Source organism: Pseudomonas sp. NPDC096925, assembly GCF_044762545.1.
Lineage (GTDB): Bacteria > Pseudomonadota > Gammaproteobacteria > Pseudomonadales > Pseudomonadaceae > Aquipseudomonas.
Genome location: NZ_JBIWEM010000008.1, coordinates 1 through 55,903 on the forward strand (window position 1 = coordinate 1; position 55,903 = coordinate 55,903).

General features: G+C 62.7%; 52 protein-coding genes and 1 tRNA gene (1 of these 53 cut by a window edge). 39 read left to right on the forward strand and 14 right to left on the reverse strand.

Translation table 11 applies throughout. The features are described from left to right. The 10 genes from ACIQYU_RS20535 to ACIQYU_RS20580 all read left to right on the forward strand — a co-directional run. A partial coding sequence (locus ACIQYU_RS20535; RefSeq protein ID WP_402801869.1) for an immunoglobulin-like domain-containing protein occupies positions 1–4,683 on the forward strand: 4,683 nt, incomplete at its 5' end. A gap of 251 nt (positions 4,684–4,934) precedes the next feature. After that, positions 4,935–5,276, forward strand: a complete 342-nt coding sequence (locus ACIQYU_RS20540) for a tryptophan synthase subunit beta (protein ID WP_402801870.1) — start codon at positions 4,935–4,937, stop codon at positions 5,274–5,276. Positions 5,277–5,474: 198 nt separating this feature from the next. Beyond that, positions 5,475–6,374 carry a TauD/TfdA family dioxygenase gene (locus ACIQYU_RS20545; RefSeq protein WP_233688039.1) on the forward strand — a complete coding sequence of 300 codons (900 nt, stop codon included), beginning with the start codon at positions 5,475–5,477 and terminating at the stop codon, positions 6,372–6,374. A gap of 18 nt (positions 6,375–6,392) precedes the next feature. Then, on the forward strand, positions 6,393–7,412 hold the full coding sequence (locus ACIQYU_RS20550) for an ABC transporter substrate-binding protein (RefSeq protein WP_207833030.1): 1,020 nt from the start codon (positions 6,393–6,395) through the stop codon (positions 7,410–7,412). Between the two features lie 6 nt (positions 7,413–7,418). Next, positions 7,419–8,282, forward strand: a complete 864-nt coding sequence (locus ACIQYU_RS20555; protein WP_207833032.1) for an ABC transporter ATP-binding protein — start codon at positions 7,419–7,421, stop codon at positions 8,280–8,282. A gap of 14 nt (positions 8,283–8,296) precedes the next feature. After that, a complete protein-coding gene (locus tag ACIQYU_RS20560) occupies positions 8,297–9,160 on the forward strand; it encodes an ABC transporter permease (protein ID WP_207833033.1) in 864 nt (287 codons plus the stop codon). Between the two features lie 224 nt (positions 9,161–9,384). After that, on the forward strand, positions 9,385–9,873 hold the full coding sequence (locus ACIQYU_RS20565; RefSeq protein WP_207833035.1) for a type VI secretion system tube protein Hcp: 489 nt from the start codon (positions 9,385–9,387) through the stop codon (positions 9,871–9,873). A gap of 9 nt (positions 9,874–9,882) precedes the next feature. After that, entirely contained in the window at positions 9,883–10,857 is a 975-nt protein-coding gene (locus ACIQYU_RS20570) for a hypothetical protein (protein ID WP_402801875.1), read from the forward strand. After that, positions 10,854–11,225, forward strand: coding sequence for a hypothetical protein (locus tag ACIQYU_RS20575; protein WP_054573363.1), 372 nt, complete (start codon positions 10,854–10,856; stop codon positions 11,223–11,225). Before ACIQYU_RS20570 ends, ACIQYU_RS20575 begins: the two co-directional genes overlap by 4 nt. Positions 11,226–11,972: 747 nt before the next feature. Further along, the gene (locus tag ACIQYU_RS20580) at positions 11,973–12,356 is read left to right on the forward strand and encodes a hypothetical protein (protein WP_207833039.1); all 384 of its coding nucleotides are present in this window, start codon (positions 11,973–11,975) and stop codon (positions 12,354–12,356) included. Positions 12,357–12,499: 143 nt separating this feature from the next. Here the strand turns inward: ACIQYU_RS20580 and ACIQYU_RS20585 are convergent, their stop codons facing one another. Then, positions 12,500–13,063, reverse strand: a complete 564-nt coding sequence (locus ACIQYU_RS20585; protein WP_207833041.1) for a WYL domain-containing protein — start codon at positions 13,061–13,063, stop codon at positions 12,500–12,502. 207 nt (positions 13,064–13,270) lie between these two features. Between ACIQYU_RS20585 and ACIQYU_RS20590 the strand changes: the two genes are divergently transcribed. The 9 genes from ACIQYU_RS20590 (at position 13,271) to ACIQYU_RS20630 (ending at position 22,878) form a co-directional block, all read left to right on the forward strand. Then, positions 13,271–14,065, forward strand: a complete 795-nt coding sequence (locus tag ACIQYU_RS20590; protein WP_402801878.1) for a tetratricopeptide repeat protein — start codon at positions 13,271–13,273, stop codon at positions 14,063–14,065. A gap of 234 nt (positions 14,066–14,299) precedes the next feature. Then, positions 14,300–14,752 (forward strand): MarR family winged helix-turn-helix transcriptional regulator, encoded by a 453-nt coding sequence (locus ACIQYU_RS20595; protein WP_207833045.1) that lies wholly within the window; start codon positions 14,300–14,302, stop codon positions 14,750–14,752. After that, positions 14,749–16,836, forward strand: a complete 2,088-nt coding sequence (locus ACIQYU_RS20600; RefSeq protein WP_402801883.1) for an FUSC family protein — start codon at positions 14,749–14,751, stop codon at positions 16,834–16,836. The genes ACIQYU_RS20595 and ACIQYU_RS20600 overlap by 4 nt, the downstream gene beginning before the upstream one ends. Continuing rightward, the gene (locus ACIQYU_RS20605) at positions 16,833–17,045 is read left to right on the forward strand and encodes a DUF1656 domain-containing protein (protein WP_003255905.1); all 213 of its coding nucleotides are present in this window, start codon (positions 16,833–16,835) and stop codon (positions 17,043–17,045) included. The genes ACIQYU_RS20600 and ACIQYU_RS20605 overlap by 4 nt, the downstream gene beginning before the upstream one ends. Next, positions 17,042–17,917, forward strand: a complete 876-nt coding sequence (locus tag ACIQYU_RS20610) for an HlyD family secretion protein (protein ID WP_233688042.1) — start codon at positions 17,042–17,044, stop codon at positions 17,915–17,917. The genes ACIQYU_RS20605 and ACIQYU_RS20610 overlap by 4 nt, the downstream gene beginning before the upstream one ends. Then, positions 17,914–19,332 carry an efflux transporter outer membrane subunit gene (locus ACIQYU_RS20615; protein ID WP_207833051.1) on the forward strand — a complete coding sequence of 473 codons (1,419 nt, stop codon included), beginning with the start codon at positions 17,914–17,916 and terminating at the stop codon, positions 19,330–19,332. The genes ACIQYU_RS20610 and ACIQYU_RS20615 overlap by 4 nt, the downstream gene beginning before the upstream one ends. 671 nt (positions 19,333–20,003) lie before the next feature. After that, positions 20,004–20,279: a hypothetical protein gene (locus ACIQYU_RS20620; protein ID WP_233688044.1), complete on the forward strand. Its 276-nt coding sequence runs from the start codon at positions 20,004–20,006 to the stop codon at positions 20,277–20,279. Continuing rightward, positions 20,276–20,527 carry a DUF3077 domain-containing protein gene (locus tag ACIQYU_RS20625; RefSeq protein WP_025337270.1) on the forward strand — a complete coding sequence of 84 codons (252 nt, stop codon included), beginning with the start codon at positions 20,276–20,278 and terminating at the stop codon, positions 20,525–20,527. The genes ACIQYU_RS20620 and ACIQYU_RS20625 overlap by 4 nt, the downstream gene beginning before the upstream one ends. A 407-nt stretch (positions 20,528–20,934) precedes the next feature. Further along, a complete protein-coding gene (locus ACIQYU_RS20630) occupies positions 20,935–22,878 on the forward strand; it encodes an FTR1 family protein (protein ID WP_241106151.1) in 1,944 nt (647 codons plus the stop codon). Positions 22,879–23,028: 150 nt separating this feature from the next. Here ACIQYU_RS20630 and ACIQYU_RS20635 read toward each other — a convergent pair whose 3' ends face one another. Both ACIQYU_RS20635 and ACIQYU_RS20640 read right to left on the reverse strand, forming a co-directional pair. Next, positions 23,029–23,274: a TIGR02647 family protein gene (locus ACIQYU_RS20635; protein WP_015268535.1), complete on the reverse strand. Its 246-nt coding sequence runs from the start codon at positions 23,272–23,274 to the stop codon at positions 23,029–23,031. A 70-nt stretch (positions 23,275–23,344) separates the two neighbouring features. Then, on the reverse strand, positions 23,345–23,647 hold the full coding sequence (locus ACIQYU_RS20640) for a hypothetical protein (protein WP_063914387.1): 303 nt from the start codon (positions 23,645–23,647) through the stop codon (positions 23,345–23,347). A 148-nt stretch (positions 23,648–23,795) separates the two neighbouring features. Between ACIQYU_RS20640 and ACIQYU_RS20645 the strand changes: the two genes are divergently transcribed. Next, positions 23,796–24,458, forward strand: a complete 663-nt coding sequence (locus ACIQYU_RS20645) for a glutathione S-transferase (protein ID WP_402801890.1) — start codon at positions 23,796–23,798, stop codon at positions 24,456–24,458. A 124-nt stretch (positions 24,459–24,582) separates the two neighbouring features. On the opposite strand, the gene argH is transcribed toward ACIQYU_RS20645, so the two are convergent. Further along, entirely contained in the window at positions 24,583–25,977 is a 1,395-nt protein-coding gene (gene argH / locus ACIQYU_RS20650) for an argininosuccinate lyase (RefSeq protein WP_025337274.1), read from the reverse strand. Between the two features lie 296 nt (positions 25,978–26,273). Between argH and ACIQYU_RS20655 the strand changes: the two genes are divergently transcribed. The 7 genes from ACIQYU_RS20655 to rsd all read left to right on the forward strand — a co-directional run bounded on the left by ACIQYU_RS20655 (position 26,274) and on the right by rsd (position 32,708). Next, entirely contained in the window at positions 26,274–27,017 is a 744-nt protein-coding gene (locus tag ACIQYU_RS20655; protein ID WP_063914390.1) for a LytTR family DNA-binding domain-containing protein, read from the forward strand. Positions 27,018–27,191: 174 nt separating this feature from the next. Then, the gene (gene hemC / locus ACIQYU_RS20660; RefSeq protein ID WP_063914391.1) at positions 27,192–28,133 is read left to right on the forward strand and encodes a hydroxymethylbilane synthase; all 942 of its coding nucleotides are present in this window, start codon (positions 27,192–27,194) and stop codon (positions 28,131–28,133) included. Beyond that, on the forward strand, positions 28,130–28,897 hold the full coding sequence (locus tag ACIQYU_RS20665; protein ID WP_207833057.1) for a uroporphyrinogen-III synthase: 768 nt from the start codon (positions 28,130–28,132) through the stop codon (positions 28,895–28,897). The genes hemC and ACIQYU_RS20665 overlap by 4 nt, the downstream gene beginning before the upstream one ends. Positions 28,898–28,942: 45 nt before the next feature. Further along, a complete protein-coding gene (locus ACIQYU_RS20670) occupies positions 28,943–30,043 on the forward strand; it encodes a uroporphyrinogen-III C-methyltransferase (RefSeq protein ID WP_063914393.1) in 1,101 nt (366 codons plus the stop codon). Further along, entirely contained in the window at positions 30,040–31,278 is a 1,239-nt protein-coding gene (locus tag ACIQYU_RS20675) for a heme biosynthesis protein HemY (protein WP_207833059.1), read from the forward strand. Before ACIQYU_RS20670 ends, ACIQYU_RS20675 begins: the two co-directional genes overlap by 4 nt. A 221-nt stretch (positions 31,279–31,499) precedes the next feature. Continuing rightward, a complete protein-coding gene (locus ACIQYU_RS20680) occupies positions 31,500–32,006 on the forward strand; it encodes a disulfide bond formation protein B (protein WP_207833061.1) in 507 nt (168 codons plus the stop codon). 231 nt (positions 32,007–32,237) lie between these two features. Beyond that, positions 32,238–32,708, forward strand: coding sequence for a sigma D regulator (gene rsd / locus ACIQYU_RS20685; RefSeq protein WP_207833063.1), 471 nt, complete (start codon positions 32,238–32,240; stop codon positions 32,706–32,708). 9 nt (positions 32,709–32,717) lie between these two features. Here the strand turns inward: rsd and ACIQYU_RS20690 are convergent, their stop codons facing one another. Then, positions 32,718–33,356, reverse strand: coding sequence for an FKBP-type peptidyl-prolyl cis-trans isomerase (locus ACIQYU_RS20690; RefSeq protein WP_207833065.1), 639 nt, complete (start codon positions 33,354–33,356; stop codon positions 32,718–32,720). A gap of 377 nt (positions 33,357–33,733) precedes the next feature. Between ACIQYU_RS20690 and ACIQYU_RS20695 the strand changes: the two genes are divergently transcribed. Then, positions 33,734–34,759: an AlgP family protein gene (locus tag ACIQYU_RS20695; RefSeq protein ID WP_402801897.1), complete on the forward strand. Its 1,026-nt coding sequence runs from the start codon at positions 33,734–33,736 to the stop codon at positions 34,757–34,759. Here the strand turns inward: ACIQYU_RS20695 and ACIQYU_RS20700 are convergent. After that, on the reverse strand, positions 34,735–35,217 hold the full coding sequence (locus tag ACIQYU_RS20700; RefSeq protein WP_063914399.1) for a TIGR02444 family protein: 483 nt from the start codon (positions 35,215–35,217) through the stop codon (positions 34,735–34,737). The genes ACIQYU_RS20695 and ACIQYU_RS20700 overlap by 25 nt on opposite strands. Before the next feature lie 50 nt (positions 35,218–35,267). On the opposite strand from ACIQYU_RS20700, the gene ACIQYU_RS20705 reads away from it, so the two are divergent. The 3 genes from ACIQYU_RS20705 (at position 35,268) to ACIQYU_RS20715 (ending at position 38,597) form a co-directional block, all read left to right on the forward strand. After that, a complete protein-coding gene (locus ACIQYU_RS20705; protein ID WP_207833068.1) occupies positions 35,268–37,178 on the forward strand; it encodes an ATP-binding cassette domain-containing protein in 1,911 nt (636 codons plus the stop codon). Next, positions 37,178–37,765, forward strand: coding sequence for a mechanosensitive ion channel family protein (locus tag ACIQYU_RS20710; RefSeq protein ID WP_207833070.1), 588 nt, complete (start codon positions 37,178–37,180; stop codon positions 37,763–37,765). Before ACIQYU_RS20705 ends, ACIQYU_RS20710 begins: the two co-directional genes overlap by 1 nt. 199 nt (positions 37,766–37,964) lie before the next feature. Then, positions 37,965–38,597: a LysE family transporter gene (locus ACIQYU_RS20715; RefSeq protein ID WP_207833073.1), complete on the forward strand. Its 633-nt coding sequence runs from the start codon at positions 37,965–37,967 to the stop codon at positions 38,595–38,597. Positions 38,598–38,645: 48 nt separating this feature from the next. Here ACIQYU_RS20715 and ACIQYU_RS20720 read toward each other — a convergent pair whose 3' ends face one another. Together ACIQYU_RS20720 and ACIQYU_RS20725 are read right to left on the reverse strand one after the other, a co-directional pair. Continuing rightward, positions 38,646–39,398: a slipin family protein gene (locus ACIQYU_RS20720; protein ID WP_063914403.1), complete on the reverse strand. Its 753-nt coding sequence runs from the start codon at positions 39,396–39,398 to the stop codon at positions 38,646–38,648. A gap of 2 nt (positions 39,399–39,400) precedes the next feature. Further along, positions 39,401–40,747, reverse strand: coding sequence for a nodulation protein NfeD (locus tag ACIQYU_RS20725; protein WP_402801905.1), 1,347 nt, complete (start codon positions 40,745–40,747; stop codon positions 39,401–39,403). Positions 40,748–40,845: 98 nt separating this feature from the next. Between ACIQYU_RS20725 and ACIQYU_RS20730 the strand changes: the two genes are divergently transcribed. From ACIQYU_RS20730 to ACIQYU_RS20740, 3 genes are all read left to right on the forward strand, one after another. Beyond that, positions 40,846–41,304, forward strand: coding sequence for an aminoacyl-tRNA deacylase (locus tag ACIQYU_RS20730; RefSeq protein ID WP_015268554.1), 459 nt, complete (start codon positions 40,846–40,848; stop codon positions 41,302–41,304). Between the two features lie 61 nt (positions 41,305–41,365). Further along, entirely contained in the window at positions 41,366–41,608 is a 243-nt protein-coding gene (locus tag ACIQYU_RS20735) for a DUF2789 domain-containing protein (protein ID WP_063914405.1), read from the forward strand. A 68-nt stretch (positions 41,609–41,676) separates the two neighbouring features. Next, positions 41,677–42,315, forward strand: coding sequence for an NADH:ubiquinone oxidoreductase subunit N (locus ACIQYU_RS20740; protein ID WP_207833076.1), 639 nt, complete (start codon positions 41,677–41,679; stop codon positions 42,313–42,315). A gap of 6 nt (positions 42,316–42,321) precedes the next feature. On the opposite strand, the gene ACIQYU_RS20745 is transcribed toward ACIQYU_RS20740, so the two are convergent. The 5 genes from ACIQYU_RS20745 to ACIQYU_RS20765 all read right to left on the reverse strand — a co-directional run bounded on the left by ACIQYU_RS20745 (position 42,322) and on the right by ACIQYU_RS20765 (position 47,517). After that, positions 42,322–42,759, reverse strand: a complete 438-nt coding sequence (locus tag ACIQYU_RS20745) for a CBS domain-containing protein (RefSeq protein WP_063914407.1) — start codon at positions 42,757–42,759, stop codon at positions 42,322–42,324. Positions 42,760–42,991: 232 nt separating this feature from the next. Next, complete coding sequence (locus tag ACIQYU_RS20750) at positions 42,992–44,722, reverse strand: dipeptidase (protein WP_207833078.1); 1,731 nt, start codon at positions 44,720–44,722, stop codon at positions 42,992–42,994. 160 nt (positions 44,723–44,882) lie between these two features. After that, a tRNA-Arg gene (locus tag ACIQYU_RS20755) sits at positions 44,883–44,959 on the reverse strand. Between the two features lie 96 nt (positions 44,960–45,055). Next, positions 45,056–45,919, reverse strand: a complete 864-nt coding sequence (locus ACIQYU_RS20760) for an ABC transporter ATP-binding protein (protein WP_207833080.1) — start codon at positions 45,917–45,919, stop codon at positions 45,056–45,058. Then, a complete protein-coding gene (locus ACIQYU_RS20765; RefSeq protein ID WP_402801912.1) occupies positions 45,916–47,517 on the reverse strand; it encodes an ABC transporter permease in 1,602 nt (533 codons plus the stop codon). The genes ACIQYU_RS20760 and ACIQYU_RS20765 overlap by 4 nt, the downstream gene beginning before the upstream one ends. A gap of 297 nt (positions 47,518–47,814) precedes the next feature. On the opposite strand from ACIQYU_RS20765, the gene ACIQYU_RS20770 reads away from it, so the two are divergent. Both ACIQYU_RS20770 and ACIQYU_RS20775 read left to right on the forward strand, forming a co-directional pair. Further along, positions 47,815–48,852, forward strand: a complete 1,038-nt coding sequence (locus ACIQYU_RS20770) for an ABC transporter substrate-binding protein (protein ID WP_207833082.1) — start codon at positions 47,815–47,817, stop codon at positions 48,850–48,852. 37 nt (positions 48,853–48,889) lie between these two features. Further along, on the forward strand, positions 48,890–49,795 hold the full coding sequence (locus ACIQYU_RS20775) for a TauD/TfdA family dioxygenase (RefSeq protein ID WP_233688047.1): 906 nt from the start codon (positions 48,890–48,892) through the stop codon (positions 49,793–49,795). Positions 49,796–49,898: 103 nt separating this feature from the next. Here ACIQYU_RS20775 and ACIQYU_RS20780 read toward each other — a convergent pair whose 3' ends face one another. Next, positions 49,899–50,813, reverse strand: coding sequence for a LysR family transcriptional regulator (locus tag ACIQYU_RS20780; RefSeq protein WP_196183392.1), 915 nt, complete (start codon positions 50,811–50,813; stop codon positions 49,899–49,901). A gap of 156 nt (positions 50,814–50,969) precedes the next feature. Here ACIQYU_RS20780 and ACIQYU_RS20785 point away from each other — a divergent pair, with 156 nt between their 5' ends. From ACIQYU_RS20785 to gabD, 3 genes are all read left to right on the forward strand, one after another. After that, positions 50,970–53,342 (forward strand): TonB-dependent receptor, encoded by a 2,373-nt coding sequence (locus ACIQYU_RS20785; protein ID WP_402801918.1) that lies wholly within the window; start codon positions 50,970–50,972, stop codon positions 53,340–53,342. A 17-nt stretch (positions 53,343–53,359) separates the two neighbouring features. Next, positions 53,360–55,036 carry an aryl-sulfate sulfotransferase gene (locus ACIQYU_RS20790; protein ID WP_343586178.1) on the forward strand — a complete coding sequence of 559 codons (1,677 nt, stop codon included), beginning with the start codon at positions 53,360–53,362 and terminating at the stop codon, positions 55,034–55,036. A gap of 338 nt (positions 55,037–55,374) precedes the next feature. After that, on the forward strand, positions 55,375–55,903 hold the 5' end (the start) of the coding sequence (gene gabD, locus ACIQYU_RS20795; RefSeq protein WP_015268576.1) for an NADP-dependent succinate-semialdehyde dehydrogenase. Its footprint extends 914 nt past the window's final position; the window shows 529 of its 1,443 coding nt (coding positions 1–529); its start codon is at positions 55,375–55,377; the stop codon falls past the right edge of the window.

Genomic DNA, 55,903 nt, shown 5'->3' on the forward strand with positions numbered 1-55,903 from the left:
GACGAGCCGGGTACCCCGGGCAACGAAGGCGACCTGGTACAGGTCACCATCACTGCCGATCAGGCCTCGGTGGCCGAGAACGTCAATCCGACCTTCACCGTGCACATCAACCAGGCGCTGGCCCATGACCTGGTCGTGACCCTGAGCAACAATGCCCAGGTCACCATCAAGGCTGGCGAAACCAGTGCACCGTACACCCATGCGGCGCAAGGCGATGACGTCTACAACGATGCTGGCCAGATCAGCCTGGGCATCAAGTCCGCTGTGGACGTTGATGGTCGTACCTTCGAGAACCTGCAACTGGGCGGCGACGCTACGGTCCAAGTGACCGACACCACCGACGAAGTGGTGGCCAAGCTGACCGCCACCCCTTCGGTCACCGAAGGCGGCGAGATCACCTACACCATCACGCTGACCAACAAAGACGGCTTGCCGATCAACAATCACGGCGCGTTGACCTTCACGCTGAGCGATGGCAAGACCGTCATCACCGTGCCGGCCAACGGCACGACTGGTTCGGTCACCGTCACTGCCCCGGACAACGTCTACACCGGCGCCAACGACCCTGTGGTCAAATCGATCGGTTCGGTCACTGGCGCTGACGTGGGCAAGTTCGAGCAACTGACCCTGGACAAGACCCCGGTCAGCACCACCGTCACCGACGAACCTGGCTCGGGCACCCCGGGTACCGGCAACCAAGGCGACCTGGTGCAGGTCACCATCACCGCCGATCAGGCGTCGGTGGCCGAGAACGTCAAGCCGACCTTCACTGTGCACATCAACCAGGCGCTGGCCCATGACCTGGTCGTGACCCTGAGCAACAACGCCCAGGTCACCATCAAGGCTGGGGAAACCAGTGCACCGTACACCCATGCTGCGCAGGGCGATGACGTCTATAACGATGCTGGCCAGATCAGCCTGGGCATCAAGTCCGCTGTGGACGTTGATGGTCGTACCTTCGAGAACCTGCAGCTGGGCGGCGACGCTTCGGTTCAGGTGACCGACACCACCGACGAAGTGGTGGCCAAACTGACCGCGACCCCTTCGGTCACCGAAGGCGGCGAGATCACCTACACCATCACGCTGACCAACAAAGACGGCTTGCCGATCAACAATCACGGCGCGTTGACCTTCACGCTGAGCGATGGCAAGACCGTCATCACCGTGCCGGCCAACGGCACGACTGGTTCGGTTACCGTCACTGCCCCGGACAACGTCTACACCGGCGCCAACGACCCTGTGGTCAAATCGATCGGTTCGGTCACCGGCGCTGACGTGGGCAAGTTCGAGCAACTGACCCTGGACAAGACCCCGGTCAGCACCACCGTCACTGACGAGCCTGGCTCGGGCGTTCCGGGTACAGGCAACCAGGGCGATGTCGCCACGGTCGGCATCAGCGGCACCACGTCACTGACCGAAGGCGAAACCGGCCACTACACGCTGACCTTGAGCAATGCGTCCAAGGCCGAGGTCACGATCACCCTCAGCTACAGCGGCACCGCCAAGAATGGCGAGGACTTCACCGGTATCACCACTGTGAAGATCCCGGCCAACAGCAACGGCACCACGTTCGACATCGCGACCATCGACGACAAGCTGGTCGAGGGTATCGAGAACTTCACTGTGAAGATCGAAACCGCCACCGGTGGAGGCTTCGAGAACCTGAAGGTCGACAGCAACAATGCCAGCGTGACCACAGCCATCCTCGACAACGACCACCTGCCGGTTTCGCCTGGCGGTGCGGTGTTTGGCGTGGAAGACACCGCCTACGTGTTTGCCTGGAGTGACTTCAAAGTCACCGATGCCGACAGCAACACCGGCCTGTCCGTGACCATTACCTCGCTCCCGGCCGCCGGCAGCTTGCAGTTCTTCAATGGTACTGCATGGGTGAATGTGGCCGTCGGCCAAGTGGTCAGCCAGGCTGACATCACGGCCCAGAACCTGAAGTTCGTCCCGGCCCTCAACCAGTCGGGTGGGGACAGCTACGGTGGCAACGGCGTGGGGAACCAGCAGGCTGACTACGCGCAGTTCAAGTTCAAGCCGAACGATGGCACCAACCTGGGCAGCGAAGTGACCATGAAGGTCGATATCAGTCCGGTTGCAGACAAGCCGACCCTGAGCTTCGGCAGCGCAGATTTCGACTCCAAAGGCCTGACCAAGGAAGTCTGGACCAGCCTCAAAGGCCTGGGTACTGGTGGTAATGGTATTACCGGCGAAGACCTGAAGACGGTCTTTGCCAACTCCGGCAATGCCAACGCCAGCAGCACCACCACCAATGTGCAGTCCGATGGCAGCGTCGGCGCTGGCACCGGCTCGAAAACGTCGGGCCTGATTTATCTGGAAGCCGGCAAGACCTACACCTTCAGCGGGACCGCCGACGATAGCTTCGTGGTCACCATTGGTGGCAAGACCGTGGTCACGGCCACCTGGGGGGCCGGTGGCCAGATCTCGGGTACCTTCACCCCGAACAACAGTGGCTACTACCCGATCGAGGTCTACCATGCCAACCAGTCTGGCCCAGGCAGCTATGACCTGAACATCCAGGCAGGCTCGGGTGCGGTCACTGACCTGAGCAGCTCGAACCTGAAGATGTACCAAAGCGTGACCGAGATGGCCAACGCCGGCCTGGGCGTGTCCGACCTGCACACCGTCAATGGGCAGAGCTACTACGACGGCTACAAGTTCAATGAAGGGCCGGAAGGTGGTTCGGTGAAACTGGTCAGCATCTCTACCGCCCTGACCGACACCGATGGCTCCGAGAGCTTGAGCGTGACCCTCAGCGGTATTCCGAAAGGTACCGTGCTGAGCGATGGTGCAGGCCACACTGTCACGGTCGGTACTGGACCAGTCGATGTGACGGGGTGGAAACTGAGCAGCCTGACCTTGACTCCACCGGCCTATTACAAAGGTTCGTTCGACGTTACCGTCACCTCGGTTGCCACTGAAAGCCTGGGCGGTTCGGCCGTTACCACCGGCAACATCCCGGTGACCGTATACGCTGCGACCTACAAGGCCAGTGTCGGTACCTCGGGCAGCGATACGCTGAACGGCAGCGAAGGCAACGACATCATGGTCGCCGACGTGTCTGGCCTGAACGTGGTTCAGGGCAAGAACTACAACATTGCCTTTATTGTCGACAGCTCGGGCAGCATGAGTGACAAGTCGATTTCGGACGCGAAGACACAGCTGGCCTCGGTGTTCAATACGCTCAAGGCCAGCCTGGGCTCCGATACCTCGGGCACGGTCAACATCTTCCTGGTGGACTTCGATACCCAGGTCAAGCAGAACGTGGCGGTGAACCTTGCCGACCCGAATGCCTTGAGCAAGCTGCAGAACGTACTGAACTCCATGGCAAGCGGCGGCGGTACCAACTACGAAGACGCGTTCAAGGCCACGGCCAACTTCTTCAAGAGCGCCATGGCCAGCAGTAACGCCAATGCGGAGAACCTGACTTACTTCATCACTGACGGCAAGCCGACCTACTACCAGAGCGGGGAGAATACCAACCCGCGGCTGTGGACCAATGGCAAGTACCTGGATGACGTGGTCAACGTCAACAACTACAAACTTGGTGATACCTTCAGTGGCTGGGCCGACTCGACTCACAAAGTCGAGATCAGCAGCAGTGGCACGGTCAAGGTCCTGACCTACAGCGAGAACAAGAAAGGTGAGTTGGTACTTCAGTCCACCAGCACCGTCGGCACCCTGCATGCTCAGGGCGATGGCACCTACGAGTTCTCCAGCCTGGACGGTTCTGGCTACGGTGAGTATTGGAACTATCAGGAGTCGGCAGCAGGCACCACCGCGAGCTTCAGCTTGCTCGGTGGCGTCAACGGCGTGAGTAAAGTGCAGGCCATCGGCTTGAATAGCGATGTCACGCTGAACGATCTGAAGCCGTACGACTCCGCTGGCAAACCACAGGCAGGCATTGATCCGTCGGATCTGGCCAAGGCGATTCTCGGCCATTCCGAGGCGATTCTGCCGGGCGCTGACAGCATCGATGGTGGTAACGGCAACGACATCATCTTCGGTGACCTGATTACTCTCAACGGTGTCGTCAGTGAGGGCTATCAGGCGCTGCAGACGTACGTGGCGCAAAAGAGCGGTGTCGAAGCCAGTTCCATCACCACCAGTAATGTCCACCAGTACATTACCGAGCACTACACCGAGTTCGATATCTCCGGTGCCAACGACGGTAAAGACTTGCTGTCCGGCGGCAATGGCAACGACATCCTCTTCGGTCAAGGTGGCGATGACGTGCTTGATGGTGGCAAGGGTAACGACATCCTGCTGGGCGGTAGCGGCAAGGACACCCTGATCGGTGGCCAGGGCCACGATATCCTGATTGGCGGCAGCGGTTCTGATACCTTCGTGTGGAAGGCTGGCGATACCGGCAATGACGTCATCAAGGACTTCAACGTAGGCGAAAAAGACAAGATCGACTTGAGCGACCTGCTGCAGAACGAGAAGGGCAGCACCATCGACAACTACCTGAAACTCACGACGGTGGACGGTACGACGACGCTGCAGGTCAGCAGCGAAGGCAAGCTCAATGCCGAAGGTGGCCTGGCCAACGCCGACGTGACCATCAAGCTGGAAGGGGTGAACTGGTCCAACACCACGATCAACTCGTTGATCAGCGGTGCTGACCCGACCATCATCATCCACAACAAGGACAGCTGATTGCTCATGCGCTAGCGGGCTGCCCTGCAGCCCGATTGCCGGCAAGCCGGCTCCCACAGGTACTGTGCAGCTCCTGAGAGTTGTGCGGTACCTGTGGGAGCTTGCTTGCCGGCGATTGGCCTCTGAGCGGCCACGGCTCTTTCCTGACATCCTGCGACAGCGCATACTCTGGCGCCGGCCCTGCGTGCCGGGCGATCTTTGCCTATGCTGCTGTCTACTATCAAAGGACTAACGTGACGAGGGACACCGCCATGTTCTACGTGCAACGCGATGCCGCCGGCCAGTTGCGGCGGGTAGAAGCGGCCGCTTTCGACCAGTTCACCGAAATGCTTCCCGCTGACCATGCCGATATCCAGGAATGGTTTGCCGATGACATCGTGGAAAACAGCCTCAACCAGCTCAAGCAAAGCGACCTGGACATGATTCGCGTGCTCGAGGACCTGATCGACGTGTTGACCGCCAAAGGGGTGTTCAAGATCACCGACCTGCCCCCCGGTGCGCAGGCCAAGCTGCTTAACCGTTCTACAGCGCGCAAGGCGCTCAGCAGCCTGAACAACCTCATTGATGAAGAAGAGCAGGGCGGGCTGATCTGACTGCGCAACGCCCTTACAGCAGTGCTATGGTTATTCGTTAACGGTATTTAAAATATAACTCTTATGACTTTATAGTCACCTCCACTGCGTACCCGTCGACCAATCGATGCGCCGCACGACTTGAACCCACACGGGAAATCCCCGTGCGTTTCTGATCGTTGCGCGCCATTGAAGTCGCGCACTGCGTGGGAGTGAAAAATGTCAGCCGCCTCGAACGCCTTGTCGATCATCGACAGCGCCCAGCCGCAACGCTTCGAAATCCGCCCGTTCTCCGGTGCCGTAGGCGCCGAGATCATCGGCCTGGACCTGGCCAGACCGGTCAACGCCGAGGATTTCGCCCGTATCCATCGCGCCCACCTCGACCACCATGTGCTGGTGTTCCGCGACCAGCGCATCAGCCCCGACCAGCAGATCGCCTTCAGCCGCCGCTTCGGCCCATTGCAGATCCATGTGCTCAAACAGTTCCTGCTCGCCGGCCATCCCGAGATCCTGATCGTTTCCAACATCATCGAAAACGGCCAGAACATCGGCCTGGGCGATGCCGGCAAGTTCTGGCACTCGGACCTGTCGTACAAGGAACTGCCCAGCCTCGGCTCCATGCTGCATGCCCAGGAGCTGCCCAGTGAAGGCGGCGATACCCTGTTCGCCGACATGCACAAAGCCTGGGACGCCGTACCCGCGGCCTTGCGCAACGTGGTCGAGGGCCGCAGTGCCGCTCACTCCTACACCGCCCGTTACGCCGAGACCAAGTTCGAAGGCAACTGGCGCCCGACCCTGACCGCCGAGCAGCTGGCGCAGGTACAGGAAGTCATCCACCCGGTGGTCCGTACCCACCCGGAAAACGGCCGCAAGGCGCTGTTCGTCAGCGAAGGCTTCACCACCCGCATCGTCGGCCTGCCAGATGACGAAAGCCGCGACGTGCTGAAACAACTGTATGCCCTGAGCGTGCTGGAGCAGAACATCTACCGCCATCAGTGGCAGCCCCACGACCTGGTGTTCTGGGACAACCGCTCGCTGATCCACCTGGCCACCGGCTGCCCCGCACACCTGCGGCGCAAGCTGTACCGCACCACCATCCAGGGCGATGCCCCGTTCTGACGACTGAGGAAACCCATCATGCGTAAATCCATCAGCCGCCTGGCGGCAAGCATTGGCCTGGGCGCAAGCCTGGTCGTCGGCAGCCTGGCGGCCCCCGCCACGGCGCAAGCAGAAGGCAAGATTCGCATCGCCGAGCAGTTCGGCATTGTCTACCTGCTGCTGAACGTAGTGCGTGACCAGCATCTGATCGAAAAACATGGCAAGGAGCAGGGCATCGACATCGAAGTCGATTGGGCCCAGCTGTCGGGTGGTTCGGCCGTCAACGACGCACTACTGTCCGGTTCGGTGGACATCGCCGGCGCCGGCGTCGGCCCGCTGTTGACCGTGTGGGACCGCACCAAGGGCCGACAGAACGTCAAGGCCGTGGCCTCGCTGGGCAACTTCCCGTACTACCTGGTCAGCAGCAACCCCAACGTGAAGACCATTGCCGACCTCTCCGACAAAGACCGCATCGCCGTACCGGCGGTAGGCGTTTCGGTGCAGTCGCGCTTCCTGCAGTACGCCGCCGCCCAGCAGTGGGGCGACAAGGAATACAATCGCCTCGACAAATACACCCTGGCCGTGCCGCACCCGGATGCCACTGCCGCGCTGCTGGCCGGCGGCACCGAACTCAACGGGCACTTCTCCAACCCGCCGTTCCAGGACCAGGTGCTGGCCAACAAGAACGTGCACGTGGTGCTCAACAGCTACGACCTGCTCGGCCCCAACTCGCCGACCTTGCTGTTCGCCACCGAGAAATTCCGCAAGGACAACCCCAAGACCTACAAGGCCTTCGTCGATGCGCTGGCCGAAGCTGCGGACTTCGCCCAGAAGGACAAGGCGGCCGCCGCCGATACTTACATCCGCGTGACCAAGGCCAAGATCGACCGCGACACGCTGATCAAGCTGATCGACAACCCGCAGTACGAGTTCACCGTCACGCCAAAGAACACCTACAAGCTGGCCGACTTCCTCTATCGGGTAGGCGCCATCAAGCACAAGCCGGAATCGTGGAAGGACTACTTCTTCCAGGATGAACGCCCGCTGCAGGGGAGCTGACCGATCATGACCGCCCCATTGCCAGGCCACACGGCCAGCAACCTGAGCCGTGTCGCCACGCCGCCCTTGCTCAAGGTGGATAACCTCAGTCTCGAATACCGCACCGCGCAACGCGTGGTGCGGGCCACCCACCAGGTCAGCTTCGAAGTCGACCGTGCCGACCGTTTCGTGCTGCTCGGCCCCTCCGGCTGCGGCAAGTCCACCTTGCTCAAGGCCGTGGCCGGGTTCATCTCGCCTCAGGAAGGGCAGATTCTGCTGCAGGGCCAGCCGGTCAACGGCCCTGGCCCTGACCGCATCGTGGTGTTCCAGGAGTTCGACCAGCTGCCGCCGTGGAAGACGGTGAAGCAGAACGTCATGTTCCCGCTGCTGGTGTCGGGCCAGCTGAAACGCGCCGAAGCCGAGGAGCGGGCATTGCACTACCTGGAAAAAGTCGGCCTGGCAGCCTTCGCCGATGCTCACCCGCACACCCTGTCGGGCGGTATGAAGGCGCGCGTGGCGATTGCCAGGGCCTTGGCCACGCAGCCGAAGATCCTGCTGATGGACGAACCGTTCGCGGCACTTGATGCGCTGACCCGACGCAAGATGCAGGAAGAATTGCTGCTGCTATGGGAAGAGGTGCGTTTTACCCTGCTGTTCGTTACTCACTCCATCGAAGAAGCACTGGTGGTCGGCAACCGCATCCTGCTGCTGTCGCCCCACCCGGGGCGGGTGCGCGCCGAAGTGCACAGCCACCAGTACGACCTGGGCAGCCTGGGTGGCAGCGACTTCCAGGCCAGTGCCCGGCGCATCCACCGTTTGCTGTTCGATGAGGCGGATGCGCCTGAACAGCCCGACGATCTTGGTTTCAACGATATCCGCATCGCCTACTGACAGGAGCTTCAGCCATGACCACTACACCTGTACGCCAGGAATACGAGGTGCAGCTGGAGCCCCTGCTCAGTGTGCCTTTGGAGCGCCAGCTACCGCTGGCGCAACGCCTGTGGCAGCACAGCTGGCTGCGCAAGGCGGTCATCCTGCTGGTGATCGCCGTGCTGTGGGAGGCCATCGCCCGTTACCAGGGCAACGATCTGTTGCTGCCGACCTTCCTGCAGACGGCCACGGCGCTGTGGGACGGACTGGTCAGCGGTGAGCTGCCGGCCAAGGTCGGCGTGTCGCTGGTGATTTTGCTCAAGGGCTACCTGCTGGGGATCATCCTGGCCTTCGGCCTCACCAGCTTGGCGGTGTCGACCCAGCTTGGGCGCGATCTGCTGGGCACGCTGACCTCGATGTTCAACCCGCTGCCGGCGATTGCCCTGTTGCCCCTGGCCTTGCTGTGGTTCGGGCTGGGTGACAACAGCCTGATCTTCGTGCTGGTGCACTCGGTGCTGTGGGCGCTGGCGCTGAACACCTATGCGGGCTTTCTTGGCGTGTCGGAAACCTTGCGCATGGCCGGGCGCAATTACGGCCTGAAGGGGCTGCGGCTGGTGCTGCATATCCTGGTGCCGGCGGCGCTGCCGTCGATCCTGTCGGGGTTGAAGATCGGCTGGGCGTTCGCCTGGCGCACACTGATCGCTGCCGAGCTGGTGTTCGGGGCCAGCAGTGGCAAAGGCGGGTTGGGTTGGTACATCTTCCAGAACCGCAACGAGCTATACACCGACAAGGTGTTTGCCGGGTTGGCGGTGGTGATCCTGATCGGCTTGCTGGTGGAAGGGCTGGTGTTCAATACCCTGGAGCGGTTGACCGTTCGCCGCTGGGGGATGCAGCGCTGACGCGCATGTGCTTGGTTGGCCCGATCGTCGGCTTGCCGGTGATCGGGCTGATGTTGTCGGCCCAAATGGCGTAACTCTGAAACACTTTCAAATATCTTCAAGCCGACTTGTCGCATAACTTGTAAGAAAATTCCTAATTTAGCATCGATCTCCGTAGAACGATTGCGTTGGAGTTTCTCCGAGCCTAGCCTGTTCCGCTCAATCGTTTACAAGGAACAGTAACCATGGCTTTCGACGCTTATATTCAAATCGCGGAAATCGCTGGCGAAGCAAAGGACGAGCAGTACAGCAACTGGATCGAAATCCTCGGCTACACGTTCGGCAGCAGCCAAAGCGCCTCCGCCACCGCCAGTTCCGCAGGCGGCGCCACTTCCGGGCGCACCACCCTGAGCAACCTCACCTTCACCAAGAACCTGGACAACGCCAGCTGCAAACTGCTCGAAGCCAGTTGCGCCGGGCAGCACCTGAAAGAGGTGAGGCTGGTCGTTTGCCGCGCTGGCGGCGATAAACTCAAGTACTACGAAGTGGTGCTCGAAGAAGTGATCATCGCCGACTACGCACAAAGCGCGCATGCCGGCGTACCGACTGAAATCATTCAGCTCGACTACGGCCGTATCAAGACCACCTACACCCGGCAGCAGCGTGTCGATGGTAGTGCCGGCGGCAATGTGACCGGTGGCTGGGACCGGATTGCCAACAAGAAGTTTGCGTGAGGACCGACCATGTCCGAGGCACGCAGCTTTATAAATCCCAAGGCGCAGAATTACGCGACCCTGAAGAACGATACACCGATGAACGCCAACCAGCAGGCCAAGTTCGATGTGCTCAATGGGCATATCGTCAACACCGTGGTCTTGGCCGGCGAACTGGTGATCGTCGGTGACCCCGATACTTCTTCCTGCACCAGCCATGAAGCCTTTCTCATGGGCAAGGCGGCTGGCATCCACCGCGACATCATGCTCAACGGGGGCGGTGTTGACGGTTTCATGCTGGATAACTTCGAGATGCTGCAAAGTCTACTGGCCCATGCATCGATGGGGGCAGGGGCAGCGAGCGATGGCTGGGCCAGGTATCTGGATGCAATCAAGAAGACGCTGGAACAGATCGAGCAACTGCACCGCGAGCATATGAGTGGTGGTGCGTTCAGGGCGCGAGAAGAGTTCTATGCCAAGCGTGTGGAGCTGTTCAGGACGTTGGACGAACAGCTGGGGAGGACCGCCGCCTATGGCTCGGGTCTACGAAATCAGGGATCGATCAAGCGGATGCTGCAGCTTTCCACCAAGCGTTATCTGAATGCTGGGGAGATATCCGGGTATGCAGAGAAGGTAACGGGGGTGGCGAAGGCTGCGAGTCTGATCAAGAAAGGGGCTTACATCGGGGTTGCGTTGGATGTAGCCGCTACTGGGCTGGAAATTAAAAAAGCTTGTACTCTGGGGCGGGAGGAGGAGTGTGCCAGAGCTAAGTACGTAGAAGGTGGTTCTCTGTTATTAGGTTTGACTGGAAGTAGTATTGGGGGCGCTTATGGCGGTGCAATCGCCACCGGGGCATGCGCGTTTGTGCTAGGAATTACAACAGGTCCTGGCTCTTTGGTTTGCGGAGTGGTCGGCGGGGCGGTTGGGGGAGCAGTCGGCGGCGAGATCTTTGGGGGATGGGGTGAAATTGCAGGTGATTTCCTATATCGCAAGGTTTCAGAATGACTATGTTTGAGCCTGGCCTGATTGTCTTGATGATCTTTGGCTTGGGAGTAATAACTCTGCTTGTCCTAGTTTATGTTGCTTATGCATGTTTAGATAGGGCTGAATCCCTTTTGGAGAAGTCTAGATATATACAGGGCGTTAAGGAAGGCTTTTTTCATGCTGGTATGCCGGGTAAGGTTTTACGTGTGTGCAGTATTGCCTTTCTTTTGACAATGCCAGGCCCCTACGTACAGCGTGGACTAGCAAACTCCGACGAGATAAAGAGATTTCCGAGGTCGCTGAGATTTTTGTTAATTGGGCTATGGCTAGCGTTGACGATTGAAGTCTTAGCTATGCTGGCGTTTCAGGCTTGGCTTTATTATGTTTGAATTGCCTTGAGTGGCAGTCGTAAGCTCTTTGGGCCTGAGAGACTTTGTGAGGGGAAAAGGGCTGGTTGATGCTCCAGAGGTACGAGCAGTAACTGAGTACATCGAAAGGCTACTGATTTCGCTGTGGCTCACGAACCTTGTCGTTGTCAGCATTTTGCATATGGGTAGGGGCTTTACGAAACTGATTGCCAGGCGACCACTCCTACGGCGATTTGCAATAATTTACGGTGAGTAATAAAGCGTGAGCAGTCTTGAGATGAATGTGGTCGCGATTTGTTTTTTCTGCTTGGGTATGGTTGCGCTTTTAGTGAAAATATATGTCGCCATAAGATATCTTGATGAGATTGAAGGGCTACTATCAAAAAGCGGTTTTGTATCGGGGAATAGGAAGCTTTATTTACACGCAGGCATCATCGGTAAGATTATGCGTATCTGTACCATATCAACACTTCTGAGCACGCCATACCTATTTGCTCGCAAGGGATTGGTTGACGAGGCGCAACTGCAGAACTTTCCGACGCGTATGAAAAGACTGCTTATAGTAACGTGGTGCACAATGTGTATTTCTTCAGTCGCATTCCTCGCGCTCGGGTCTTTTTAAGAAAGTGTTTGGAGGAAGCGCGCAGGCTACAGTGTGATGCGCGGTGCTCAATTTCGCCTTGCCTGAGGAAGCTTGCCGGGAAGATGGGAGCAACACGGTTGTTGGTTTGACCAGCTTGGGAGGCGAGTGTGTGGAAAGAGGATTGAATGAAATCGACAGTTGAAGTAATAGGAATGTCCATGTTGTTGATCTGGATAATGATCAGTGTGGGTATTATGATTTACCTAGCCTGCCGATATCTTGATTTGGTTGAATCGAACCTGTCGGGATGCAGTTATGTACGAGATAATCGGTTAAGTTTCTCATCAGCGGGTTTGCTAGGTAGAGTGTTGCGCATCTGTCTGGCCGCAAATATGCTTATGATGCCCGGTGTCTTTGTTAGCAAAGGTGTTGCGGATGCTTCCGAAATATTGCGCTTTCCAAAGGATCTGAAAATTAAAATTCTAGTTTCGTGGGGAGGGCTAATGACTTCTACGGTTATTTTTGTTGTTGCCCATAATGTTCTGAAGCTTTTAAGCTTGTCCAGTTGATTCTGTCGGCTTAATTTATTATTAATTGGAGGGGTAAAGTGCCACTTTGCTATAAGCGGCTTGTGCTCTACTTTCATCTCGCAATTGCAGGCCAGGTTCTTAGCCATGGGAAATCGAGACTTGCTGGTGGGTGAGCCTTAAGCTCAATGGCCATCCTGATACTGTGCAGCCGCTTCAACGAGTGTCCTGGCAATCTCCATGCGTAGCTGGCTGGGCTGCTCGATCACCACGCCTGCTCCCTGGCTCAGCACCCACCAGCGCAACCCCCAGCCATCTTCCACGGTGGCCCGCAGCCGATGGCCATGCTCCAGCGCTGTCAGTTGCATATCGACACTCAACGGCGCTTCGCGCAGCTGTCGGGCCAGCAGGTCGCTGACCCAGGCCTGTAGCTCGACCCCTTCACCTTGCGCCGGCTGCAGCGAACCACCGCGCAAAAAGCCCTGCAGATCGAAATTCCCACGCAACTCGCCAGCAACGTTCGCCGACCAGTGCCAGCCAAACGGAATGCTCTTGTCATTGCGCTCCAGTGGAAATATCAGCGACAGCTCATTGAGGTCGCGCTCGACAGTGCGTTTGCTGACAGTGAAGCCCACGTCACGCAGGCGCCATACCAGCTCGGCGCTGGTAATACCTGGGGAACGGCTGGGCAGCTGGCGCAGCAGCGCCCACTGCCGGCTGAGGGTGGCGCGAGTGGTGGCGAACGGCAAAAGATAACGTCCTTGTCTAGGCTTGCCGCAATAGGATGGCGGCAGGCGTGGGTCATGGCAATTGGCCACAGCCTGCTCAGATCAAGTAAGTCGCATTTGGTTGCCTGGTGCCGAATCGTTCGCGACAGGTTTTGACGCTACGTCACGCAGAATCACGCCTCATCACAGCCAAAGGTTGGGGCTGTGTGTCGTTCAATGAGGATGAACATGTCTGCTGCCAGCAATATCCATTCGCTGCTTGCCCGCCTTTTGCCCGAGCGGGTCATTGCCCCACCGGCCGCTGTCGGGAGGCGACAGCGACTGTTTGTCGGGATAGGGATGCCCAGTCAGCGTTCGCTGCTGGTCAGCCGCCTGGACGAAGCCAGCGACCTGCAGGCGGTGTATGTCGACCTGCGCCGCCAGGCCTTGCAAGGCAACGTGGCGGCGCTCAACGACCTTGGCTGGATCTGGCTCAACGGCAAATACTGGCGTGCTGACACCGTGTTGGCCGGCCACCTGTTGCGCATGGCGGCCCTGCAGGGCAATGCGGCGGCGTGGTTCAACCTTGGGCAGCAACATTACTTCGGCAAAGGCATCGAGCCCTCTTACGTGCAGGCGGCGGAGTGCTACCGGCAGGCGTTCGAGCGGGGCATGCTGCATGCTGCTGCCGCGCTGGGTGACCTGTACGAGGAAGAGGTGTGTAACGGCGGCCAGCAGTGGCAGGTCGACCTGGTGCAGGCTTACCAGTGGTTCCTGCGCGGGGCCGAGCGGGGCGAGGCACGCTGCCGTTTCGAGGTGGGTTACCGGTTGATGCACGGGTTGTACGTGGAGGCTGATCTCAAGGCTGCGTTGTACTGGCTGGAGCTGGCGGCAGCGGCGGGGGTGGTGCAGGCGGCCGAGGAGCTGGCGGTGCACTTCAGCAGCGGCGACGCGGTACGGTACCAGGAGTGGCGGGATCGGGCGGTGCAGATGGGCAGCACACTGGCCTTGACCATGAAGCTGGAAGACCAGATACAGCCCTGAATTTTCTGTTGCCTGTACCGACCCTTTCGCGGGCTCGCCCGCTCCCACAGGGATCGCACAAATTTCAGGTCCTGTGAGATCCCTGTGGGAGCGGGCAAGCCCGCGAAAGGGCCAGTACAGACAGAAGCATGAACAACATTTCACCCAAGCTATCCGTCACCCCAGGTTGACGACTGGGGTAGGCACAGGCGTATATTGATAGTTAGCAAACTATGAATGTCCTTGGTTCCTGTCATGTCCCTTGATCTCCTGCGCCTGCAAGTCAGCAGTGGCATGGTGGTTGCCGCCCGCCATTGGCGGCGTATCTGCCATACCGCCCTGACCGGTTACGGCATTTCCGAGGCCTGCGCCGCGCCGTTGCTGATGATCGTGCGCCTGGGCGACGGCGTGCATCAGGTGGCCGTGGCCCAGGCGGCCGGCCTGGAAAGCCCGTCGCTGGTGCGCCTGCTCGACCAACTGTGCAAGGCTGGCCTGGTATGCCGCAGCGAGGACCCGCTGGACCGCCGCGCCAAAGCCCTGAGCCTGACCGCCGAAGGCCGCGCCCTGGCCGAATCCATCGAAGCCGAACTGGTGCGCCTGCGCCGCGAGGTGCTGCATGGCATCGATCAGGCCGACCTGGAAGCCGCCTTGCGCGTGCTGCGTGCCTTCGAAGCTGCCGGCCTGGGCAACACAGGCGGGGCGGCATGAACGGTTTCTTCAGCTCGGTGCCCCCCGCCCGCGACTGGTTCTATGGCGTGCGTACCTTTGCCGCCTCCATGATCGCCCTGTACATCGCCCTGCTCATGCAGTTGCCGCGCCCCTATTGGGCCATGGCTACGGTGTATATCGTCTCCAGCCCGTTCCTTGGCCCCACCAGCTCCAAGGCCCTGTACCGTGCCGTGGGCACGCTGCTCGGCGCCGGCGGGGCGATTTTCCTGGTACCACCGCTGGTGCAGTCGCCGTTGCTGCTGAGCATCGCCATCGCCCTGTGGACCGGCACCTTGCTGTTCCTTTCGCTGAACCTTCGCACCGCCAACAACTACGTGCTGATGCTGGCTGGCTACACCTTGCCGATGATCGCCCTGGCTGTGGTCGACAACCCGCTGGCAGTGTTCGACGTGGCGTCTTCCCGGGCCCAGGAAATCTGTCTGGGGATCGTCTGCGCGGCGGTGGTCGGGGCGATCTTCTGGCCACGCCGGCTGGCGCCGGTTGTAGTCGGTGCCACCGGCAGCTGGTTCACCGAGGCGATCCGCTACAGCGACACCTACCTGGCGCGTGATGTCAGCGCCGACAAAGTTGGTGGCATGCGCGGGGCGATGGTCGCCACCTTCAACTCGCTGGAGCTGATGATCGGCCAGCTCGGCCATGAAGGCGCCGGTCCGCACACCCTGAAGAACGCCCGCGAGTTGCGCGGACGCATGATCCATCTGCTGCCGGTGATCGACGCCCTCGACGACGCCCTGGTAGCCCTCGAAGGCCGCGCCCCGGCTCAGTTCGCCCAGTTGCAACCGCTGCTCGATGCCGCCCGCGAATGGCTCAAGGGCACCGCCGACAGCGCCTCGGTCGCCCGCTGGACCACCCTGCACGAACAGATCGAGCGCCTGCAACCCGGTGCCGCTGCCCTCGACCAGCGCGCCGAACTGCTACTCTCCAACGCCCTGTATCGCCTGACCGAATGGGCCGACCTGTGGCAGGACTGCTGCAGCCTGCAACACGCCTTGCGCAGCGACGATGCCAAACCTTGGCGCGCGGTCTATCGCCACTGGCGCCTGGGCCGCCTGACGGCATTCTTCGACCGTGGCCTGATGCTGTACTCGGTGGCCTCCACCGTGCTGGCGATCATCGTCGCCTGCGGCCTGTGGATCGGCCTGGGCTGGAACGACGGCGCCAGCGCAGTGATCCTCGCCGCCGTGTCGTGCAGCTTCTTCGCTGCCATGGATGACCCGGCGCCGCAGATCTACCGGTTCTTCTTCTGGACGCTGATGTCGGTCATCTTCTCCAGCCTGTACCTGTTCCTGGTGCTGCCCAACCTGCACGATTTCCCGATGCTGGTGCTGGCCTTCGCTGTGCCGTTCATCTGCGTCGGCACCCTGACCGTGCAGCCGCGCTTTTACCTCGGCACTTTGCTGACCATCGTCAACACCTCGACCTTCATCAGCATCCAGGGCGCCTACGACGCCGACTTTTTCACCTTCCTCAACTCCAACCTGGCTGGCCCCGTGGGGCTGCTGTTCGCCTTCATCTGGACCCTGGTGATGCGCCCGTTTGGCGTGGAGCTGGCGGCCAAGCGCATGACCCGCTTCGCCTGGCGCGACATTGTCGAGATGACCGAGCCGGCCACCCTGGCCGAGCACCGCCAGGTCGGTGTGCAAATGCTAGACCGCCTGATGCAGCACCTGCCGCGCCTGTCGCAAACCGGCCAGGACAGCGGCGTGGCACTGCGCGACCTGCGCGTGGGGCTGAACCTGCTCGACCTGCTGGCCTATATGCCGCGTGCCGGCCAGCAGGCTCGCGAGCGCCTGAACACGGTGATCGAGGAAGTTGGCGCGCACTACGCCGCCTGCCTGCGCGCCGGTGAGCGTCTGCACGCTCCGGCCGCGCTACTGCGCAACATGGAGCGCGCGCGCCTGGCGCTGAACCTTGATGAGCTGTACGAGCGCGGTGATGCCCGCACCCACCTGCTGCACGCCCTGAGCGGCCTGCGCCTGGCGCTGCTGCCGGGCGTGGAGGTGATGCTCGAGCCAGCCGAACAACCGCAACTGCCCCCCGGCCTCGACGGAGCGCCCCTGTGATTGGTGAACTGGATATCAGCGGGGTATTCCTGCCCACGCTGCTGGTGATGATGTTTGGCACCTACCTGCTGTTCCTCGGAGTGCACGCGGTGCTGGTGCGCCTGCATTTCTACCGCCTGGTCTGGCACCGGGCGTTGTTCAACGTTGCCCTGTATGCCGTGCTGCTTGGTGCGGTGGACCACTTTTGCCGAAACCTGATGCTGCCATGAAAAAACCTTTGCTGACCCTGGGCCGTGTGGTCCTGACCTTGCTGGTAGTGACCTTCGCCGCCGTGCTCGTGTGGCAGATGGTGGTCTACTACATGTTCGCCCCCTGGACCCGCGACGGCCACATCCGCGCCGACGTGATCCAGATCGCCCCGGATGTGTCCGGGCTGATCCAGAAGGTCGAGGTGCGTGACAACCAGACCGTCAAGCGCGGCGATGTGCTGTTCACCATCGACCAGGACCGCTTCACCCTGGCCCTGCGCCAGGCCAGGGCGACCCTGGGTGAGCGCCAGGAAACCCTGGCCCAGGCCTCCCGCGAAGCGCAGCGCAACCGCAAGCTGGGCAACCTGGTAGCTGCCGAACAGCTGGAAGAAAGCCAGTCCCGCGAGGCCCGTGCCCGTTCCGCCGTCAGCGAAGCGCAGGTGGCTGTCGATACCGCCCAGCTCAACCTGGACCGCTCGGTGGTGCGCAGCCCGGTGGACGGTTACCTCAACGACCGTGCACCGCGTAATCACGAATTCGTCACTGCCGGCCGCCCGGTGCTGTCGGTGGTCGACAGCGCCTCGTACCACGTCGATGGCTACTTCGAGGAAACCAAGCTTGGCGGTATCCACATTGGCGATGCCGTGGACATTCGCGTCATGGGCGACAACACCCGCCTGCGTGGTCATGTGCAAAGCTTTGCCGCCGGTATCGAAGACCGCGACCGCAGCAGCGGCGCCAACCTGCTGCCCAACGTCAACCCGGCGTTCAGCTGGGTGCGCCTGGCCCAGCGTATTCCGGTGCGCATCGCATTTGACGAAGTGCCGCAGGACTTCCGCATGATCGCCGGGCGAACCGCCACGGTGTCGATCATCGAGGGCCAGCGCCCATGAAACAGCTGATCCTGGCAGGGCTGTGCCTCTCGCTGGGGGCCTGCATGATGGTTGGCCCCGACTACGAAGTACCGAAGGACGCGGCGGTGCAACGCAGCGACCTTAACGGCCCGCTGCGCCAGGATGCCGACAGCGTGGTATCGGCACCAGTGCCCGAGGACTGGTGGCAGCTGTACCAGGATCAACGGCTGAACGAGCTGGTGCGCCAGGCCCTGAGTGCCAACACCGACCTGCGTGTGGCGGCCGCCAACATTGCCAAGGCACGCGCCCAGGTCGAAGTTGCCGAGTCGCAAGGTGGCTTCAACGGCGGTGTCAAACTGGGCGCCCAGCGCCTGCAGGAGTCGGGTGAAGCCTTCCTGCTGCCCGAGAAAGTGCCGGTGGCCAACATCGGTGAGGCCATCATCAGTGCCTCGTACCAGTTCGACCTGTGGGGCACTTTCAAGCGTGGCACCGAGGCGGCCAAGGCCAATGCCGACGCAGTGCAGGCCGCCGCCGACACCGCCCGCATCACCCTGGTGGCGGACGTGGTCAAGGCCTACACCCAGGTATGCTCGGCCAACGAGGAATACCACATTGCCCGCGAGTCGCTCGACCTGCAGGAGCAGAGCGTGAAGCTCAACCAGCGCCTGCGCGATGCCGGGCGTGGCGACGAAACCCAGGTCACCCGCTCACAGACCCAGTTCAAATCCTTGCGCGCCGAACTGCCGCGCTTCAAGGCGGAGCGCGAGACCGGCATGTATACCCTGGCCGCTTTGTTGGCCAAGCCGGTCGACCAATTGCCTGCTGGCACTGCCGATTGTGCCGAGCTGCCGCACCTGAACCAGCTGGTGCCGGTGGGTGATGGCGCTGCGCTGCTCAAACGCCGCCCAGATGTGCGCCAGGCCGAACGCCAGCTGGCTGCTGCCACCGCCTACATTGGCGTGGCGACTGGTGCCCTGTACCCGGACATCAGCATCGGCGCCCAGGTTGGTACCATCGGTATTCTCGAGAACCTCGGTGATCCGTCGACTAACCGCTGGGGTTTCGGCCCGCAGATCAGCTGGACGATCCCCACCAACGGCACCCGCGCCCGCATTCGCATGGCTGAAGCCTCGACCCAGGCAGCCCTGGCGAATTTTGATGGGGTAGTGCTGAACGCCATTCGCGAGACCCAGACCCGCCTGGCGCAGTACAGCGCCTTGCTGGATCGGCGTGACGCGCTGGCCGAGGCTGAGAAATCGGCCAAGGAAGCAGCGGACCAGACGCACCGCTATTACCAGGCTGGGCGTGAGTCGTTCCTGGCCGACCTGCAGGCGACGCGGACCTATACCGACATGCGCGCGCAGCTGGCGGCGGCCAATAGCCAGGTGGCGCAGGGACAGATTGGGGTGTTCCTGGCGTTGGGTGGGGGGTGGAAGGATACGGGTAGGCATTGAGGTAGGGCTGCCATGTGCCTGTCTTAAGCTCTTCAGCGCTTATGAGATCGAGCGCCGCCCGCGCGGCGCTTCGCGGGACAAGCCCGCTCCCACATTTGTTTCGGGCCAGTCACTCCTGTGAGGCCGCCTCTGCCCGCCTTGTTTGTTTCCTTCCAAATCGGCAGCGCCGCTGCTCTTCATCAATCTTCAGTCATGCACCCAGGGTGCGAGTGCGGAAGTGGCAGGAGTAATTGTCCCGAAACAGATGTGGGAGCGGGCTTGCCCCGCGAAGCGCCGCGCGGGCGGCGCTCGATCTCATAAGCGCTGAAGGACTTAAGACAAGCACCTCGCAGCCCCTACGCGATTCCCTTGCGTCCGTAAGACATTTCCGAACCTGAAACCAAATGCTTCAGTTCGGATGCCCTGTCGAATTATCCTACAGCACCTGTCGGAAGGTGCTGTCTTGGCTGGGAAGTGTTCCCGGCCTACTGTCGTGGGGTCGCCTCGCAAGGCGATCGGGCGTGAGACACCCGGATTTCATTCGGTAGCACCGCTTTATGGCGGTCGTGTGCGGACAGGCTTCGGCCTGGCCGGGGTTACCGTATGTCCCGTGTCTCACACCGTACACGACTGCCACCCAACTTCGTGAGACAAGGAGGAGAGCAGTTCAATCCCCCATACGGAGTTCCGCCATGAACAAGCTCGTCCCCGATCCACCAGTTACCAATCTGCTTCTGCTCGATCCTCCCGCGCTCTCACTAATCGATCCACTCAGCCCCAAAGACGGCGAAGAGCTGATCAGCGCCCTCACCCTGACCATCGACCACACCACCACAGTCCTGCTCGACAACCCTCCCGGCGACATGCGCAATGCCATGGGCATGAACATTCGTTTGCTCTGCCGCCTGATCAATGCCGTGTGCGACCGCACCCATGCAACCCACCGCGATCAAGGAGCGACCCGATGAGCAATGACCCCAGAGATTCTGCAACCGCCGGGGTGGAAACCTTCGACCTGTTCCGCCTGCAGCCAAACGTACCGTTCAGCCATGCTTTTTCGCAGTTATCGGTGTTACTCGGCTGTATCCGCCACCTGACCACCGAGGCGGAGATGGAGAATGACCGCATTGCCGGTAGCGCTGCGCGGATACTCAGCGAGATGGCCAAGGCCTTGATCGATGATATGGAGCGGGGGATGAACAAGGTTCTTCAATAGCCATCAGGAACCTAGGGCCGCTTCAGGAGGCTCCGCGTTAGGGCTGGAAGGGATCGTCGTTAGAGGTTCTTCGCCTGTGAGATCGAGCGCCGCCCGCGCGGCGCATCGCGAGCAAGCTCGCTCCTACATCTGTTTCGGGCCAATTATTTCTGAGGCAGGGGCGCGCGGCCCCTTTTTATTCACCTCGATATTGCGTGGGACAAACAAGGCGATCGCGCGCTGGCACAGGCGACACTGGCCCGAAACAAATGTAGGAGCGAGCTTGCTCGCGATGCGCCGCGCGGGCGGCGCTCGATCTCACAGGCGAAGAACCTCTAACGGCGGACATCCCACTTCATCAGATTTGTACCAAGATTTTTCATGAAATCCGCCCAGCACCCTTGAGCGAAGCTAAGTGGAAGTGAACAATGTTCTCTTTCGCATTTCCTTCGAGAGTGGCCATGAAAACCCGTTCCCGTCTGCTCGCCTGGCTGCCGGCTTTATTGCTCGGCCCGGTACTGGCGCTGTGCAGTACCCTGGCGCTGGCCGAAGCCCCCGCCGAGGCCACCAAGGCTTTGCACCTGCTCGACTACATTGGCGCCGACTACCCGCCGACCGTGCAGGATGGCAAGGTCATCGACGATGGCGAATACCGCGAGCAGCAAGAGTTCAGCGCGGTATTGGCTGAGCTGGTGAAGGGTCTGCCTGCCAATACCGAGCAAGCGGCACTGGAGCAGGGCATCCAAGCGCTGCGCCAGGCCATCGACCAGCGCCAGGACGGCCCGGTGGTGGCCAAGCAGGCCCGCCAACTGGGCGCGCGCCTGGCAGTGGCCTATGAGGTCAGCCAGGCCCCGGTAATCACCCCGGACCCGGCCCGTGGTGCTTCGCTGTACGCACAAAACTGCGCGATCTGCCACGGTGAAACCGGTGCCGGTGATGGCCCGGCCGGCGTGGGCCTTGAGCCTGCACCCGCCAACCTGCGCGATGTATCGCGCCTCGACCAGTTGAGCCTGTTCGACCTCTACAACACCCTGGCCCTGGGCATCGATGGCACCGAGATGCCGTCCTTTGCCGACCAGCTGGATGACCGCCAGCGTTGGGACGTGGCTGCATACATTGCCGGTTTCACCGCCAATCCACAGCCTGGCAAAGGCGACAAGACCTGGAACATCGCCGACCTGGCCCGGCAGACCCCGGCCGAAGTCGCCGTCAGCGAAGGCGCCACGGCCGTGGAGGCTTTCCGCGCCCAGCGCGCCCAGCCGCCGCAGGTCAAACGTGGCCCGGCACAATTGCTCGAATACACCGCCAGCACCCTGGACAAGAGCCTGGCGGCCTACCGCGCAGGTGATCACGATCAGGCCTATGACCTGTCAGTAGCGGCCTACCTGGAAGGCTTCGAGCTGGTGGAAAGCTCGCTGGACAACATCGATACCCAGGCGCGCAAGGACACCGAAAAATCGCTGATGGCCTACCGTCAGTCGCTGCAGGACGGCTTGCCCGTGGCCCAGGCCGAACAACGCCTGAGCGAAGCCAAGGCCAAGCTGGAGCAGGCTTCCAGGCTGCTGGGCAGCGATGGTCTGAGCTGGTCGCTGAGCTTTGTATCCGGCTTGCTGATCTTGCTGCGCGAAGGCCTGGAGGCGATTCTGGTGCTGGCGGCGATCCTGGCCTTCCTGCGCAACACCGGCCAGCAGTCGGCAGTGCGCAGCGTCAACATTGGCTGGGGCCTGGCGCTGGTCGCCGGTTTCGCCACCTGGGCCCTGGCGGCCTACGTGATCGACGTCGGTGGCGCCCAGCGCGAGCTGCTGGAAGGCTGCACGGCGCTTTTCGCCGCGGTGATGGTGCTGTGGCTTGGCGTGTGGATGCACGACCGCCGCCATGCCGCCGCCTGGAAGGACTACATCAAGAGCAGCCTGGTCAGTGGCGGCGGACGCTTCGGTTTTGCCGTGCTGGCGTTCTTCTCGGTATACCGCGAACTGTTCGAAGTGATCCTGTTCTACGAAACCCTGTGGCTGCAGGCCGGCCCGGCCGGGCACCAGGCGGTACTGGCGGGCGGTGCCACGGCGCTGGTGCTGCTGGTGGGGTTGGCCTGGGTAATTCTGCGTGGTTCGGCCAAGCTGCCGCTGTCGCTGTTCTTCAGCATCAACGCCGCGCTGCTATGTGCCTTGTCGGTGGTGTTCGCCGGGCATGGCGTGAAGGCACTGCAAGAGGCCGGGGTGCTGGGCACGCGGCCGGTGGCGTTCTTCGAATTCGACTGGCTGGGGATCCACGCCGATGCCTACTCGCTGTCAGCGCAGGCGCTGGCCTTGCTGGCCATCGTGTTCCTGTACGGGCGTTCGCGCCTGGCGGAAAGGCGCAGGGCAACGGCTAACTGATCGCCTGACAGGCTGGCGCGGCCCCCTGTGGGCGCGGGCTTACCCGCGAAGCAAGCGGCGCGGTGTATGGCACCGGCTTCGCCGGTGTCCGCGGCTAAAGCCGCTCCCACAGGGACCGCGCGAGTTTCAAAGTTTGAGCAAGACCGCCATTCAAGCCGGCTGTGGCGCCTTGAGAATGTTCTGCAGCAACTGGACACTTTCGACAGCGTCATGACCCAAGCTGGTCAGGTAGCCGCCATCAGGTTGATCGGTCAGCCCCTTTTCATGCAGGCGTTGCGCGGCGGCCACCAAGGCAGGGGAAGCGTTCTTGTGAATCTTGATGCCTTCCTGGCTGCTGTCGTGCTTGAACAGCGAAAGGACTTCCAGTTCAGCGATCAGATCGGGGGTAAAAGGCATGGCGACTCCTGACTTCCAGACAAGGATGACGGCACCGTTCTACGGTGCCTGATCTTCGAGTGTAGCCGGGTTATTCGTCCTCGCCTTGATCCATCTCAGGCGGTAACTCTGGCAGCGCCCGCAGCGCGCTTTCATACCACTCGCTGTTGAACGCGCGGTCTTCCACCAGCATGTTGTCGATCTCGAAGGCCAGCACATGGGCCATCAGGTTGAGAATGTCTTCACGCTCATAGCCAACCAGGGTCAGCTTGTTGAAGGTGGCCTTGGCCGCAGGCGGCTCGCCGCTTTCTATCTGGTTCTCGATAGCCTGGGTCAGCGTTGCCTCGGCGAAGGCTTCGTCGTCGTCATTGTCGATGTCGGTGGGCTCGCTCATGGCGGTACTCCTGGGATGGGATGCACAGTGTGCCACGCCTGTGGCAGCAATGCCCGGGCATTGACGGGGTGCATGACGCTGGTCAGGGGGCGGCTGATCGGTCTATAAAAGCCGGGCCAACCCCTTACGGCCTGGAGGCTGTTACCTCATGCTCAAGCTTTATGGATTCTCGGTCAGCAACTACTACAACATGGTCAAGCTGGCCCTGCTGGAAAAAGGCCTGCCCTTCGAGGAAGTCACCTTCTATGGCGGCCAGGCGCCACAGGCGCTGGAAGTGAGCCCGCGAGGCAAGGTGCCGGTGCTGCAGACCGAACACGGCTTCCTCAGCGAAACCAGTGTGATCCTCGACTATATCGAGCAGACCCAGGGCGGCAAGGCGCTGCTGCCGGCCGACCCGTTCGGGCAAGCCAAGGTGCGTGAGCTGCTCAAGGAAATCGAGCTGTACATCGAGCTGCCGGCGCGTACCTGTTACGCCGAGTCTTTCTTTGGCATGTCGGTAGAGCCGCTGATAAAGGAAAAAGCCCGTGCCGACCTGCTGGCCGGTTTTGCCACGCTCAAGCGCAACGGCCGCTTCGCACCCTATGTGGCGGGTGAGCAACTGACCCTGGCAGACCTGATGTTCTGCTTCTCGGTCGATCTGGCCTGTGCCGTGGGCAAGAAGGTGCTGAACATCGACTTCCTGGCGGACTTCCCGCAGGCCAAGGCGTTGTTGCAGCTGATGGGCGAGAACTCGCACATGGCGCGGATCGTGGCGGACAAGGAGGCGGCGATGCCGGCCTTCATGGAGATGATTCGTAGCGGAAAACGCTGAGAACAGTGTTGGGGCATTCGCGGGTAAACCCGCTCCCACAGGTACAGCACTGCTTTTGAAGCCTGTGCAATACCTGTGGGAGCGGGCGTGCCCGCGAACGAGGGCGAAGCCCTCGCAATGGGCCTTAACGCGAAGCCAGCAGCGCCTTGCCGCGGGCCACGGCGGCACGCACCTGCGCCGGTGCGGTACCACCAATGTGGTTACGGGCATTCACCGAGCCTTCCAGGGTCAGCACGGCAAACACGTCCTGCTCGATCTGGTCGCTGAACTGGCGCAGTTCGTCCAGGCTCATTTCGGCCAGGTCCTTGCCGGTGTCCACGCCATACTTCACCGCGTGGCCCACGATCTCGTGGCAGTCACGGAACGGCAGGCCACGGCGTACCAGGTAGTCGGCCAGGTCGGTGGCGGTAGAGAAGCCGCGCAGGGCCGCTTCACGCATGATGGCATGCTTGGGCTTGATTGCCGGGATCATGTCGGCAAAGGCACGCAGCGAGTCGCGCAGGGTGTCGGCGGCGTCGAACAGCGGTTCCTTGTCTTCCTGGTTGTCCTTGTTGTAGGCCAGCGGCTGGCCTTTCATCAGGGTCAGCAGGCCGGTCAGGGCGCCGAACACGCGGCCGCTCTTGCCACGTACCAGTTCTGGCACGTCCGGGTTCTTTTTCTGCGGCATGATCGAGCTGCCAGTGCAGAAGCGGTCTGGCAGGTCGATGAACTGGAACTGCGCGCTGGTCCACAGCACCAGCTCCTCGGAGAAGCGCGACAGGTGCATCATCGCCACGCTGGCGGCGGCGCAGAATTCGATGGCGAAGTCGCGGTCCGACACGCCATCCAGCGAGTTGCCGGCCACGGCTTCGAAGCCCAGCAGCTTGCAGGTGAGTTCGCGGTCGATCGGGTAGGTGGTGCCGGCCAGTGCGGCGCTGCCCAGGGGCATGCGGTTGGCACGCTTGCGGCAGTCGACCAGGCGCTCGTAGTCGCGGCTGAGCATTTCGAACCAGGCCAGCAGGTGGTGGCCGAAGGTGACCGGCTGGGCCGTCTGCAGGTGGGTGAAGCCGGGCATGATGGTTTCCGCTTCACGCTCGGCCTGCTCCAGCAGGCCCTGCTGCAGGCGGGTGATTTCGGCCAGGATCAGGTCGATTTCGTCACGCAGCCACAGGCGGATGTCGGTGGCCACCTGGTCGTTGCGGCTACGGCCGGTGTGCAGCTTCTTGCCGGTGATGCCGATACGGTCGGTCAGGCGTGCCTCGATGTTCATGTGCACGTCTTCGAGATCGACGCGCCAGTCGAAGGTGCCGGCCTCGATCTCGCCCTGAATGGTCTTCAGGCCATCGATGATGGTGTCGCGCTCGGCATCGCTGAGCACGCCGACCTGCGCCAGCATGGTGGCATGGGCGATCGAACCCATGATGTCGTGGCGGTACAGGCGCTTGTCGAAATCGACCGAGGCGGTGAAACGGGCGACGAAGGCGTCGACGGGCTCACTGAAGCGGCCGCCCCAGGACTGATTGGTCTTGTCGGTGCTCATGGATTCACTCATTGCAGGCGTGAACGAAAAAGAGGCGCCGATGATAGCAGGGTTGGGCTGGCCGCCGCAGGGCGCTGGTCGAGAGAAATGCACGGAAAACGGCAGAGAAGGATTTGCAGGAATGAACGGCAGTGTTCCACGGACCGTCTACAGTTGGACTGAGGACTGGCAGTGAATCTGCCAGCCGAGTGAATCTTTGGCCATCGCACCGGTCTAGAGCGTGACCTTAGTGTCGCTCGAACCATACCTGTCTACGCTATACCTGTGCGAGACTCATTCAGGAATCCAGCGCAATTATGAATGTCCTGATCGTTGATGACGAACCCCAAGGCCGTGAGCGCCTTAGCCGGCTGCTCGGCGAACTGGAGGGTTACACCGTGCTGGAGCCTAGCGCCACCAACGGCGAGGAGGCCCTGGCGCTGATCGAAAGCCTCAAGCCCGATGTGGTCCTGCTGGACATCGGCATGCCAGGCCTGGATGGCCTGCAGGTTGCTGCCCGCCTGTGCGAGCGCGAGGCGCCGCCGGCGGTGGTGTTTTGCACCGGGGACGATGAATATGGTGCCGAGGCTTTCAAGGACAGTACCCTCAGCCATGTGACCAAACCTTTCCAGGCCCAGGCCTTGCGCGATGCCTTGCGCAAGGCCGAAAAGCCCAACCGCGGCCAGTTGGCGGCGCTCACCCGACCAGGTAATGAAGGTGGCGGCCCGCGTAGCCACATCAGTGCCCGTACGCGCAAAGGCATCGAGCTGATCCCTTTGCCCCAGGTGATCTACTTCATTGCCGACCACAAGTACGTGACCTTGCGCCACGAGGCCGGAGAAGTGCTGCTCGACGAGCCGCTCAAGGCCCTGGAAGACGAGTTTGGCGAACGCTTCGTGCGTATCCACCGCAACGCGCTGGTCGCCCGTGAGCGTATCGAACGCCTGCAGCGCACCCCGTTGGGGCATTTCCAGCTGTACCTGAAAGGCCTGGACGGGGACGCCCTGACCGTCAGCCGGCGCCATGTGGCCGGTGTGCGCAAGATGATGCAGACCCTCTGAGCCCTTTGCGCAAGTCTGTGGATTTGCTCGGGCCTTGTGGGAGCGGCCTTGTGTCGCGAAAGGGCCGCAAGGCCGCTCCCACAGCAAACCACACATGGCCTGTTGATCCGTATCTGCTAGCGATACCGGCGATGCTGTTATCATCGACAGCATTTCTCTGGATCGGGGCGTTCCATGTCCACTCGCGAAATCCGCATTGCCACCCGTAAAAGTGCCTTGGCCCTGTGGCAGGCCGAATACGTCAAAGCCCGCCTCGAGCAGGCCCACCCCGGTCTGCTGGTAACCCTGGTGCCCATGGTCAGCCGTGGTGACAAGCTGCTCGACGCCCCGCTGGCGAAGATTGGCGGCAAGGGCCTGTTCGTCAAGGAACTGGAAACCGCCTTGCTGGACAATGAAGCCGACATCGCCGTGCATTCGATGAAGGACGTGCCCATGGACTTCCCCGAAGGCCTGGGCCTGTACTGCATCTGCGAGCGCGAAGACCCGCGCGATGCCTTCGTCTCCAACCGCTTCGCCAGCCTCGACGCGCTGCCGGCCGGCAGCATCGTCGGTACCTCCAGCCTGCGCCGCCAGGCCCAGTTGCTGGCGCGTCGCCCGGACCTGCAAATCCGCTTCCTGCGCGGCAACGTCAACACTCGCCTGGCCAAGCTGGATGCCGGTGAATACGACGCCATCATCCTTGCTGCCGCCGGTCTGATCCGTCTGGGCTTCGAAGACCGCATCACCTCCACCATCAGCGTCGATGACAGCTTGCCGGCTGGCGGCCAGGGCGCGGTGGGCATCGAGTGCCGCAGCGCCGACCACGAAATTCACGCGCTGCTGGCGCCGCTGCACCATGCCGACACCGCCGACCGGGTGGTGGCCGAGCGTGCCTTGAACAAACGCCTGAATGGTGGCTGCCAGGTGCCGATTGCCTGCTATGCGGTACTGGAAGGTGACCAGCTGTGGCTGCGTGGCCTGGTTGGCCAGCCCAGCGGCGGCACGCTGCTGGTGGCCGATGCCCGCGCGCCCCGTACTGCCGCCGAAACCCTGGGTGTGCAAGTGGCCGAGGACCTGCTGGGGCAGGGTGCCGAGGCCATCCTCAAGGAAGTCTACGGCGAGGCCGGCCACCCGTGAGCCAGTGGCGCCTGTTGCTGACCCGGCCTGCCGAGGACTGTGCGGCACTGGCGCAAAGCTTGGCGGCGGCGGGGGTGGGCAGCAGCTGCCTGCCGCTGTTGGCGATCGAGCCCGTCACCGTGGGTAACCAGCAACGCCTGTTGCTGGAAGGCCTGCAGGGCTTCCAGGCGATCATCGTGGTCAGCAAGCCGGCTGCCCGGTTGTTGCTTGAGCAACTGGCCAAGGCCGGCCTGCAGCCACCCGTGCAAGGCTGGTTCACTGTGGGCGAGGCGACCGCCGCCGTGCTGCAGGGTGCGGGCCTGGCGGTGAGCGTCCCGCCACGTGGTGATGACAGCGAAGCGTTGCTGGCGCTGCCAGCCCTGCGCCAGGCAGTTGCTGTGCCGGCGCCACGGGTCTTGATCGTTCGTGGCGTCGGAGGTCGCGAACTGCTGGCAGAGCGTCTTGCAGAGCAAGGTGCTAGTGTCGATTATCTGGAACTGTATCGTCGCTGCCTGCCGGCTTACCCGGCGGGCACCCTGATGCGCCGCATCGAAGCGGAACGCCTCAATGGCCTGGTGGTCAGCAGTGGGCAGGGTTTTGAACACTTGCAGCAGATGGCCGGTGCCGACTGGCTGCAGCTGGCGCGTCTGCCGCTGTTCGTGCCCAGCCCTCGGGTCGCCGAACAGGCCAGGGCCGCCGGGGCCCAACAGGTTGTGGATTGCCGTGGCGCCAGTGCCACGGCCTTGCTGGCAGCCGTGCAGCGCAGCGCTGCACCTGCCTCTTAAGGCGCTAAGCTGAACGCGATGCGCCCCCATGCAAAGGATGGATACGTGAGCGAGACTGTCTTGTCCAATAACGATCAGCCGTCGGCACAAGCGCCGGCGGAACCCGTCACCACCCCACCTGCCAAGCGCTCCGGCAGTGGCCTTGCAACGCTGGCCCTGCTGTTGGGTGCGGCCGGGGTGGCGGTAGGTGGCTGGGGTGTCTGGCAGGTGCGTCAACTGCAAGGCAGCGAATTCAACCAGGGCCAGCACATCGAGGCGCTGAATCAGCGCGCCGAGGCCCTGCAGCAGCGTGAGCAGCAGATCAGCGCGCAACTGGCCAGCCTGCCGGCGGCCAGCGAGCTGGAAGACCGCCGCCGCCTGGTAGCGCAGTTGCAAGGCGACCAGCAACGCCTCAGCCAGCGCCTGGAAACCGTGCTGGGCGAAAGCCGCAAGGAATGGCGCCTGGCCGAAGCCGAGCACTTGCTGCGCCTGGCCACCCTGCGCCTGTCGGCGCTGCAGGACATCACCAGTGCCAAGGCCTTGGTCGAGGGTGCTGACGAGATCCTGCGCGAGCAGAGCGATCCGGGTGCCTTCGCCGCCCGTGAGCAGCTGGCGCGTAGCCTGGCCACGCTCAACAGCACCCAGCAACCGGACCGTACCGGCTTGTTTCTCAAACTGGCCGCGCAGCGCGAGCTGGTGCAGCAACTCAGCGCCCAGTCGCCGGAGTTCGAAACCAATGCCGACGCCCTGGGCGCCCTGACCGCCGATGGTGATGGCGCCAGTCGCCTGTCCCAGTGGTGGGCCGAGATCTCCAAGTACTTCCAGATCGACTTCAACGCCGATGACAACGTGCGGCCGCTGCTGGCCGGGCAGCAACTGAACCAGCTGCGCCTTGCCCTGAGCCTGACCATCGAACAGGCCCAGTGGGCAGCGCTCAATGGCGATAGCAAGGTCTACACCCAGGCGTTGGACGACGCCCGTAGCGTGCTGCTGGCCAACTTCAACGCCGACAACCCGCAAAGCAAGGCCATGCTTGACAGCCTCAATGCCCTGGCCGAGCAGCCGGTGTCGGTGGTTACCCCCGACCTCAGCGAAAGCCTGGCCGCAGTACAGGCCTATATCCAGCGCCGCCACCTGCCGGCCGAGGCTGAAGGGGGCAAGCCATGAAGCGTGTCTACCTGCTGGCCGTGCTGGCGATTGTGGTCGCGGCGGCGCTGGGTATTGCGGTCGCCAAGCACAGCGGCTACGTGCTGATCTCCTATGGCAGCTTCCGCTACCAGTCGGGGTTGTGGGCGGCCCTGGCCGGCTTGCTGGCGGTGGTGCTGCTGCTGTGGCTGGTGCGCTACCTGGTCGGCCTGGTGCTGACTTCCAGCGGCGTGGTCAACCCATGGTCGCGGCGTAATCGCAGCCGGCGCGTTCGCCTGGCCATCGAGCAAGGCCAACTGGACCTCGCCGAGGGCCGTTGGGCCAGCGCCCAGCGCCACCTGCACCGTGCCGCAGAGGCCGAGCGCCAGCCGTTGCTGTATTACCTTGGTGCCGCGCGTGCTGCCAACGAGCAAGGCCGAACCGAAGACAGCGATAACCTGCTGGAGCGTGCCCTGGAGCGCCAGCCGCAAGCGGAACTGGCTATCGCCCTGACCCATGCGCAGTTGCAGATGGACCGTGGCGAAAGCGATGGCGCCCTGGAAACCCTGCTGGCCATGCAGGAGCGCCACCCGCACAACAGCCAGGTGCTGCGCCTGCTGCAGCGGCTCCACCTGGAGCGCGGCGACTGGTCGGCACTGATCCGCCTGCTGCCCGACCTGCGCAAGGGCAAGGTGCTGCCAGCCGCCGAACTGGCTGCCCTGGAGCAACGTGCCTGGGGCCAGAACCTGAGCCTGGCCACCACCCGTGGCGAGGACGCGCAAAGTGCCCGTCAGGCCCTGGAGCGCGCCTGGCAGCAACTGACCGCTGCCCAGCGCCAGGAGCCACAGCTGGTGCTGGCCTACGCCGAGCAATTGCGCCAGGTGGGTGCCCAGAGCGAAGCCGAACAAGTGCTGCGCACCGCCCTCAAGCGTGAATACGAAAGCCACCTGGCCCGCCTGTACGGCCTGGTGCGCGGCGATGACCCGGCGCGTCAGCTGCAAACTGCCGAAGGTTGGCTCAAGGCCCACCCGCAGGACGCCAGCCTGCTGCTGACCCTGGGTCGTCTGAGCCTGCAGAACCGCTTGTGGGGCAAGGCGCGCGACTACCTGGAAAGCAGCCTGCGCATGGAGCGCAACCCCGAGGCCTGCGCCGAGCTGGCGCGTCTGCTTGCCGGCCTTGGCGAGACCGAGCGAAGCAACCAGCTGTTCCAGGAGGGCCTCGGCCTGCTGGACGAGCGCCTGCTAGCCCTGCCTTTGCCAGAAGGCGTGCGCGCCTGACCTACCCCAGAGCCCGTGCCAAGGCGCGGGCTCCGGGGGCGGGTAACTTGTCTCTCGATGTAAGTTCGATCTGCAGTCCATTTCTTCAGACGCTTCCTACCGCATGGCTGGAAATTTCCTTCGCGATTCAGCGACTTGTCATTGCTGTCGCGCCTTGAAACAAAGCGTGTCTTTCCTCTACCGTTTCAAGCCACTTCATTATCCCGGGACCTTCACCGCCCATGCTGCCGGCCCGTTTGCGCACCTTTTTTCTACCTGCCTGCCTCGCTGCACTGGCGGTACTGGCCGCGTCCTTCCACCTGGAAAACGTCCTGGGGCTGGTGCCTTGCCCGTTGTGTTTCAGCCAGCGGCTGCTGCTTGGCGTGTACGCGCTGCTGTGCCTGGCGGCAGTGCTACAGGCACCGGGTACGGCGGGCATTCGCTGTTACGCGCGGGCGACGCTGGGCTGTTCGCTGACCGGTGCGTTGCTGGCAGCACGGCATGTCTGGTTGCAAGGGGCTGACGGGGCCATCCCTGTCTGCCCGGTGCCGATCGGGCGGCTGTTGGAACAGTCCTGGGGCGAGGCGGCTCGGCAACTGTTGTTCGGTGGCCCGGATTGCAACTCGCTGACCTGGAGCTTTCTCGACCTGACCTTGCCCGAGTGGAGCCTACTGGCTTTTCTGCTTTTGGCGGGGCTGCCCTTGAGCTGCCTGCTGGCGTATCGTTTCCGCACCCTGGCGAAAACATGACCTGGCGCAAGGCTGGCGCCATTGGCGCGACCAATGGCCGTGTAACAGGTTATTAAACACTTGTATGAACTTTGTCCGCTGCGTACCTTGAAGGGCAGCACGCACGGGAATAATCTCCCAGCACGCATACCGAAAACACAACTGCTCGATGCCGCCTGCTGATGTCACCTTTGTGCTGCACGGTCGTGGTGCGAGGTGCAGCGGCATCTACCCAGAAGGGAAGAGATCGCCATGCTCGATAGTTGTCAGAACGCTCAGGAACGCTGGGGTGGGGTTCACAAACTGATCGACCGCTGGCTGGCGGAGCGCAAGGAACTGGTGCAGGCTTTCCGCGCACTGCGCGATGCCAAGCCGGCCTTCGCCGACAAGGACACCAACGGGGAGTTTTGCGCGCTCCTTGTCGACTACGTTTCGGCGTGGCATTTCGAGGTCTGCGAGCAGTTGGTCAGTGAGGCCAAGGCTTTCGGAGACGAAAAAGCGCTGAAGCTGGCCGAAGAGATCAACCCACGGATCAACGACAGTACTCAGATCGCACTGGCCTTCAATGACCATTGCGCCAAGGGTGAGTGCAAGGACACCGAACGCTTCGCCGAGAAACTGGCCAAGTTGGGCGGGCTGTTGCACGAGCGCTTCGAACTTGAAGACTGCCTGATCGAAGTGCTGCACAACGCGCACAAGGAAGAAGGCGCGGTCCAGGCCTGAGGGTTGGCGTCAGTCGCCAACCGCCAGCAGTTCGATCTCGAACACCAGGGGTGTGTAGGGTGCTATCAGGTCCCCTGCGCCCTCGGCGCCATAGGCTTGCGCCGACGGAATCACCAGGCGCCATTTGGCGCCGGCGTGCATTCGCGGCAAGGCCACCTGCCACCCTTCGATCACCGAATCCAGGCTGAACCATTGGGGCGTCTGGTTCTGGTCGAACACCGAGCCGTCTGGCAACCTGCCCACATAGCGCACCTGCACCTTGCCACCGGCTTTGGGCTGCGCACCCGTACCTGCTTGCAGTTCGCTGTAGAGCACGCCCTCCGGTAGTTCGTGCACACCATAACCACCACGCTCTTTGGTCATGAAGCGTGTTTCGGCAGCCTGCAGCTTCTGCATGGCGGCATCGCCTTCCTGCGTTTCATGCTGCCGGAGCACGGCCTGCATGCGTGCCTTGTCGAGTTTCAGCGGTTGCCCCTGGTAGGACTGGCGCAGGCCTTCGACCAGCGCATCCAGTTGCAGGCCCGGCATATCCTGGCGCAGCCGCTCACCCAGGCTGGCGCCGAGGCTGTAGGCAAGGTCATGTTCGTCGCTGTCGGCCAGGGCGATGGGGGCCAGCAGGCATAAACCTAAAACAAGATATCGAGGCATGGTCGGTTCCTGCGCCAATGAGCGGGGAAGTATGCCAGTGTTCCGTTTTGTATTGTGTGCTCGCGGTCCTTGTAGGTGCGGCCTTGTGTCGCGACAGGGCTGCAAAGCAGCCCCGGCAATATCTGCGGTGGTGCTGAAATCCAGGGGCTGCTCCGCAGCCCATCGCGACACAAGGCCGCTCCAACAGGGGCTGTGCATTACAGAAAGTGGCAAATATCAGCAATGATTTATTCAGCAACTACACTTGCTCGGAGCTGCAAGATAACAACTTTGCCCAGGCATGCAACGCGGCGTAAATATTACTGTCAACATGCCCTAGCGGCGGTAGCAGCAGAAGCATAGTATGAGCCGCAATCTCGTCAGCCAGGAGGTAAACCATGTCGGCCAAAAAGAAGCCAGTAAGTACGCCGTTACACCTGCTCCAGCAACTTTCGGGCAGCTTGCTCGAACACTTGGAGGATGCCTGCTCGCAAGCGCTGGCTGATGCGGAAAAACTGCTGGCCAAGTTGGAAAAGCAGCGTGGCAAGGCCCAGGAAAAACTGCACAACGGTCGCCTGAAACTGCAAGACGCGGCCAAGGCAGGTAAAGCCAAGGCGCAGACCAAGGCGCAAAAAATCATTGGCGAACTTGAAGAACTGCTCGACTCCCTCAAGGAACGTCAAACCCAGACCCGTTCTTATATCCAGCAACTCAAGCGCGATGCCCAGGACAGCCTCAAGCTGGCCCAGGGTGTAGGCAAGGTTCGCGAAGCTGCAGCCAAGGCGCTTGACCAGCGTGCTGCCAAGACCGCCAAGCCCGCCTCCAGGGCTGCTGCCGCCAAACCTGCAGCCAAGCCAGCCGCCAAGGCCACTGCTGCCGCCAAACCTGCCGCCAAACCAGCTGCCAAGGCTACTGCTGCGGCCAAACCTGCAGCCAAGCCAGCCGCCAAGGCCACTGCTGCGGCCAAACCTGCAGCCAAGCCAGCCGCCAAGGCCACTGCTGCGGCCAAACCTGCAGCCAAGCCAGCCGCCAAGGCCACTGCTGCGGCCAAACCCGCTGCCAAGCCAGCAGCCAAGGCCACTGCTGCAGCCAAACCTGCAGCCAAGGCCACTGCCGCAGCCAAACCTGCAGCCAAGCCCGCTGCCACAGCCAAGCCAGCGGCGGCCAAAGCACCAGCCAAAGCCGCTGCTGCCAAGCCAGCCGCGAAGCCAGCTGCCGCCAAGGCTCCAGCACGTGCGGCCGCCAAACCCGCCGCCAAGCCAGCAGCTGCCAAGCCTGTTGTCAGCAAGCCAGCCGAAGCCAAACCGGCTACGCCTGCCGCCAGCACCCCGGCCGCTGCGACCAACTCGGCCACCCCGGCAGCTTCGGTAGCACCATCGGCACCCGCCAGCACCCCGGCTCAGGCACCGTCTTCGGCGTCCTGAAACGTTGCCGCCGCGACGCGCAATCGAACCAGCGCGTCGTGGTGGCGGGCCTGGTCCGGCACCAGCCGGGCCAGCCAGTCGTCCACGGGCTCATGGGCGCCTGCCGGCCACTGTCGCGAACGCTCCTGCAAGCGCTCAAGCAAGGCTTTCTCGGCCTGTAGCTCCAACCCCTTCACCTGCTCACGCAACGCCGCCAGCTGCGCATCATTTTGCGCTGCTGCTCGCCACTGTTGGCGCAAGCTACGTAATGGGTTGACCACTTCGCGCTGCCAGGGCTCGGTAACCTCGCGCAATGCCTGTACGCGTTCGTCCCGCACGGCCACGCCACGCGCCTGCAGCCAGGTTGCGCACAGCAGCAGACAGACATCGCCACCCTGCGCCTGCAGGGCGAGGCAGGCCGCTTCCACGCCGGGCCTGGCATACAGGGCCAGGGCGTGATTCCACAGGTCGGTGTGCATGGTTCCACTCGCGCTATGGGCCGAGGAAGCTGGTAGACTCCGCGACCATCATGATCAGACTATCCAACCTCACTTTACAGCGTGGTCCGCAGCGCTTGCTAGAAGGCGCCGAGATGACCCTGCACACCGGTCACAAGGCCGGCCTGATCGGCGCCAACGGTGCCGGAAAATCCAGCCTGTTCGCCTTGCTGCGCGGTGAGCTGTCACCTGATGCCGGCGATTGCCAGCTGCCCGGTGACTGGCGCATCGCCCACATGCGCCAGGAGGTCGACACCCTCGACCGCCTGGCCGTGGACTATGTGCTCGACGGCGACGCGCGCCTGCGCAAGGTCCAGGCCGAACTGGCCGCGGCCGAGCAGGCCCACGACGGTACCGCCCTGGCGCGCCTGCACATTGAGCTGGATAGCGCCGACGGCTATACCGCCGACGCCCGTGCACGCAAGTTGCTGGCTGGCCTGGGCTTCACCAACGAGCAGATGGACCGCCGCGTCGGCGACTTCTCCGGTGGCTGGCGGATGCGCCTGAACCTGGCCCAGGCTCTGATGTGCCCGTCCGACCTGCTGCTGCTCGACGAGCCCACCAACCACCTGGACCTGGACGCTATCCTGTGGCTGGAGGACTGGCTCAAGGGCTACCCCGGCACGCTGTTGCTGATCTCCCACGACCGCGACTTCCTCGACGCTGTGGTCGACCATGTGCTGCACGTCGAGCAGCGCAAGCTGAACCTGTACAAGGGTGGCTACACCGCCTTTGAGCGCACCCGTGCCGAGCGCCTGGCGCAACAGCAGCAGGCCTACGAGAAGCAACAGGCCCAGCGTGCGCACATGGAAAAGTACATTGCCCGCTTCAAGGCCCAGGCCACCAAGGCCCGCCAGGCACAGAGCCGGATCAAGGCCCTGGAACGCATGGAGGAGCTGTCGGCGGCGCATGTCGATTCGCCGTTCGACTTCGTCTTCCGCGAGTCGCAGAAAATCTCCAGCCCGCTGCTGAGCCTGTCCGAGGGCCGCCTGGGTTACGGTGACAAGGCCATCCTCGACAAGGTCAAGCTGCAGCTCACCCCGGGTGCGCGCATTGGCCTGCTCGGCCCCAACGGTGCCGGCAAGTCGACCCTGATCAAGAACCTCGCGGGCGAGCTTGAACCACTGTCGGGTCGCCTGGTGCGCGGCGAGAACCTGGCGGTGGGCTACTTTGCCCAGCACCAGCTGGACTCGCTGGACGACAAGGCCAGCCCGTTGCTGCACCTGCAGCGCATCGCCCCCACCGAGCGCGAGCAGACCCTGCGCGATTTCCTGGGTGGCTTCGACTTCCATGGCGACCGTGTCGACGAGCCGGTGGTGAACTTCTCCGGTGGTGAAAAAGCCCGCCTGGCACTGGCACTGATCGCCTGGGAACGGCCGAACCTGCTGCTGCTCGACGAACCGACCAACCACCTCGACCTGGAAATGCGCCTGGCGCTGACCATGGCCTTGCAGGAGTTTGCCGGTGCCGTGGTGGTGGTGTCGCACGACCGTCACCTGCTCAAGAGCACTACCGACGACTTCCTGCTGGTGGCCGACGGCAAGGTCGACACCTTCGATGGTGACCTGGACGACTACAGCCGCTGGCTGGTCGAGTACCGCCAACGCAGTGCGCCGGCCAGTACCGCCCCGGCCAACCCGGACAAGACCGACAAGAAAGCCCAGCGCCAGGCTGCCGCAGCCTTGCGCCAGCAACTGGCCCCGCACAAGAAGGCCGCCGACAAGCTGGAAACCGAGCTCAACCAGGTGCACGCGCAACTGGCCGAGATCGAGACCGGGCTGGGGGATAGTGGCCTCTACGACGCGTCGCGCAAGGACGAATTGCGTGACCTGCTGGCGCGCCAGACCAAGCTCAAGCAGCGCGAGGGCGAACTGGAAGAGGCCTGGATGGAAGCGCTGGAAACCCTCGAAAGCATGCAGGCCGAGCTCGAGGCGTTGTCCTGATGGAGGAACTGCGTTCGCTGCTGCCAGGGCAATGGATGGACACCTTCTGGCTGGGCTTGCAGATCCTGTTGATCCTGGTGGCGGCCTTTGTCCTGCAGCGCATCGTCGCGCGCGGGTTGAGCCGCCTGGGCCAGCGTTACCCGTTGCCGCCGGAGCTGCTGGTGCCGGTGCGTGGTGGCCTGCGCTGGCTGATCATGGGCAGTGCGCTGCTGTTCGTGCTGGAGCGCCTGGGTGTATCGGCGACCGTGCTGTGGACAGCACTGTCCGGCTTCGTCGCGGTGGCGGCGGTGGCCTTCTTCGCCATGTGGAGCGTGCTGTCCAACCTGCTGTGCGCGGTGCTCATCTTCACCGTCGGGCCGTTTCGCATCGGTGACGTGGTCGAGCTGGTCGACACCCTGGACAAGCCGGGCGTGAAAGGCCGGGTGATCGCCATCAACCTGCTGTTCACCACCCTGATGGAAATGCCAGAGGCGGGTGGGGCGCTGGTGCAGGTGCCCAACAGCCAGTTCTTCCAGAAGTCGGTACGGCGCTGGCGCGGGGCTGAGGTGCAGTCCATGCACAAAGAGTCGCCTGTCGAGGGTGACTGAACCTGCACCGGCCTCTTCGCGGGTAAACCCGCTCCCACAGGTATTGCGCTGTCCTCAAGGGCTGTGAAACTCCTGTGGGAGCGGGTTGACCCGCGAAGAGGCCAGCACAGGCAATACAAATCCTTCAGAAATCGCTGGTTATTTTTTCACCAACACCTTAGCTTAACGATTTGCAACATATGTTCGAGCGAGGTGTGTGATGTCGATGGAAGTGTGGTTGGGCTTCTTTGCCGCCTGTTGGGTGATCAGCCTTTCACCCGGTGCCGGGGCGATTGCCTCGATGTCCAGCGGCCTGCAATACGGCTTCTGGCGTGGTTACTGGAACGCCCTGGGCCTGCAACTGGGCCTGATCATGCAAATCGCCATCATTGCCGCCGGCGTCGGTGCCGTCCTGGCCGCCTCGGCCACGGCCTTCCAGGTCATCAAATGGTTCGGTGTCGCCTACCTCATCTACCTGGCCTACAAGCAGTGGCGTGCCCTGCCCATGGACATGAGCGATGAATCCGCCGTGCGCCCGATCGGTAAACCGCTGAGCCTGGTGTTCCGTGGCTTCCTGGTCAACGTCAGCAACCCGAAGGCGCTGGTGTTCATGCTGGCGGTGCTGCCGCAGTTCATCAACCCGCATCAACCGCTGTTACCACAGTATGTGGCGATCACCGTGACCATGGTCACCGTGGATATGCTGGTGATGGCGGGGTACACCGGATTGGCTGCGCGGGTGTTGCGCTTGCTGCGTACGCCCAAGCAGCAGAAGCGTTTGAACCGGACGTTTGCCGGGTTGTTCATTGGTGCTGCTACCTTCCTGGCGACTCTGCGCCGCGCGCCAGTCTGACAGATCGTATGTAGACCATTCGCGGGCTTGCCCGCGAATGGGCCACCTCTATTTCTGCTTGTCCACCATCCCCTTGAGCAAATCCACCGGCAGCGGAAACACGATGGTCGAGCTCTTGTCCCCGGCAATCGCCCCCAGCGTCTGCATGTAGCGCAACTGCATCGCCCCCGGCTCCTTGCTCAGCATCTGCGCCGCCTGCATCAGCTTTTCCGACGCCTGCAACTCACCCTCGGCATGGATCACCTTGGCCCGTCGTTCACGCTCGGCCTCGGCCTGGCGGGCAATGGCGCGCACCATCGATTCGTTGAGGTCGACGTGCTTGATCTCCACGTTGGCCACCTTGATGCCCCAGGCATCGGTCTGTGCATCCAGCACCTGGCGAATGTCCGAGTTCAGCTGCTCGCGTTCGGCCAGCAGTTCATCCAGTTCGTGCTTGCCGAGCACCGCACGCAGTGTGGTCTGGGCCAACTGGCTGGTTGCCACGAGAAAGTCCTCGACCTGAATGATCGCCTTCTGCGGATCAAGCACGCGGAAGTACAGCACGGCGTTGACCTTGACCGAGACGTTGTCGCGGGTGATCACATCCTGCGGCGGTACATCCAGCACCACGGTGCGCAGGTCGACCCGAACCATTTGCTGGATCACCGGGATCAACAGGATCAGCCCCGGCCCCTTCACCTGCCAGAAGCGCCCCAGCTGGAATACCACGCCGCGCTCGTATTCGCGCAGGATGCGGAACGCCGACAGCAACAGCATCGCCAGCACGATCAGCACCGCGCCGAAGCCCAATTGCATGAACATGGTCATTCTCCTTGCGCCGCGGGCGCGGCGGCGCTCACTTCCAGCATGACGCCATGGCGCGCGGTCACCCGCACGTTCTGGCCCGCTTGCAGTGGCGTTGCACACTGCGCCTGCCATTGCTCGCCCTGGGCCAGCACAAAGCCACAGAACGGGTTGCCCGCCATGACCTGGGTGACGGTGACCAGGCTGCCGACCAGACCGGCGTCACCGCTGACCAGCGCCCGTCGACGGGCCTTGAGGGCCATGCCCAGCACACCGCCGATCAGCAGCGCCGAGAACACCGCGAGGGTGCCGATCAGGGCCAGCGGGATGCCGAAACCGGGGGCATCGGTATCGATCAGGATCAGCGCGCCGACCACGAAGGCGACGATACCGCCGAAACCGACCACACCGAAACTGGGCAGGAAGGCTTCGGCGATCATGAAGGCGATGCCGAGCAATATCAGCGCCACCCCGGCGAAACTCACCGGCAACAACTGCAGGGCATACAGCGCCAGTAACAGACAGATGCCGCCCACCACACCCCCTACCGTCGAGCCGGGGTTCATGAACTCGAACAGCAGGCCGTACACGCCGATCATGATCAGGATCAGCGCCACGCTGGGGTTGGTGATGACCGCCAGCACGCGCGTGCGCCAGTCCGGCAGGTGCTCGACCAGGATGGCGCCGGCGGTCTGCAGCTGCTGGGGCTGGCCAGCGACAGTGAGCGTTTTGCCATCGAGCTTGCGCAGCAGGTCGGGCAGGTCGTCGGCCACCTGGTCGATCACGTCAAGCCGCAGGGCCTCGCTGGCGGACAGGCTGACCGCCTCGCGCACGGCCTTTTCCGCCCAGTCGGCATTGCGCCCGCGCAGCTGCGCCAGGCCACGAATGTAGGCCGCCGCATCGTTGACCTGCTTGCGCGCGAGGGTTTCGGTATCGCTGCCTTTGGCCTTGTCGTCCTTGGGCGTGCCTGGCGGGGCGCCGATCTGCACGGGCGTGGCGGCACCCAGGTTGGTACCGGGTGCCATGGCTGCAATATGGCTGGCGTAGAGGATATAAGTGCCGGCGCTGGCGGCGCGGGCCCCGCTGGGGGCGACGAAGGTGGCGACCGGCACGGGGCTGGCGAGAATCGCCTTGATCATCTGGCGCATGGCGCTGTCCAGCCCGCCCGGGGTGTCCATGCGGATAACCACCAGTTGTGCGCCCTGTGCCTGTGCCTGGCCGAGGCTGCGTACCAGGTAGTCGGCGCTGGCCGGGCCGATGGCGTCATCGATGCCCAGCACCCAGACTGCACCGGGCGCTGCCAGGCCGCCTGGCGTAATGCCAAGCAGCAACACCAGCAACAGCCAGCGCCAGCAGCGGGCGATCACCTGTCGTCACCTCGTTTGCCTCTATTGCACAAGTTTAGCCCTGCCTGCTGGTACCCGGCCTAAAATTGGAAATTGGGGGGCGAAACCGGAGGTGCATCATGCGTATGGCAAAGACCCTGCAGGATCGCCTGGACAAGGCCAACTGCGACTACGACATCATTCCCCATCCACATTCGGCCACCAGCCTGGAGTCGGCCCGTACGGCCGGCGTACCCGCCGAGCGGGTCGCCAAGTCGGTGATGCTCGATGACCGTCATGGCAACTACATCATGGCCGTGCTACCGGCCAACCGGCATCTGGACATGACCAAGGTACGCATGTCCGGGGCCTGGCAACTGACCCGTGAAAGCGGCCTGCCGAGCCTGTTCGGCGACTGCGAGCGCGGTGCCGTACCGGCCCTTGGCGATGCCTACCAGATAAAAATGCTGGTCGACCCGAGCCTGACCCGTCAGGGCGATGTCTACCTGGAAGCGGGTGACCACGATCACCTGATCCACATGAGCATGGAGCAGTACATGAAACTGGTGCCGCACGCCGAAGTGCGCGAGCTGTGCTGATGTTTTCACACCAATGCCGGGCGGGCGTCGTGGACGGCTTGCCTGGCTCTCAGGAGGAACCATGGAAGCGCCGATCCATCCGTTTGCCGAGCTGTTCAAACAACTGGGCCTGCCTGACGATGCGGTAAGCATCGATCAGTTCATCGCCAGCCACTCGCCACTGAAGAACGACATCAAGCTGGTGGATGCGCCGTTCTGGAACGCTTCCCAGCGCGAGTTTCTCAAGGACAGCATCAACGAGGACGCCGACTGGGCGGAGCCGTTCGATCAACTCAACGAAGCGTTGCGTCGCCCTCGAAAATAAAGCGCCGAGTGGCACCTGACGAGTGATTGGCCGTTGCTATGCTCAGGAAAACAAGAGGGGATAGCGCGATGAAAGATCCCTACGCACCAGGGTTCTGGTGCTCCGTGACGATCCTGGGCACCCTGACGGCCAGTTATTTCTATGGCATCAGGCAGACGCAACAGATGACCCAGGCGGTGCATTTCCTGTATGCCGCTGCCGCTGTCACTGTGGCGGTTGCACTGGTGGCGCTGGCCTGGATCGCCTGGCAGCAGCTGCACCTGAACAAGCGCGAAGTGGTGCAGGGGCGAACGTTGCTGACCATCTGGAACACCAAAGTCGCGCTGCGCCGCGTCGAGACGGTGTTCGACCGCTATTTCTGGGGCAGCTACTGGCATTCGGGGCGTACCTTCGAAGAGGTCATGGGCGAGCTCAAGGGCACGCCGCTGGAGCAGAGCCTGGATGCCCTGAAACGCCAGTGCCGCTTGCTCGACCGCGAAATTCATGACCACCATCACCATTGGCTGGCCAATGCCCGCGACCTGTCCAGCGTTGCCCAGGCTATGGCCCGTGAACGCTACCAACTGGATCTGGGCGAGCCAACCCGCAGCGGCCATGGCAATACCGCCGTGCTCAACCGGGACCTGGAAGTGCTGGTGTATACCTGGTCGGCGCGCCTGCGCAGTTTCGACCATCAGCTGGACGAGCTGGAGCGCGCCTACCATTGAGGCGTTTCATTCACCGCGGATGTATTGCTCCAGTTGCAGGATCAGGCTGGCCTGTTCGGCGATGGTTTCCTTGACCAGGTCGCCGATCGACAGCAGGCCGAGCAGCTCGCCATTGCTGACCACCGGCAGGTGGCGCAGATGGCGATTGGTCATCAGGTTCATGCAGTACTCGAGGTTCTGCTTTGGTTCCACGGTGACCACCGGCGCACTCATGATTTCGCGCACGGGGGTAGCGGCGGATGAGCGCCCCTTGAGCACCAGTTTGCGCGCATAGTCCCGTTCACTGACGATACCCACCACCTGGTTGCCCTCGACCACGGGCAGCGCACCGACGTTTTTCTCCGCCAGCAGCTTCAGGGCGTCGAGTACCGAGTCATCCGGGCCGATGGTGTACACGGTCTGGTGCTGGGACTTGGTCTTGAGGATCTGTTCGACGGTCTTCATACGGGCCTCTGCGGATGGAAAAAGCGATGTCTCGGAGTAAATAAAGCATCCGGCACGGCGCTCTGCACGGCAATGCAGGAAACGGCATCGAGTCGATTGAAAAACGTCATGAATGGTCGCCTGTGCTGGCCTCTTCGCGGGCACGCCCGCTCCCACAGGTATCGCACCGACTTCGATGGTTGCGTAATTCCTGTGGGAGCGGGCGTGCCCGCGAAGAGGCCGGTACAGCCAATCAGAGCTTCGGCATCTGCCCGATCCGCGCCACCATTTCGCTCACCACCTGCAAGTCCAGCATGAACTGTTCCACGGTCTTGAACTCGTTGTCGTTGTGCCCGGTGTACTTCACATCCGGCATGGCCAGGCCGAACTGCACGCCGTTGGGCAGGTCATGTACCGAGGTCGCACCCGCCGAGGTACCGAACTCGTGCTTCATGCCCAGGTTCTCGGTCGCCACGTCAAGCAAGGCCTTGACCCATTCGCCCTCGGGGTTGCGGTACATCGGCTCGTCCAGGCTGTAGTCGAAGGCCACCGAGGTGTGGCTTTGCCGGGTCCATTTGCCCAGCTTGTCGGCCAGTTCGTCCTTGATCGTGGCAATCGGCTTGCCTTTCGGAATGCGCAGGTTCACCGCCAGTTTCAGGCCTTTCTCATCCACTCCGACAAAGGTCAGCGAAGCGGTCAGCGGGCCCATGAACGGGTCCTTGAAGGCCACGCCGAGCTTGTTGCCCAGGTAGTCCAGGCCCCAGTTGTCGGCGGCGTAGCGGGCGGCGTCGGTGAAGTGGTTGTGCTTGAGCGGCACCTGCTGACCCAGGCCGTTGATGAAACCGAGCATGCGCGCCACCGGGTTGACCCCCGACTCCGGCTCCGAAGAGTGGGCGGAAACGCCGGTCACGGTGAGCAACACCTGTTTGCCCTCGGCCTTGGCAGCGATGCTGAAGTCACCGCCATTGCGCTTCACGTAATCTGCGCCGGCCTTTTCCAGCTGGCTGGCCAGCTTCGCCGGGTTGTCGGTGACCAGGGTCGCGACCGAGGTGGTCGGGATCTGGTTGGTGGCCAGGCCGCCGGTCAGGTTGACGATCTCGGCGCCCTTGCCACTGGCCTGGCGCTTGCTGAAACTCGCCATGATCGTGCCGTAGCCTTTCTCGGCGATGACCACCGGGTAGCCGCCATCGAGGGCCAGGTTGTAGTCGGGCGTGGGGTTGCGCTCGAAGTAGTAGGGGATGGCATCACCGCTGGTTTCTTCAGTGGTGTCGATCAGCAGCTTGAACTGGCGGGCCAGCGGCAGGTTCTCGTCCTTGGCCACTTTCAGTGCGTACATCGCCACGACGATGCCGTTCTTGTCGTCTTCGGTGCCACGGCCGTACATGCGGTCGCCGACCAAGGTGACCTTGAACGGGTCCAGGCGCGTGCCATCGGCCAGCTTCCAGTTGTCCGGGTTGACCGGCACCACGTCGGCGTGGGCATGGATGCCGACCACTTCCTTGCCGCTGCCCAGTGAAATCTCGTAGACCCGGTTGTCGATATTGCGGAAAGCCAGGCCGAAGCTGTCGGCCAGGGCCTTGATCTTGTCGGCGATCCTGAGGAATTCGGGGTTCTCGTGCTGCGGCGTGCCTTCGACGTTGAAGGTGGGGATGGCCACCAGTTCACGCAGGGTTTCGCTGGCAGCCTTGCCGTACTTGATGCGGGTATACAGGCCGAGCAGGCGGTTGATCTCGTTCTGCTGCTCGGCGGCCAATGGCTTGCCGGCCAGGTAGGCATCCAGGGTTGCCGCGAGGTTGTCGGCCTTGGCCAGGTCGCTGCCTTTGAGCTTGCCGAGGAACTGCTTGAAGTCGCTTGGGTCGCTGCCGTCGAAGGCTTTTACGATGGCTGCGGACTGCTGCTGGGTAAGGTTGGCCTGTGCCGGCTGGGTGAACAGGCCGATGCTGGCCAGCAGCAGGGTTGTGGCTGTAAGTTTTTTCAGGTGCATGGTTGTGCGCATTCCTTCGCCAATCATTGTTGTGGGTTACCCGTCGGGAAACGGGAAGACGCCCACGCTAACACCAATGACCGGTGGTACGGGAGTGCCAGAAACGCGACATGTCGCACAAACGAAAAAGCCCCGGGCACAGGCCCAGGGCTTTTTTATATGGCGCACTCGGCGGGATTCGAACCCACGACCCCTGCCTTCGGAGGGCAGTACTCTATCCAGCTGAGCTACGAGTGCAACGCGCACGCATGATACCCATCTGATCCGATGGCGTCCATCGCCTTGATCTGTAGCCGTTTTTACCTGCCGACCGAGTTGGCCATGCCGTTCGGTTCAAAGTGCGATCAGCTCTGGCCGCAGGCCTTCCACCCGGCGCGCTGGCAACGGCAGGTAGCCCCCGTCGCCGGTAATCTGGTGCAGCACCTTCTCGCGCAGCCCGTGCAGTGCCACGCCCGTACGCAACCGTGGGTGTGGCAGATCGATCTCGATGACCGACTTGATCCTGCCAGGACGTGGCTCCAGCACCACAACCCGATCAGCCAGATATGTCGCCTCCTCGGCATCGTGGGTCACCAGCAACGTTGTGATACCTGCCCGTTCGCGAATGGCCAGCAGCTCGTCCTGCAGTTGCTGGCGGGTCAGTGCATCCAGCGCGCCGAACGGCTCGTCGAGCAGCAGGATCCGCGGGCTGGCTACCAGGCCTCGGGCAATCGCCACGCGCTGGGCCATGCCGCCGGACAGCTGGTGTGGGTAGGCCGACTCGAAGCCGACCAGTCCCACGAGTTGCACGAACTCGTGTACCCGCCGCGCGCGTTCACCCTGGGTTAGCGGTTCGTTGACCAGGCCCAGGGCAATGTTCTGTTCCACGCTCAGCCAGGGGAATAGCCGGTGTTCCTGAAACACGATGCCGCGTTCGCTACCAATGCCGCTGACAGTGTGGCCGTCGACACGGATGTTGCCGCTGTAGTCGGTATCCAGCCCTACCAGCAGGCGCAACAGGGTGGACTTGCCACAGCCGGAAGCGCCGACGATGGCGATGAATTCGCCTTGGTTGATCGACAGGTTGAAGTTGCGGATGGCTTCCAGCGGCTGGCCATCGACGCTGAACACTTTGCCGACCCCCTCGAAGCTGACCAGGGGTGGGGTGGCATCGGGCTGGTTGGCCGCGTGCAGGTGCGAGGTGTTGAAGGCGTTCATGCGGTTCTCCAGCGCGTGGCGCGTGATTCGAGGCGTTGTCCAAGGGTGCCGAGCAGGGCGCCGATCAGGCCGATCAACAGCATGGCGGCCATTACCTGGTCCATGCGGAACAGTTGCTGGGCGCCGATCATCAGGCTGGCGATGCCGCCGTCTGAGGGCATGAAGTATTCGGCGCCGATGGTGCCCAGCCAGGCGTAGATCAGCGACAGGCGCAGGCCCGCAAAAATGGCCGGGGCTGCGCCGGGCAGCACCAGCAGGCGCAGGCGTTGCCACAGGTTCAGGCGCAGGGTGCGCGCGGCTTCACCCAGCTGCGGCGAGAGGCTGGCGATGCCGCGCTGGGTGGCGATCAGCAAAGGGAAGAACGCAGCCATGCCGACGAATACCAGCTTGGCCCCTTCACCCAGGCCGAACCAGGCCGTGAGCAGCGGCACCCAGGCAAACAGCGCCACCTGACGCAATGCCGACAGGCTGGGCCCGAAGATACGTTCGGCATTGGCCGAAAGCCCCAACAGCAAACCGACCAGCAAGCCAGCGCTACCGCCCAGCAGCAAGCCGGCCAAAGCGCGCTGCAGACTCAGCAGCAAGGCTTGCGGCAGCGAACCATCGGCCAGGCCGGTCAGCAGAGTACGCAACACTTCAAGTGGCGAGGTCAGGATGTTGCTGTCGACCCAGCCAAAGCTGCTGCTGGCCTGCCACAGGGCCAACAGTGCCAGTGGCAGCAGCAGGCTTTGCCAACCCCGCGGCACGGGGCCACGGTGCTGCTCCCCTGTGGCCGCTTGCGGCCAGTACAGCAGGCGCTTTTCCAGGGCCGAGAAGCCGTGCTCCAGCAGTGCGCCGACCAGGCCGATCACCAGGATGCACAGCAGCACCAGGTCGAGCATGAACAGCTGTCGTCCCCAGACCATCAGGTAGCCAATCCCTTCGCTGGAGGCCAGCAGTTCGACCGCCAGTAGTGAGGTCCAGCCGGTGGCCAGGGCCAGGCGTACGCCGGTGAGGAAGGCGGGCAGGGCAGCCGGCAGCAGCAGGCGCAGGAACAGTAGATGGCGAGGCAGGCGCAGCACCGCAGCGGCCTCTCGCAGCTTGGGCTGGGCATCCCGTACACCGACCAGCGTGTGCAAGGTAACGGGGACCACCACGGCTTTCACCAGCACCACCAGCTTGAGCAACTCGCCGATCCCGAAGAACAGCATGAACAACGGGATCCAGGCCAGGGTAGGAATCTGTGCCAGTGCCACGAAGGTCGGCAGCACCAACGTCTGCGCCCGCCGCGAAGCACCCAGCCAGACCCCCAGCAGCAACCCGCTGCCGATGCCGACCGCCAGCCCCCAGAACAACCGCTGCAAGCTTATCCACAGGTGCCCCCACAGCTCGCCGGAACCAAACTCCACCGCGCTCTGCCATACCAATGCTGGCGCCGGCAGAATCTGCTCGCTCATCCAGTGCTCCCGGCTGGCCACTACCCACAGCAGCGCAACCAGCACAGGCAAGACCCAGGGCAACAAGCGGGCGCGATCCTTGTGGGAGCGGCCTTGCGTCGCGAAAGGGTCGCGTAGCGACCCCCGGAGCCATCCCCGACCTCTGCTCAGAATTCCATTCATCGGCCATCTCTCGAAGCGTTGTTAGATTATTCATTTAGGGAATTAAAAATTCCAAAAAATGACTTTCAAGAGATAAGAGCATGCGCTTCATGCATACGGAAGCCTCTCGCCGTTGCGTTTTCCTCATATTTTCCATGCATTTTCCGCAAGCCAGCCGCAGGCCCGCATGCCGCCTGATTTATGCCTTCCAGTTACTGAAGAATGAAGTTTTGATCTTTGTAGGTTCTAACCAGACCTGCCTAGCTTCTGGCCAAAGCGCCGGCCATCGCCGGTGGCAGCCTGCCAAGGAGCCTTGCCATGAAAACCCCGCTGCGCCACCTGATCACCGCCCTCGGGCTGGCCTTCACCCTCAGCGCCCACGCGGCTGAACCGGCCAAGCCCGCAAGCATCCGCATCGCCGTGCCCGACCTCAGCGCGGGCAGCAAGCCCAGCGCCGGTGGCGTGGTCGACGTGCTGCGTGACCAGCAACTGCTGGAGAAGGAGTTCGCCAAGGACGGCATTCGCATCGACTGGCACTTCTTCAAGGGCGCCGGGCCGGTGGTGAACGAAGCGTTGGCCAACGGCCAGGCCGATTTCGCCTACCTCGGCGACCTGGCCGCCATCGTCGGCAAGGCCAACGGCCTGGACACCCGCGTGCTGTCGGCGGGCGTACGTGGGGTGAAGAGCTACCTGGGCGTGGTGCCCGGTTCCGGCATCAAGACCCTGCACGACCTCAAGGGCAAGCGCGTGGCGGTGTTCCGTGGCACCGCCAACCAGCTGTCGTTCGCCAGCGCCCTGGCCAGCCAGGGGCTTAGCGAGCGCGAGCTGAAGGTGATCAACCTGGACTTCAACGCCGCCAATGCCGCACTGGCCGCCAAGCAGATCGACGCCACCTGGGGGCTGTCCAACCTGCTGTCGCTACGCGAGCGCGGGCTGGTAGAGCTGCCGGTCAACTCACGTGACCTGGCAGGTGCCGGCAGTACCCAGGCGGTGCTGTTGGGTACTGGTGATTTCATCCGCAAATACCCCGAGCTGGTACAGCGCCTGGTCAATGCCCAGCAACAGGCCAGCGCCTGGCTGCGCGACGAACACAACCGCGAGGCCTACGTCGAACTGGTGGCCAGTAATGCCAACTGGCCGCGCAGCATCCTCAGCGACGACCTGGCCACGGAAGACCTGGCCCATTACTTCGATCCACGGCTGGACGCCGAATTCGTCGGCCAGTTGCAACAGGGCGTGGACCTGGCCGCCAAGGAGCGCCTGATCCGCCGTGGCTTCCAGGTGGCCGACTGGATCGAACCCCGCTTCCTCGATGCCGCCCTGCAACAGAATCAGGCCGTGCAGGCCGCCCGCTGAATCCCAAAGCCCCGACAATGACCGCAAGGACACGACCATGAGCAACGCTGCCCTGGCCTCCGCGCCACAAACCCTCGAACTCGACATTCACCCTGTTGCCGGCCGTATCGGCGCCGAAATTCGCGGGGTGCAATTGTCCGCCGACCTTGATGCCGCCACCCTCGATGCCATCCAGGCCGCGCTGGTGAAGCACAAGGTGATCTTCTTCCGTGGCCAGACCCACCTGGATGACCAAAGCCAGGAAGCCTTCGCCAAGCTGCTCGGCGAGCCGGTCGCCCACCCCACCGTGCCGGTGGTCGACGGCACCAGTTACCTGTTGCAGCTCGATGGCGCCGAAGGCCAGCGGGCCAACTCCTGGCACACCGACGTGACCTTCGTCGATGCCTACCCCAAGGCCTCGATCCTGCGCAGCGTGGTGGCGCCGGCATCCGGTGGCGACACTGTGTGGGCCAACACCGCCACGGCGTACCAGGAGCTGCCCGAGCCGCTGCGCGAGCTGGCCGACAAACTGTGGGCGGTGCACAGCAACGAATACGATTACGCCAGCGCGAAGCCCGACGTGGACGCGGCCAAGCTGGAGCGCTATCGCAAAGTGTTCACCTCCACGGTGTACGAGACCGAGCACCCGGTGGTGCGCGTGCACCCGATCAGTGGCGAGCGGGTGCTGCAGCTGGGGCACTTCGTGAAGCGCATCAAAGGTTATTCGCTGGCGGATTCACAACACCTGTTCGCGGTGCTGCAAGGGCATGTGACGCGGCTGGAGAACACGGTTCGCTGGCGCTGGCAGGCGGGGGACGTGGCAATCTGGGATAACCGCGCGACGCAGCATTATGCGGTGGATGATTACGGCACCCAGCCACGTGTGGTGCGGCGGGTGACCCTGGCTGGTGAAGTGCCGGTCGGGGTGGATGGCCAGTTGAGCCGGACAACCCGCAAAGGTTGAGGGATGTAGAAGACCCAGTGGGAGCGGGTTTACCCGCGAATGCGTCAATGAATTCGCCATCGTATTCGCGGGTAAACCCGCTCCCACAGGGGTGCCCCGTCGGTCACACCTCGGTATCGCAGGCAATCAACTGCCTGACCAGCCCCTGAGCCAACGGCGATAGCCCATACCCCACCCGGCTCACCACCCCATACCGGGTGTAGAACGCTTCCTCCTGCTCCACCGTCAGGTCGGCCAGCTGCAATGCCACCAATCCCCCGTCACGCTGATACGGCCGCAAATTGGCATTGCAGGCAATGCCGATGGTGTCCGAATGCATCACCACATTCAGCAATGCATAGCCATGCTCGCACTCCACCGTCGGCAGAAAATCCTGCCGCCCGCTGAGGTCGCTGAGGATCTTGCGGATGTTCGGCGGGCGGAAGGTAGTGGCCAGGGGGTAGTCGAACAAGTCACGCGCCCGCACGCTTTCGCGCTCGGTCAACGGGTGCCCGACGCGGCAGCAGAAATGCCAGCGCTGCGGCGCCAGCTTGTGCACCTGGTAGTCCGGGTCGGACTCGAACTGACGGGTGTCTGCGACGAAGAACTCGATCTCCTCGGCAACCAGCTTGCGGTTCAGCGCCTGCCAGTTATCCACCTGGAAGCAGGTACGCGCCGCGGGGTATTCGGCGACGAAGCGTGCCACCGCCCGCGGTACCAGCCCCCCGGCCGGCGCCGGCCCGGAACCGAAGCGCACCACGCCGGTGGTGGCGCCATTGAACTGGTGAATCTCGTTGACCAGGTTGTGCGCGCCATGCACCAGCCGCCGCGAATGCTCCAGCACCAGCAAGCCCTGGCGGGTTGGCGCCAGCTCCTTGCTGGCGCGGTCCACCAGGCGGCAGCCGATGTTGTGCTCGAGGGTCTGGATGCTGCGGCTGAACGCTGATTGCGACAGGTTCACCGCCGCCGCCGCAGCAACGAAGCTGCGGTGCTCGACAAGGGCAATGTAGTGGCGCAGCTGACGGAGATCGATATGCATTTTTTACATTGAAACTTTCGGTCGAATGCAATTGCTGACAAGGGTTAGCCCCCTTATAAAGGGAGTCACTTATTCCACAAAATATGAATTACAAATATTTATATCGCCTAAAAGAATATAAGCCCGACTGACCGCGATTCGGTTCCGCCAACGGAAATGCTCGCCAGGGCCCATGCCTCAAGGAGCATTTGCATGTCCGGAGTTTCCCGTTGGCCTGCGCGCGCGTCGCGTTTCACCTTGCAACCCTTGGCTGCCGGCGTACTGCTGGCGGCGTCCTCTGCCAGCTTCGCCGAAGAGCCGGTCAGTGCCACCCCGGCGGTGGAGCAGGAAGCCAAGCTCGGCACTGTCACGGTCAACGCCCGCCGCCGCGAAGAAACCGCGCAAAGCGTGCCCACGCCGATCAGCGTGCTCGACAGCGAAACCCTGGAAAGCCAGCGCATCTACCGCGTGCAGGACCTGCAGCAACTGGTGCCCAGCACCAACGTCGCTTACGTTCATGCCCGCCAGTCGAGCATCTCGATTCGTGGTCTGGGCAACAACCCGGCCAGCGATGGCCTGGAAGGCAGCGTCGGCATCTACCTGGACAACGTCTACCTCGGCCGCCCCGGCATGGCGGTGTTCGACCTGCTGGATGTGGAGCAACTGGAAGTGCTGCGCGGCCCGCAAGGCACGCTGTTCGGCAAGAACACCACCGCCGGCGTGCTCAACATCACCACGCGCAAGCCCACCTTCCACCGCGAGGGCAGCATCCAGCAGTCGATTGGTGAACACGGCTACCTGCAAACCCAAGGCAGCTTCTCGGGGCCGATCAGCGACACGCTGGCCGGGCGCATCAGCGCCTATCGCACCGAGGACGACGGCTATGTGAAGAACGTCCACAACGGCGACGACCTCAACGGCGGCAAGCGCCAGGGCTTTCGTACCCAGCTGCTGTTCAAGCCGAGCGAAACCTTCAACCTGCGCTGGATCGGCGAATACAACGAAGAAGATTCCGACAATGGCATCCTCAGCCTGTACAGCACCGGGCCGACCATCAATGGCGTCAACCGCTACGAAAGCCTGGCCGCCCAGGCTGGCGCGACGCTGGTGTCGGGCAAGCACCGCAAGGTCAACTTCGACGCCGACCAGCAAGTGACGGTGTTCCAGGGCGGTACCTCGGTGGAGGCCAACTGGACCTTGCCCAACGACTTCACCCTGACCTCGATCACCGCCTACCGCTGGTGGGACTTCACCCCGCGCAACGATGACGGCCTCAACGTGCCGGTGTTCTACAGCGCCGGGGTATCGGTGCGCGACAAGCAGTATTCCCAGGAGATCCGTTTGGCCTCACCCACCGGTGGTGCCTTCGACTACGTGCTGGGCGCGTACTACTTCAAGCAGGACCTGGACAACAAATCCTTCACGTTCTACGGGCCGCAGGCGGACATCTGGAACCTCACCCCGGCCGGTGCCCTGGCCAACGTCGACACCATCGGCAACGGCCATATCGATACCGACAGCTATGCCCTGTTTGCCCAGGGTACCTGGCACCTCACCGACCGTCTGGACTTCACCGCCGGCATTCGCGGCACCTACGAAGAAAAGAGCGCCTGGGTGACCCGCGATGCACCAACCGGTGGCGCAGCAGTAACCGGGGCCGCCGCAGCAGCGCGCCAGGGCCGGGTAGGGGCCTACGACTCAGGTGATCTCAACCAGTACAGTTTCAGCCCCTCCGGCCTGCTGGGCCTGAGCTACCGCTTCAACGAGCAGTTGCTGGGCTACGCCACCCTGACCCACGGCGAGAAGTCTGGCGGCATCAACCTTACCGTTGGCGCTGCGCCACGGCTGGGCACCGACTCGCTGCTGGTCGGCACCGAGCGGGTCAACAACGCCGAAGTCGGCTTGAAAAGCTCGCTGTTCGACGACCGCCTGCAACTCAATACCAACCTGTTCTGGGCCGAAGTGCATGGCTACCAGGCCAACGTCTACGACCAGATCAACCGCGTGCAGTACCTGGCCAACGCCGGCAGCGTGCGCTCGCGTGGCCTGGAGTTCGAAGCCACGGCGCTGCCGGTGCGCGGCCTCACGGTCAACTTCAACGGCTCGTGGAACGACGTGCGTTACACAGATTACAAGGACGCCCCATGCCCGCCTGAAGTGAGCCTGGCCAATGCCACTGCCACCTGCGACCTGTCCGGCCACCAGGTGGTCGGTGCCTCCAAGTACATCGCCAACCTGAACACCCAGTACAAGTGGCAGGCCAGCGAGCACATCGAACCCTATGTCACCGCCAGTTACGCCTTCCGCTCGAAGGCGGTGGGCACCATCGACGATTCCGATTTCGGCCAGATCCCCAGCTACGCGCTGGTCAACCTTTCCGCCGGTGTGCGCCTGGACCAGGGCGACGGCGTGGTCGACCTGTCGCTGTGGGTGAAGAACGCCGGCGACAAGACCTACTTCACCAGCCTGTGGAACTCCGCCAACGGTGGCTATGCCGGCGTGCTTGGCACCCCGCGCACTTTCGGCGCCACCGCCCGTTACGACTTCTGAGCACAAGGAGCTTTGCCATGAATGCCAAGACCGAAACCCCTGCATTGCCTGAAGGCGCCTGCCTGACCGCCAAGGTCCCCGAGCGTGACGAGGCGCTGCTCGGCGACGTGGTAGTCAACCCGTATCGCCTGGCGCCGCTGACCGCGATCATTCGCGACGGTGGGCGCAGCCTGAGTGCTGCGCACGTACGCGTGTTGGGGCGGGGCGAGCGCGGTGTGGACATCGCCTACGAGGTGTCCGACCGCTCGTTGTGGACCTACGGCGGTATCCCGGTATTCGGCCTGTACCCGGATCACGTCAACCAGGTGGAAGTGACCTACAAGTTCGACGGCGAGCGTATCCGCGAGCAGTACCAGATCTACGCACCAGCGGTGCGCCTGCCGGTGGTGGCCAGGCAGACCGCCGCCTTGCCTGAGGTGCGGCCGGTCAAGGTAGCGCCAGGTTTTGAAAAGCGCCTGTACCTGTTCAACCACCTGCTGGGGGACATCCCGGGCGGTCGTGCCTTCAAGTGGAATGCCCAGGGCGGTGCGGCGGAATGGGACCAGGTGGGCAACAACTGGATCGCCGACAGCAATGGCGACGTGCGCTGGTACCTGGACATCGAGCAGATCCACGACTCCAACCGCCGTGATGGCCTGGGTGGCACCATGGGCTTCCAGCAGACCCGCGACGGCAAGCTGATCTGGGGGCAGGGCCAGACCTATTCCAAGTACGACCTGCTGGGCCGGCGCATCTGGCAACGCACGCTGCCCGACAAGTTTGCCGATTTCTCCCATGAAATCCGCGAGACCGCCAATGGCACCTACCTGCTGCGGGTGGGCACCAGCGACTATCGCCGGCCCGACGGCAAGCGCGTGCGCTCGATCCGCGACCACATCATCGAGGTCAACGAGGCCGGTGATGTGCTGGACTTCTGGGACCTCAACCAGATCCTCGACCCGTACCGTGGCGACCTGCTGGAAACCTTGGGCAAGGCAGCCATCCAGTTGCCGCCCGGGGTGCAGAAACAGGACGAACGGCTGGCCAACGAACTGGCCGAGGGCGACTTGCCCTTTGGTGACACTCCGGGGGTGGGCACCGGGCGTAACTGGGCACACGTCAATGCCATCGACTACGACGCTGATGACGACAGCATCATCGTTTCAGCACGGCATCAGGGCGTGGTGAAGATAGGCCGCGACAAGCAGGTGAAGTGGATTCTCGCCTCGCCCCAAGGCTGGCCTGAGCGTCTGCGCAAGAAAGTACTGACGCCGGTGGCGAGCGAAAGCTTCGACTGGTCGTGGACCCAGCATACCGCCTGGCTGACCGGCAAAGGCACGCTGACCGTGTTCGACAACGGCTGGGGCCGCGACTTTGCGCCAACCAGGCTGACCGGCAACTACAGCAGGGCGGTGGAGTACCGTATCGACGAGGCCAAGGGCACGGTCGAGCAGGTATGGGAATACGGCAAGGAGCGCGGCGACGAGTGGTACAGCCCGGTGACCTCGGTGGTGGCCTACCGGCCGGAGACCGACACCCAGTTCATCTACTCGGCGTCGGTGAACTTCCTGACCCCGGAGAAACTGACCACCACCGTGCTCAACGAGGTGCGGCGCGGGACCCAGGAGGTGCTGGTGGAGCTGAAGGTGCACAGCCGACAGCCGGGCAGTGTGGGTTACCGCGCCTTGGTGATCGACCTGGCGAAGGCCTTCTGATCCGCCCCTTCCGGGAGGGCCGTCGGTCCTCCCATCACATTTCCGTCAGCGCGTTCGTCTAACCTGTACTGGCCTCTTCGCAGGCACGCCCGCTCCCACAGGTACTGCACCGAGTTCGAAACCGGTGGGGTACTTGTGGGAGCGGGCGTGCCCGCGAAGAGGCCCGTTGCCATTATGCAAATGATGAAATTTCCGCCAGGGTGTTCAACCATTCGTTCTTTTTTTCGAACAGCCTATTGTCCAACACCCCAGCAGCCGCTTAGCATTCGTTTGAGATTTCAAACGCTCGATGCCCTGCCTTGGGCGCTTTTCAACAATCAACAATTCGGGAAGCCGACATGCAGCTCAAAGACGCTCAGTTGTTCCGCCAGCAAGCCTACATCAATGGTGAGTGGCTGGATGCGGACAACGGCCAGACCATCAAGGTCACCAACCCGGCCACTGGTGAAGTCATCGGTACCGTGCCGAAGATGGGCACCGCGGAAACCCGCCGCGCCATCGAAGCCGCCGACAAGGCCCTGCCGGCCTGGCGTGCCCTGACCGCCAAGGAGCGTTCGGCCAAGCTGCGTCGCTGGTTCGAACTGATGATCGAGAACCAGGACGACCTGGCTCGCCTGATGACCACCGAACAAGGCAAGCCGCTGGCCGAAGCCAAGGGCGAAATCGCCTACGCCGCTTCGTTCATCGAGTGGTTCGCCGAAGAAGCCAAGCGCGTCTACGGTGACACCATCCCGGGCCACCAGCCAGACAAGCGCCTGATCGTCATCAAGCAGCCAATCGGCGTTACCGCGGCCATCACCCCGTGGAACTTCCCGGCCGCCATGATCACCCGTAAAGCCGGCCCGGCCCTGGCCGCTGGCTGCACCA

Excerpts from the sequence above, each read along its gene's own strand:
- ACIQYU_RS20540 (WP_402801870.1), top strand. The coding sequence starts at position 4,935 with ATGTTCTACGTGCAACGCGATGCCGCCGGCCAGTTGCGGCGGGTAGAA.
- ACIQYU_RS20545 (WP_233688039.1), top strand. The coding sequence starts at position 5,475 with ATGTCAGCCGCCTCGAACGCCTTGTCGATCATCGACAGCGCCCAGCCG.
- ACIQYU_RS20550 (WP_207833030.1), top strand. The coding sequence starts at position 6,393 with ATGCGTAAATCCATCAGCCGCCTGGCGGCAAGCATTGGCCTGGGCGCA.
- ACIQYU_RS20555 (WP_207833032.1), top strand. The coding sequence starts at position 7,419 with ATGACCGCCCCATTGCCAGGCCACACGGCCAGCAACCTGAGCCGTGTC.
- ACIQYU_RS20560 (WP_207833033.1), top strand. The coding sequence starts at position 8,297 with ATGACCACTACACCTGTACGCCAGGAATACGAGGTGCAGCTGGAGCCC.
- ACIQYU_RS20565 (WP_207833035.1), top strand. The coding sequence starts at position 9,385 with ATGGCTTTCGACGCTTATATTCAAATCGCGGAAATCGCTGGCGAAGCA.
- ACIQYU_RS20570 (WP_402801875.1), top strand. The coding sequence starts at position 9,883 with ATGTCCGAGGCACGCAGCTTTATAAATCCCAAGGCGCAGAATTACGCG.
- ACIQYU_RS20575 (WP_054573363.1), top strand. The coding sequence starts at position 10,854 with ATGACTATGTTTGAGCCTGGCCTGATTGTCTTGATGATCTTTGGCTTG.
- ACIQYU_RS20580 (WP_207833039.1), top strand. The coding sequence starts at position 11,973 with ATGAAATCGACAGTTGAAGTAATAGGAATGTCCATGTTGTTGATCTGG.
- ACIQYU_RS20590 (WP_402801878.1), top strand. The coding sequence starts at position 13,271 with ATGTCTGCTGCCAGCAATATCCATTCGCTGCTTGCCCGCCTTTTGCCC.
- ACIQYU_RS20595 (WP_207833045.1), top strand. The coding sequence starts at position 14,300 with ATGTCCCTTGATCTCCTGCGCCTGCAAGTCAGCAGTGGCATGGTGGTT.
- ACIQYU_RS20600 (WP_402801883.1), top strand. The coding sequence starts at position 14,749 with ATGAACGGTTTCTTCAGCTCGGTGCCCCCCGCCCGCGACTGGTTCTAT.
- ACIQYU_RS20610 (WP_233688042.1), top strand. The coding sequence starts at position 17,042 with ATGAAAAAACCTTTGCTGACCCTGGGCCGTGTGGTCCTGACCTTGCTG.
- ACIQYU_RS20615 (WP_207833051.1), top strand. The coding sequence starts at position 17,914 with ATGAAACAGCTGATCCTGGCAGGGCTGTGCCTCTCGCTGGGGGCCTGC.
- ACIQYU_RS20620 (WP_233688044.1), top strand. The coding sequence starts at position 20,004 with ATGAACAAGCTCGTCCCCGATCCACCAGTTACCAATCTGCTTCTGCTC.
- ACIQYU_RS20625 (WP_025337270.1), top strand. The coding sequence starts at position 20,276 with ATGAGCAATGACCCCAGAGATTCTGCAACCGCCGGGGTGGAAACCTTC.
- ACIQYU_RS20630 (WP_241106151.1), top strand. The coding sequence starts at position 20,935 with ATGTTCTCTTTCGCATTTCCTTCGAGAGTGGCCATGAAAACCCGTTCC.
- ACIQYU_RS20635 (WP_015268535.1), bottom strand. The coding sequence starts at position 23,274 with ATGCCTTTTACCCCCGATCTGATCGCTGAACTGGAAGTCCTTTCGCTG.
- ACIQYU_RS20640 (WP_063914387.1), bottom strand. The coding sequence starts at position 23,647 with ATGAGCGAGCCCACCGACATCGACAATGACGACGACGAAGCCTTCGCC.
- ACIQYU_RS20645 (WP_402801890.1), top strand. The coding sequence starts at position 23,796 with ATGCTCAAGCTTTATGGATTCTCGGTCAGCAACTACTACAACATGGTC.
- argH (WP_025337274.1), bottom strand. The coding sequence starts at position 25,977 with ATGAGCACCGACAAGACCAATCAGTCCTGGGGCGGCCGCTTCAGTGAG.
- ACIQYU_RS20655 (WP_063914390.1), top strand. The coding sequence starts at position 26,274 with ATGAATGTCCTGATCGTTGATGACGAACCCCAAGGCCGTGAGCGCCTT.
- hemC (WP_063914391.1), top strand. The coding sequence starts at position 27,192 with ATGTCCACTCGCGAAATCCGCATTGCCACCCGTAAAAGTGCCTTGGCC.
- ACIQYU_RS20675 (WP_207833059.1), top strand. The coding sequence starts at position 30,040 with ATGAAGCGTGTCTACCTGCTGGCCGTGCTGGCGATTGTGGTCGCGGCG.
- ACIQYU_RS20680 (WP_207833061.1), top strand. The coding sequence starts at position 31,500 with ATGCTGCCGGCCCGTTTGCGCACCTTTTTTCTACCTGCCTGCCTCGCT.
- rsd (WP_207833063.1), top strand. The coding sequence starts at position 32,238 with ATGCTCGATAGTTGTCAGAACGCTCAGGAACGCTGGGGTGGGGTTCAC.
- ACIQYU_RS20690 (WP_207833065.1), bottom strand. The coding sequence starts at position 33,356 with ATGCCTCGATATCTTGTTTTAGGTTTATGCCTGCTGGCCCCCATCGCC.
- ACIQYU_RS20695 (WP_402801897.1), top strand. The coding sequence starts at position 33,734 with ATGTCGGCCAAAAAGAAGCCAGTAAGTACGCCGTTACACCTGCTCCAG.
- ACIQYU_RS20700 (WP_063914399.1), bottom strand. The coding sequence starts at position 35,217 with ATGCACACCGACCTGTGGAATCACGCCCTGGCCCTGTATGCCAGGCCC.
- ACIQYU_RS20705 (WP_207833068.1), top strand. The coding sequence starts at position 35,268 with ATGATCAGACTATCCAACCTCACTTTACAGCGTGGTCCGCAGCGCTTG.
- ACIQYU_RS20710 (WP_207833070.1), top strand. The coding sequence starts at position 37,178 with ATGGAGGAACTGCGTTCGCTGCTGCCAGGGCAATGGATGGACACCTTC.
- ACIQYU_RS20715 (WP_207833073.1), top strand. The coding sequence starts at position 37,965 with ATGTCGATGGAAGTGTGGTTGGGCTTCTTTGCCGCCTGTTGGGTGATC.
- ACIQYU_RS20720 (WP_063914403.1), bottom strand. The coding sequence starts at position 39,398 with ATGTTCATGCAATTGGGCTTCGGCGCGGTGCTGATCGTGCTGGCGATG.
- ACIQYU_RS20730 (WP_015268554.1), top strand. The coding sequence starts at position 40,846 with ATGCGTATGGCAAAGACCCTGCAGGATCGCCTGGACAAGGCCAACTGC.
- ACIQYU_RS20735 (WP_063914405.1), top strand. The coding sequence starts at position 41,366 with ATGGAAGCGCCGATCCATCCGTTTGCCGAGCTGTTCAAACAACTGGGC.
- ACIQYU_RS20740 (WP_207833076.1), top strand. The coding sequence starts at position 41,677 with ATGAAAGATCCCTACGCACCAGGGTTCTGGTGCTCCGTGACGATCCTG.
- ACIQYU_RS20745 (WP_063914407.1), bottom strand. The coding sequence starts at position 42,759 with ATGAAGACCGTCGAACAGATCCTCAAGACCAAGTCCCAGCACCAGACC.
- ACIQYU_RS20750 (WP_207833078.1), bottom strand. The coding sequence starts at position 44,722 with ATGCACCTGAAAAAACTTACAGCCACAACCCTGCTGCTGGCCAGCATC.
- ACIQYU_RS20760 (WP_207833080.1), bottom strand. The coding sequence starts at position 45,919 with ATGAACGCCTTCAACACCTCGCACCTGCACGCGGCCAACCAGCCCGAT.
- ACIQYU_RS20765 (WP_402801912.1), bottom strand. The coding sequence starts at position 47,517 with ATGAATGGAATTCTGAGCAGAGGTCGGGGATGGCTCCGGGGGTCGCTA.
- ACIQYU_RS20770 (WP_207833082.1), top strand. The coding sequence starts at position 47,815 with ATGAAAACCCCGCTGCGCCACCTGATCACCGCCCTCGGGCTGGCCTTC.
- ACIQYU_RS20775 (WP_233688047.1), top strand. The coding sequence starts at position 48,890 with ATGAGCAACGCTGCCCTGGCCTCCGCGCCACAAACCCTCGAACTCGAC.
- ACIQYU_RS20780 (WP_196183392.1), bottom strand. The coding sequence starts at position 50,813 with ATGCATATCGATCTCCGTCAGCTGCGCCACTACATTGCCCTTGTCGAG.
- ACIQYU_RS20785 (WP_402801918.1), top strand. The coding sequence starts at position 50,970 with ATGCTCGCCAGGGCCCATGCCTCAAGGAGCATTTGCATGTCCGGAGTT.
- ACIQYU_RS20790 (WP_343586178.1), top strand. The coding sequence starts at position 53,360 with ATGAATGCCAAGACCGAAACCCCTGCATTGCCTGAAGGCGCCTGCCTG.